The sequence below is a fragment of the Mucilaginibacter gossypiicola genome (genome assembly GCF_900110105.1).
GTDB classification, from domain to species: domain Bacteria; phylum Bacteroidota; class Bacteroidia; order Sphingobacteriales; family Sphingobacteriaceae; genus Mucilaginibacter; species Mucilaginibacter gossypiicola.
In genome coordinates, this window is sequence record NZ_FOCL01000005.1 from 401,546 (window position 1) to 459,216 (window position 57,671).

General features: G+C 42.0%; 42 protein-coding genes (2 of these 42 running past the window's edge). 18 read left to right on the forward strand and 24 right to left on the reverse strand.

The genetic code is table 11. The annotated features are described in order from the left end of the window. Together BMX50_RS19325 and BMX50_RS35125 are read left to right on the forward strand one after the other, a co-directional pair. A protein-coding gene (locus tag BMX50_RS19325) for a hypothetical protein (protein WP_317040894.1) crosses the window boundary here: on the forward strand, positions 1 to 64 show its final stretch. It extends 614 nt beyond the left edge of the window; 64 of the gene's 678 nt are visible here — the last part of the coding sequence; the start codon falls outside the window, past its left edge; its stop codon occupies positions 62 to 64. Between the two features lie 26 nt (positions 65 to 90). Further along, the gene (locus BMX50_RS35125) at positions 91 to 297 is read left to right on the forward strand and encodes a helix-turn-helix domain-containing protein (protein ID WP_317040895.1); all 207 of its coding nucleotides are present in this window, start codon (positions 91 to 93) and stop codon (positions 295 to 297) included. 918 nt (positions 298 to 1,215) lie between these two features. Here BMX50_RS35125 and BMX50_RS19330 read toward each other — a convergent pair. Further along, positions 1,216 to 1,761: a GNAT family N-acetyltransferase gene (locus tag BMX50_RS19330; protein WP_091212189.1), complete on the reverse strand. Its 546-nt coding sequence runs from the start codon at positions 1,759 to 1,761 to the stop codon at positions 1,216 to 1,218. Between the two features lie 367 nt (positions 1,762 to 2,128). Beyond that, the gene (locus BMX50_RS19335) at positions 2,129 to 3,631 is read right to left on the reverse strand and encodes a serine hydrolase domain-containing protein (RefSeq protein ID WP_091212190.1); all 1,503 of its coding nucleotides are present in this window, start codon (positions 3,629 to 3,631) and stop codon (positions 2,129 to 2,131) included. Between the two features lie 1,258 nt (positions 3,632 to 4,889). Between BMX50_RS19335 and BMX50_RS19340 the strand changes: the two genes are divergently transcribed. Further along, a complete protein-coding gene (locus tag BMX50_RS19340; RefSeq protein WP_091212191.1) occupies positions 4,890 to 5,336 on the forward strand; it encodes a WapI family immunity protein in 447 nt (148 codons plus the stop codon). Positions 5,337 to 5,542: 206 nt separating this feature from the next. On the opposite strand, the gene BMX50_RS19345 is transcribed toward BMX50_RS19340, so the two are convergent. Both BMX50_RS19345 and BMX50_RS19355 read right to left on the reverse strand, forming a co-directional pair. After that, positions 5,543 to 6,382, reverse strand: a complete 840-nt coding sequence (locus tag BMX50_RS19345; RefSeq protein WP_091212192.1) for a hypothetical protein — start codon at positions 6,380 to 6,382, stop codon at positions 5,543 to 5,545. Positions 6,383 to 6,664: 282 nt separating this feature from the next. Beyond that, a complete protein-coding gene (locus tag BMX50_RS19355) occupies positions 6,665 to 7,081 on the reverse strand; it encodes a hypothetical protein (protein WP_091212194.1) in 417 nt (138 codons plus the stop codon). A 92-nt stretch (positions 7,082 to 7,173) separates the two neighbouring features. Here BMX50_RS19355 and BMX50_RS19360 point away from each other — a divergent pair, with 92 nt between their 5' ends. Then, entirely contained in the window at positions 7,174 to 8,310 is a 1,137-nt protein-coding gene (locus tag BMX50_RS19360) for a S1/P1 nuclease (protein ID WP_091212195.1), read from the forward strand. Positions 8,311 to 8,369: 59 nt separating this feature from the next. Here the strand turns inward: BMX50_RS19360 and BMX50_RS19365 are convergent, their stop codons facing one another. The 3 genes from BMX50_RS19365 to BMX50_RS19380 form a co-directional block, all read right to left on the reverse strand. After that, on the reverse strand, positions 8,370 to 8,864 hold the full coding sequence (locus tag BMX50_RS19365; RefSeq protein WP_091212196.1) for a hypothetical protein: 495 nt from the start codon (positions 8,862 to 8,864) through the stop codon (positions 8,370 to 8,372). Between the two features lie 535 nt (positions 8,865 to 9,399). Continuing rightward, the gene (locus BMX50_RS19375; protein ID WP_091212198.1) at positions 9,400 to 10,296 is read right to left on the reverse strand and encodes an AlbA family DNA-binding domain-containing protein; all 897 of its coding nucleotides are present in this window, start codon (positions 10,294 to 10,296) and stop codon (positions 9,400 to 9,402) included. Positions 10,297 to 10,333: 37 nt separating this feature from the next. Then, positions 10,334 to 11,065: an N-6 DNA methylase gene (locus BMX50_RS19380; RefSeq protein WP_143065221.1), complete on the reverse strand. Its 732-nt coding sequence runs from the start codon at positions 11,063 to 11,065 to the stop codon at positions 10,334 to 10,336. A 325-nt stretch (positions 11,066 to 11,390) separates the two neighbouring features. Here BMX50_RS19380 and BMX50_RS19385 point away from each other — a divergent pair, with 325 nt between their 5' ends. After that, complete coding sequence (locus BMX50_RS19385) at positions 11,391 to 12,218, forward strand: hypothetical protein (protein WP_091212200.1); 828 nt, start codon at positions 11,391 to 11,393, stop codon at positions 12,216 to 12,218. Between the two features lie 238 nt (positions 12,219 to 12,456). On the opposite strand, the gene BMX50_RS19390 is transcribed toward BMX50_RS19385, so the two are convergent. The 10 genes from BMX50_RS19390 to BMX50_RS19440 all read right to left on the reverse strand — a co-directional run bounded on the left by BMX50_RS19390 (position 12,457) and on the right by BMX50_RS19440 (position 20,718). Next, positions 12,457 to 14,022 carry an AAA family ATPase gene (locus tag BMX50_RS19390; RefSeq protein WP_091212201.1) on the reverse strand — a complete coding sequence of 522 codons (1,566 nt, stop codon included), beginning with the start codon at positions 14,020 to 14,022 and terminating at the stop codon, positions 12,457 to 12,459. Positions 14,023 to 14,208: 186 nt separating this feature from the next. Then, positions 14,209 to 15,081: a hypothetical protein gene (locus tag BMX50_RS19395; protein WP_091212202.1), complete on the reverse strand. Its 873-nt coding sequence runs from the start codon at positions 15,079 to 15,081 to the stop codon at positions 14,209 to 14,211. Positions 15,082 to 16,457: 1,376 nt separating this feature from the next. After that, complete coding sequence (locus BMX50_RS19405; protein ID WP_143065222.1) at positions 16,458 to 16,934, reverse strand: hypothetical protein; 477 nt, start codon at positions 16,932 to 16,934, stop codon at positions 16,458 to 16,460. Between the two features lie 74 nt (positions 16,935 to 17,008). Further along, complete coding sequence (locus BMX50_RS34330; protein ID WP_143065223.1) at positions 17,009 to 17,461, reverse strand: hypothetical protein; 453 nt, start codon at positions 17,459 to 17,461, stop codon at positions 17,009 to 17,011. Positions 17,462 to 17,475: 14 nt separating this feature from the next. Continuing rightward, positions 17,476 to 17,952, reverse strand: a complete 477-nt coding sequence (locus tag BMX50_RS19415; RefSeq protein WP_091212206.1) for a hypothetical protein — start codon at positions 17,950 to 17,952, stop codon at positions 17,476 to 17,478. Positions 17,953 to 18,265: 313 nt separating this feature from the next. Further along, on the reverse strand, positions 18,266 to 18,766 hold the full coding sequence (locus tag BMX50_RS19420; protein WP_091212207.1) for a hypothetical protein: 501 nt from the start codon (positions 18,764 to 18,766) through the stop codon (positions 18,266 to 18,268). Positions 18,767 to 18,897: 131 nt separating this feature from the next. Then, positions 18,898 to 19,107, reverse strand: a complete 210-nt coding sequence (locus BMX50_RS19425; protein WP_091212208.1) for a hypothetical protein — start codon at positions 19,105 to 19,107, stop codon at positions 18,898 to 18,900. Between the two features lie 11 nt (positions 19,108 to 19,118). Further along, positions 19,119 to 19,598 (reverse strand): hypothetical protein, encoded by a 480-nt coding sequence (locus tag BMX50_RS19430; protein ID WP_091212209.1) that lies wholly within the window; start codon positions 19,596 to 19,598, stop codon positions 19,119 to 19,121. 42 nt (positions 19,599 to 19,640) lie between these two features. Next, the gene (locus BMX50_RS19435) at positions 19,641 to 20,099 is read right to left on the reverse strand and encodes a hypothetical protein (protein ID WP_143065224.1); all 459 of its coding nucleotides are present in this window, start codon (positions 20,097 to 20,099) and stop codon (positions 19,641 to 19,643) included. Positions 20,100 to 20,484: 385 nt separating this feature from the next. Then, on the reverse strand, positions 20,485 to 20,718 hold the full coding sequence (locus BMX50_RS19440) for a hypothetical protein (RefSeq protein ID WP_091212211.1): 234 nt from the start codon (positions 20,716 to 20,718) through the stop codon (positions 20,485 to 20,487). Between the two features lie 65 nt (positions 20,719 to 20,783). Here BMX50_RS19440 and BMX50_RS19445 point away from each other — a divergent pair, with 65 nt between their 5' ends. Next, positions 20,784 to 21,176 carry a hypothetical protein gene (locus BMX50_RS19445; RefSeq protein ID WP_091212212.1) on the forward strand — a complete coding sequence of 131 codons (393 nt, stop codon included), beginning with the start codon at positions 20,784 to 20,786 and terminating at the stop codon, positions 21,174 to 21,176. A 423-nt stretch (positions 21,177 to 21,599) separates the two neighbouring features. On the opposite strand, the gene BMX50_RS19450 is transcribed toward BMX50_RS19445, so the two are convergent. Further along, a complete protein-coding gene (locus BMX50_RS19450; RefSeq protein WP_091212213.1) occupies positions 21,600 to 23,441 on the reverse strand; it encodes a DEAD/DEAH box helicase family protein in 1,842 nt (613 codons plus the stop codon). Positions 23,442 to 23,902: 461 nt separating this feature from the next. Here BMX50_RS19450 and BMX50_RS19460 point away from each other — a divergent pair, with 461 nt between their 5' ends. After that, positions 23,903 to 24,322, forward strand: coding sequence for a hypothetical protein (locus tag BMX50_RS19460; protein ID WP_091212215.1), 420 nt, complete (start codon positions 23,903 to 23,905; stop codon positions 24,320 to 24,322). Positions 24,323 to 24,445: 123 nt separating this feature from the next. On the opposite strand, the gene BMX50_RS19465 is transcribed toward BMX50_RS19460, so the two are convergent. From BMX50_RS19465 to BMX50_RS19480, 4 genes are all read right to left on the reverse strand, one after another. Next, positions 24,446 to 25,504: a site-specific integrase gene (locus BMX50_RS19465; protein WP_167668018.1), complete on the reverse strand. Its 1,059-nt coding sequence runs from the start codon at positions 25,502 to 25,504 to the stop codon at positions 24,446 to 24,448. Positions 25,505 to 26,311: 807 nt separating this feature from the next. After that, positions 26,312 to 29,470, reverse strand: a complete 3,159-nt coding sequence (locus BMX50_RS19470) for a glycoside hydrolase family 31 protein (RefSeq protein WP_091212217.1) — start codon at positions 29,468 to 29,470, stop codon at positions 26,312 to 26,314. Positions 29,471 to 29,488: 18 nt separating this feature from the next. Next, on the reverse strand, positions 29,489 to 30,598 hold the full coding sequence (locus BMX50_RS19475) for a phosphotransferase enzyme family protein (RefSeq protein WP_091212598.1): 1,110 nt from the start codon (positions 30,596 to 30,598) through the stop codon (positions 29,489 to 29,491). A 170-nt stretch (positions 30,599 to 30,768) separates the two neighbouring features. Further along, positions 30,769 to 32,001 carry a DUF3472 domain-containing protein gene (locus BMX50_RS19480; RefSeq protein WP_091212218.1) on the reverse strand — a complete coding sequence of 411 codons (1,233 nt, stop codon included), beginning with the start codon at positions 31,999 to 32,001 and terminating at the stop codon, positions 30,769 to 30,771. A 1,029-nt stretch (positions 32,002 to 33,030) separates the two neighbouring features. Here BMX50_RS19480 and BMX50_RS19485 point away from each other — a divergent pair. Genes BMX50_RS19485 through BMX50_RS19535 form a run of 11 tightly spaced genes read left to right on the forward strand, consistent with a single transcriptional unit; the run spans position 33,031 to position 51,857 of the window. After that, on the forward strand, positions 33,031 to 36,009 hold the full coding sequence (locus BMX50_RS19485; RefSeq protein WP_167668020.1) for a SusC/RagA family TonB-linked outer membrane protein: 2,979 nt from the start codon (positions 33,031 to 33,033) through the stop codon (positions 36,007 to 36,009). A gap of 25 nt (positions 36,010 to 36,034) precedes the next feature. Beyond that, positions 36,035 to 37,582: a RagB/SusD family nutrient uptake outer membrane protein gene (locus BMX50_RS19490; protein ID WP_244281046.1), complete on the forward strand. Its 1,548-nt coding sequence runs from the start codon at positions 36,035 to 36,037 to the stop codon at positions 37,580 to 37,582. 52 nt (positions 37,583 to 37,634) lie between these two features. Further along, a complete protein-coding gene (locus tag BMX50_RS19495; RefSeq protein WP_091212220.1) occupies positions 37,635 to 38,309 on the forward strand; it encodes a hypothetical protein in 675 nt (224 codons plus the stop codon). A gap of 10 nt (positions 38,310 to 38,319) precedes the next feature. Next, complete coding sequence (locus BMX50_RS19500) at positions 38,320 to 39,351, forward strand: DUF5007 domain-containing protein (RefSeq protein WP_091212221.1); 1,032 nt, start codon at positions 38,320 to 38,322, stop codon at positions 39,349 to 39,351. 33 nt (positions 39,352 to 39,384) lie between these two features. Further along, positions 39,385 to 42,513, forward strand: a complete 3,129-nt coding sequence (locus BMX50_RS19505) for a SusC/RagA family TonB-linked outer membrane protein (protein WP_091212222.1) — start codon at positions 39,385 to 39,387, stop codon at positions 42,511 to 42,513. 19 nt (positions 42,514 to 42,532) lie between these two features. Next, positions 42,533 to 44,044, forward strand: coding sequence for a RagB/SusD family nutrient uptake outer membrane protein (locus tag BMX50_RS19510; RefSeq protein WP_091212223.1), 1,512 nt, complete (start codon positions 42,533 to 42,535; stop codon positions 44,042 to 44,044). Positions 44,045 to 44,063: 19 nt separating this feature from the next. Continuing rightward, positions 44,064 to 44,783: a hypothetical protein gene (locus tag BMX50_RS19515; protein ID WP_091212224.1), complete on the forward strand. Its 720-nt coding sequence runs from the start codon at positions 44,064 to 44,066 to the stop codon at positions 44,781 to 44,783. Positions 44,784 to 44,817: 34 nt separating this feature from the next. Next, positions 44,818 to 46,443 (forward strand): DUF5008 domain-containing protein, encoded by a 1,626-nt coding sequence (locus BMX50_RS19520; RefSeq protein ID WP_091212225.1) that lies wholly within the window; start codon positions 44,818 to 44,820, stop codon positions 46,441 to 46,443. Positions 46,444 to 46,471: 28 nt separating this feature from the next. Beyond that, positions 46,472 to 48,199, forward strand: a complete 1,728-nt coding sequence (locus BMX50_RS19525) for a LamG-like jellyroll fold domain-containing protein (protein WP_091212226.1) — start codon at positions 46,472 to 46,474, stop codon at positions 48,197 to 48,199. 12 nt (positions 48,200 to 48,211) lie between these two features. Beyond that, positions 48,212 to 50,134, forward strand: a complete 1,923-nt coding sequence (locus tag BMX50_RS19530) for a M60 family metallopeptidase (protein ID WP_091212227.1) — start codon at positions 48,212 to 48,214, stop codon at positions 50,132 to 50,134. Positions 50,135 to 50,156: 22 nt separating this feature from the next. Next, on the forward strand, positions 50,157 to 51,857 hold the full coding sequence (locus BMX50_RS19535; protein ID WP_091212228.1) for a LamG-like jellyroll fold domain-containing protein: 1,701 nt from the start codon (positions 50,157 to 50,159) through the stop codon (positions 51,855 to 51,857). A 712-nt stretch (positions 51,858 to 52,569) separates the two neighbouring features. Here BMX50_RS19535 and BMX50_RS19540 read toward each other — a convergent pair. After that, entirely contained in the window at positions 52,570 to 54,453 is a 1,884-nt protein-coding gene (locus BMX50_RS19540) for a RagB/SusD family nutrient uptake outer membrane protein (RefSeq protein WP_091212606.1), read from the reverse strand. A gap of 35 nt (positions 54,454 to 54,488) precedes the next feature. Further along, positions 54,489 to 57,671, reverse strand: partial view of a TonB-dependent receptor gene (locus BMX50_RS19545; RefSeq protein ID WP_091212610.1) — the 3' portion only. It continues 273 nt past the right edge of the window; only the last 3,183 of its 3,456 coding nucleotides appear in the window; its start codon lies beyond the right edge, outside the window — the gene reads right to left on this strand; the stop codon is at positions 54,489 to 54,491.

A 57,671-nucleotide genomic window follows, 5' to 3' on the forward strand; every position in this document is an offset into this window, starting at 1 on the left:
TTTAAGGATGAAAATCAACTGGGTGTTGGATTGCCTACCGTGCAGTTTCTATCTAACCGGCTAAATATCTCCCCAAGTTATCTGAGTGATATGCTCCGAAGTTTAACTGGTCAAAATGCGCAGCAGCACATCCATGAAAAACTTATTGAGAAAGCGAAGGAAAAGCTATCAAGTACAAGCCTATCCGTTAGTGAAATAGCCTATTCGCTGGGTTTTGAGCACCCATCTTCTTTTAACAAATTTTTTAAAGTAAGGACTGAGCTTTCACCTTTAAATTTCAGGCGATCTTTTAATTAATAGTTGGATAATTCCCAACTACTAAATTACAGAATCAGTCACGGGATTTCATCGAGTGGCATTTCTTAGTCTTTTAAATTTTTCTGCCCATATTATTGTTCAAACCCAATCTTTCGAAATATTTACCAGTGCCTGCACAATCGAAGCCTGTACCTGGGTATTCAGGCATATTTGACCATCCCATTCCGTACTCATTAGAACGGCGGATATTCTTAATCAACTTCGAGTTAATCAATATATTTCACGAAGATAGCATGATCAAATTATAAGAAGACACTCTGAACTCTCGTCCGGAATGCATTGTTCAATGGCTCCGGAATATCCAGATTACTATATAACCGAGGCATAATACTGCCCTCGGTTATAGGAGATGATGCCGGGAAATATCAATGACTTAACTTAGGCTTCCTGGGTTTAAAGGCATGTCTTCGGGGGGATTGGCGTTTTCAGGAAAATCTTCCAGGCAATAGCTAATTTGCCGATCTAAATCTTACTCACGCATGGCCTAAAAATATTCATTAGTTTTACAAAAGATGATAAAAACTTCCAAAGTTACTCTACAGTTTCCTTAACAATGAAGACGGCGGGAAAGTACATGGCATGAGGGAGAATATATGGATAGACTGAAGATAAATTTCAAAAAAGGCGAGATTACTAATACAAGTCGACCCGCCGGATCTTTAACTTAATAGTATATCCAGATGTCGGACCAACCCGATTTGCTTTGTAGGTTATTTCTTAATCGACTCAATTAAGTCGGATTGTTTTAAATCATTGCTGTATGAGACGATTGGCGGCGATAATGACGTAAACATCGGATGTAATCCCTTCGTTTGAAATTTGTTTAATAGCAGTCTGTTGGTGAAAAGGCAGAACCCTTAGCCTAATACAAATGGAACTTGTGAGACATGCGAAATTCTAGTTCAGAGTGACTATGTAAAGGTCCTGTAAGATGTCGAAGCGGCGATCATAACTGAAACCGCTACGCATTAAAACTTTTTTTGCTGCGTGGTTTTGCCGGTTAACAACTGCTGCCACAGATTTAATGCCCTGCTCTTGCATTGCGTTGAGTACGAGCGGCAGCATGGAACTCATCAGGTTCTTTCCGATATGATTACTATTAAGATAAAATTCAATGAAATAGGAGTGTTCTGGTAACTCATAATGTTCCCGTGAGGTTTCTGGTGGAATAATGTCAATCATACCCACAAGTTTACCAGTAGAACGCTCAGTGATGAGATGGGTATAACACTTTGCACAATAATAGTTTAAAATAGCAGTACTTAACCAGCTTTCTGCTTCTGCGAGCGCGTGGATTCGTTTTTCAGGCAGGTATTGCAGCGTTTGTTGATCAGTAAGTACCTGGTGGATTTCTTTAATGAGTTGCTTATGGCGTTTTAATTCTTCCGGTCGGATGCCGTGGATTTGCCAGGGCTCATAATCCAGGCAGATGGGTTTAATCATAATGCTGGAAAAATATAAATCCCGTGGTTCGGCCGCAAAAAAACTTTTAAACAATTCGCAAGTAGCCTATCTTTAAATCGCCAAAAAGATTGCAAAAACTTGGACATGGTGATATCGTCGTATGCAAGTTAAGGATCGTGTTATTATGTTCAACTTGGTAACTAAATGATTGATTATAATATGATGCAGAATTTCTCCGAAAAATTCTTCCATTTTTAACCTGTTATCCAATTTATATACCGATTGGCTACTTAGATAGCCCAAGTATTATTTTCTGATTGTTAGGTTGTTGTTATTAGTTGTGAAAAAGTCATCGTTTCGGCTTGTGATGATTCAGAAAGTATATATAATCCTATTATGATACCAGTTATTTTTCATTTGTCAACTGCGTTAGAATGGCCTTGCCGGGCAAATTGCCGGGAAACATGACCACTGATTTTCGGTACATCTCGATCGCATCCACCTTCCTGCCTGCTTGCAGTAATGCTTTGCCATAGCTATCATAAGTGTTCCAGCTCTGAGGGTAAAGCAGCGTGCCTAATTTCAAAGCCTCAAGAGCGGCAGTTTCATGGTGATCCGCTAATAGTTCCAGTCCAAGTTCATTTAGTTCCCGTTCATCTGTGAAATATCGTAAGGTATCTGTTTTTAACCGGTTGTAAAAAGAGGCTGCGGCATCCGGCCCTTCTTTAACTAATAATTTTATGTAGGGTAGGAATAGAGATTGTTTGCCTTTTTGTTCGGGTTTGAAGTAAGTTTGGCCATATACGGCATTAAGGGTTTCTTTGCAAGCTTTACCAAAGCCATTACTTTCCGCGTTATCTAGTAGAATGATCGTTTTATGACGGGAGATGTCATGCCAGAAAAAGGTAAAGAAACCGGGCTCCCGGCCGGTGTGCATTGCCATCTTGCCAAGATTCGTAGTTGGAAGATACCAGCCAAGGCCATAGGACGACGGCCCGAACTCTCCTCCCGGTGCCGCGGCAGTACCATCATTTAAGTTGCAGGCAGTCCAGGCTTTGTCCAATAGCGCTTTGCTTAACAATTTGCCGCCGTCAAGGGCCTGAGCAAATTTCATCAGGTCGCCTGTTGTGCTGATTACATTAGTAGGGCCGTAAAGCGCGCGAAGATTATAACTCCACCTTCTCACTTTTGTATTGTTTTCAATGCTTTCCATATCGCCGAGGTAGTGATGGCGGATCAGGTATCCGGTGACGCGGTTGGAATCCGTCGCCCGGTTGCCGAGCAAATAGCTGTTCTTCATTCCGGCGGCGAAGAAAATATGCTTCATTATGTAATCATTGAAAGGCTGCCCGCTGACTTTTTCGACAAGTAGGGCCAACAAGGCATATCCTATATTGTTATATCGCCACTGGCTACCCGGCGTAAAAGCAAGGGATTTATTATAGTTTTGCAATGCCGGAATGATATCTTGATTGTCCACCTTCAATCCTGCGTTTTTGTCGATCAGCGGAAAAAACAATTCTTCCTTGTCTGGCAAGCCGGAAGTGTGCGTCAATAAATGATATACGGTAAGATCAGGGTACGGAATCTCTTTGAAATAATTCTTGAGCTGATCGTCAAGGCGGATCTTATGTTGTTCTACCAGTTGCAGAATAGCAAGGGCAGTGATGGTTTTTGAAACCGAACCGATCTGGAAAGCTGAATTAATGGTGTGTTTCTTCTTCGTATTCAAGTCCGCATAACCGACGCTCCGGTTGTAGATTACATGCTTATTTTCAGCGACTAAAACATTGCCATTAAATGTCCGGCTGGTATCCAAAACCTGGAAAAGGCTATCGAGTCTCCGTGCTGTTTGTGCAAATGTTTGCGTTATAGATGTAACTAAAATAAATAAAATTACCTTTTTCATTGTCCCTGTGATAAGCGATATAATAGATACTACACAAGGGTGGTGCCAATGCGAAAACAGCGTTTTAAATCCGTTTAAAGGCAGTTTTTAGTATTAACGGTGATTCAGTATGTTCGCCAGCGAACGGTAGCCGTTCGGAAACGTACAGGGGCGAAGCTTTGACTCATGTATTCACGATATTTGATATGGTATGTGCGACCAAAAGGTTTTTCAAACGAACGTTTAAAATTGCTCCTTTGGAACGGATATTGGTTTAAGAGAAATTGTAGGCGTTTATTCTTATTTCGCAAAAGTGGTACAAATATGGTACAAAAAATTTTGACCGTATTGAAATAGTTCGTAAATTGCTCACTATAAATACGATACGACGCATTTTTTAATATAGCCTAAAGATTTCTAATCTGTAGGTCTTTGGTTCGAATCCAAATGGGATCACATCTTGTAGAGCCTCTTAGATTTATCTAAGGGGCTTTTTTGTTGGCTAAAATGGCTTTTTAAGATCGTATGTGCAGTTTTTATTCTGTTAACTGTTGTCGTTGTAAGGAGCTTTGATTTTACTTTCTGTTTCGTGTTAGTCAGCTTTAAGTTAGTAAATGGCACACTTTTGGCACACTTTCAAATCAAATTTAAATGTTAATTGTTGAAATTCATCATTGCGTTTCATGCTTTTATAGATTAAGTGGGTAAATAATTATGACGCCAATACAGGCTTATGGCCTGAACTAAATGCAAGGAGGAACGGAATAAATGAAAGGTAATGTGTCGGGTTGTGTTTATGCCGTAGTTCCTTGCCATGTGTTCAGCCTCACGCCTAACTTTGCTGAATAATTAATTGCTTACCCTCCTTTCCATTTCTAATTTTTTAAAGATTGTTGTAAGTACCCTTATAAGAGTAACATTCCAATAAAAATAAGAAAAATTAGAATCGAAGTTGGAGGTAAGTACAAGTTCAACCAGTATTCTTTAAAAGGTAGACTTCTCAAGTGCCTTTCTAATTTTTTCTATGATCTTGTAATTACCCTATTAAGGTGAAAGTTTAAGAAAAGTTAGAATATAAGAATGAGGCTGTGTTGTTAGTTTGATTGGCTGTTTAGGAAAAGGGTGAATACCATTTTCATTCGCTCGTCCTAAAAGGTAACTGAATCCGATAGTTTGCAAAATGACTTGTCCAATCACTCAAACGTCAATAGAATTCAGTACCTTCTAATAATAGTATTGTACGTTTTATCGGTAAACAACATATTGCTATTTTAGCCAAATGAAGAAAAGGCCGTCCCCATACTTCGAGATTACTGATGGCAGCGACATTGTGCGTGTTACTGTTGACGGCTATGCTACTAAACCAAGTGAAGCTAGAGCGGGTAGTCAATGGTTGGAATCCGTCATTACTGTTAAAGGCTGCACTCTGGGTGGTCAATATATTGCGGAATTCCGGCCAATAGAATTTAACCGATTCAGGCAACAACTAGTGTCGCTCATCTATGGGCTTGAAAGAACAGCAACTTTTGAAAGCGAATCAGAATTCCTTCGCTTGCAATTGGAGATGATATATGAAGATTTTGCTGAAATAGATGTCAGAGCATGTGATGTTCCGGGAGTCGGTTCTGTATTGAACTTCAAAATGGGAATGGCTGTATCGGATATTAATGGTCTCGTGCTGCAACTCGAAAACATACTAAATCGGTATCCTCTACATGAAGCATGATTTGGCATTGGAGGTTAGACCGTTACACGCCTGAAAGCTCAAATTCAAAGTTAAGACACGTTCATAAAGTAGGGTTTGTTTATAAATTAGATCTCTTATAAAACACTTGCTTTATAAGAGATCTAATCCGATAACTTTCCGAGTAATCTGCAAATGACTTTGCCCTCAATCGTAATCAGTAACCTTTTAATAATAGCATTATTAGACTATTGCTTTTTTAAGGCTGAAGGCGGAACGTATTTGATCATCAACTTTTTTCGTCCCTCGTTTAAGAAGTCAAATGTTGCGACAGCCCCACTTTTGCTATCAAACTCTATTATTGTCACCTTGCCATCACCAAATTTCTCATGTTTAACCAAATCATTAACTCTAAAAACTTCTTGGCCGATTTTAAAACTTTCTATTTGTTCCAGTTTGTCGAAGTCATTAATTACTTGCTTTGTAAAAGGTTTTAAAGAATTGTTTTCAAGACTTCCTAATCTTAAAGATATATCCTGTAGAGACTTCAATATTATTTCAGTATCAACTGAAATTTCAACTTTATCGGGGACTTTTGCTTTGACAATTCCCAACAATTCTATTATTGAATTTACGTCATTCCCTTTGCTTTCATAAGTGTCAATTAGGTTTTCAGTAAGTTTGCTTACCATTCCGTTTACGTCATCTATTCTAAGGGAGCTATTATACTCAATATCCCTAAATCCCTGAATATCAAATATTCGTTTGGTTATATTATCTTTTATAAAACTTACCGGTAAATCAAAGGCCTGTCGAATTCCAACCTCATACAATACATTTGGATTTTGCGCGCTTAAGTCACATATAGCCATGTCTGAATTTAAAAGTTTCCGAAGGATGTCAATCACTATAACATTTGTCATTTTAACATCGTCAGCTCTAATAGGGGTAAATCCGGCAGCGAGACAGGCAGGTTTAATAATGTATTCATAAACGCGTTTAAAATGCCCTGTTTCGTACCCTTCAACATCAGAAATAGGCATAATTATAAAACAAGTCTTTTCAGCTTTTATTTTTTCTTCTAGCATCTAATTAAATTTATTTGGCGGTAAATGCTTATATATTTTACTTTCTACAAACACCACAGGTCAAACCTTGTTTAGCACAACGTTTACAGTATTTGCAGTTCTTGCAAGCGTGGCATGGGTTTTCACCTTTACACGTGGCGAAAGTTTTGTTTGTCGTTGGATTGGGTGGATTAAAGCTGGTTGTACTCAATAAAGTTCCAACAGCTAAGCTGAGGATGATAAGGTGTCTTTTCATGATTGTTTTAGGTTGTCTTTATAAACCTAATAAACATTTATGACATATCAAAGCCAATCATTCTGTTTACGAGATAGTTGCGCAGCTTTTTTTATGTTGTATTCTTTGTCGAGGTAAAATGTATGCCAGTGACTTATCTGTGAAACCTTATGACGAACAGTTACAGTTATATGGACTTTTTCTTTACCCATATTAATTAGAGTAGCTTTAATGATGATACAAACCTTTCTGACAAACTCATCGATCATTGGCTTCTTCTCTTCAGGAGGAAAGAATACCTCATTGTAATAGACCAGATCAAAGCGGCACAAGTCAATTGACAGACCTCTACGGCTATGAAACTCAAACAGATATTTGAGGTCATGTGCGGTGATTTTGTCCTTTAGCTTTGGGTTATCCTCTATCCATCTAATGAGATTAAGCTGCGCTACCTCGTAGAACTTACCTATGGAATGCTCTGTCATACACCATCAATTATAAAACAAATTTGCTAAAATAATTAGTAAAATATCAAATAAAGATTTCCACCTCTCATTTGCTTTCATACATTTGCCATATGAGAAAACAAGTATTATCAGTAGCATTGATAGCCATTTCGGCGGCTTTAGTTTCATGGGGATATAAAGGTCATAGAGCCGTTGCAACGATAGCGCAAAAACATTTAACCGCTAACACCGCTTATGCAGTTTCAGCTTATTTAAAGGGTGAAAGCATGGCTGATGTAAGCACATGGGCAGACGAACATCGCAATCCGACAACCGGTAAATGGCATTTCCTTAACTTGCCATTGGGATTGAACCATCAACAGTTTGTAGACTTCGTTAATCAGCAAAGTAATGACAATGTGTATGGTGCTATCCTCAAAGAAGAAGCTATTATAAAAGACAAAGCTTCGACACCAGACCAAATTAATAGTGCACTTAAATACCTTATACATTTAGTTGGAGATGCCCATCAGCCTATGCACATTAGTCGTGCTGAAGATAAAGGCGGGAATACTATTCAGGTACGTTTTGATAATGCAGGCACTAACTTACATAGTCTTTGGGATAGCAAACTTATAGATCATGAGGGTTTAAGTGAGGAACAAATTGCAAAGCAATATGATTGGGCTAATGAAGCGCAAATCAAGAAGTGGCAAGATAGTAGTCCTATGGAATGGCTTTGGGAAAGTTACCAAATCAGTAGTGAATTATATGCAGATGTTAAGCCAGGGCAACAAATTGACGAGGCTTATTACAAGAAATACATTCAGACTATCCACCTCCGCATAGACCAGGCAGGTATCAGATTGGCCGGTGAGCTTAACCGCCTGTTAAAAGATGTTAAAGGTGGCGTTGCTCCTGTATCTTCACTGAAGAATGCTGCATCTTCGGGCAATAAGAAAATCGATGTTACACAAGATTCGGTGGCACCATTGATCGAGTTAAAAGATGTAAAAGACTTCCTGCAAAAAGATGTAGCTGTAAGTGGCAAAGTATATAGTGTCAAGGATATTGGAAGCATGGTGCTTGTAAACTTCGGTGCTGCCTATCCAAATCAATTGCTAACTGTTGTATTAAAAGGTGACGCTAAACAATTAGCCAGTCAAATAACTGATAAGACCATAACAGTTATGGGAAAAGTTATTGACTTTAAAGGCAAGCCAGAGATTGTAGTTACAGATAAGAAGTCAATCTCTATTGAGAAGTAGTCAAGCGCAAAATGTGAATAATGTAAAACGCCAAGCTGATAAGCCTGGCGTTTGTATTTTCAGCCATTTCCTGTATGTCCACCTTCATCTGCATCATGAAAGCCTCCACCACTTGATCCACCGCCACCGTCATTTTGCACTCTAACTCGGAAACCTCCACCAACGTGACTTCCACCGCTGTCAGATGTTTCGTGGCCGTTTTGTTGAAAACCACCACCGCTTGCGCCACCACCACCTTCATTTTCAGAAATGTTGTGAAAGCCACCTGCGCTTGAACCGGCTCCACTGTTGTTTGTAACTAAGCTAATTTGATGAAAGCCTCCACCACTTGAACCTGCTCCGCTTTCCTGTTTAATGCCTCCGCGTGTTCCTTCGCAGTACGACCTTGTTAATTTGAATGGTCTAGTTCCTTCACCACCCTTTAAATCTGCGGTAAATCCATGACTTCCGCTGCCACTGCCTCCATCTTTTAATGATAATTTAGCTACATTACTTTTAGCATTTACATTGTTCATTGCTAGCAGAAGTACTGCTGCTAAGGTTAAAGTTTTCATTTCGCTTAATTATTAAAGTTGTTACTGGTTAAAACGATGTTCGGTGTCTTTAATGTATTAATAGACAGAAATTTGCTGGATTGGTTTAATCGAATAGAGAAGTTTTAAAAGGAAAAATAATTTACCTATGTTTGGCTATGACTGTAAGGGATTTTCAAGCAATGGATGAGCTTGGGCAAGGTAAGGCGTTGTTAAAAGGAACGTTCTTGGAATCACGTAAGGAGGTTGGTTACAAAGTATCCTTGTATGCCGTAGGTAACATCTATGTCGAGGTATTTTACTCTGAAGTACTTAATGAAATATTCCAACTAGTGCCATTCAGTTCCGTAACGAAGCTTGAACCATATCTGAACAACTTAAAGCTTGAGAATCTGTAAAGTGAAGCGCCAGGCTGATTAAGCCTAGCGTTTGATCGTTGTATGTTTCCAATATGTACTTCATTTAATAGCGTGTGATGTCAATGATAAAGCGCTCAGGTAATTTAGTTTGGCCTTGTGTTCTACGCTTTCAAACGCCAAATATGTTGAACACCTAATTATATATTGTCGTACACCGGAAGACCTTTTAATCGGGTTTCCCCGCTAATAGGCTCGGCATTATCAGCATTTACAGTCCAGGCAATCTTATACTTTTTAAAATGTTTGTTGAATACTACTTCGGAATGAGATAACTTTAATCGCATTTTAGGAAGTAAGGGTTGATATCTTTTAGGCCCATACTCCATACCTGTCAAGGTTCTTGCAGTTAAATCTTGAAATGTATTTTCCACTGAAACCTTCCAAGTCTTACGGAAAAGATCGTCGTCATCGAGCAAGCTATCTGTCGGTACGTTAAGGATACAGTGTATGTACTTTGCCAAAACCACGCCTACATTCTTCGCATAAACATTTAAATAGTACTTGGGATATTCATCTTGAGGTTCTCGGGATATTTCAAACTCTAGTTCTATTTTAGGGTGTTTGGCCCTATTGAGAATATCTCTAATTTCATAGTCGTACATCGGTTCAGAGTTGAAGTTGAATCGTTTATAGTACTTTCGATCAATCGCTTGGTGAGCCGTGTCGCTTTTAGAAATGTCTACTACATAAACCACGTCATCTATGTTGCCGTTTACTTCAATAGGATATATCTTGACATCATTTATACGGGGTTGAATAGAGCCTTGAATGACGTGCTCTAACCACTCCTTTGAAATTTCCTTTCGATTAATAGGCGTTATTTTGGCTGCAACATGCTTGTTAACTTCATCTTCTTGAAGTCCGTATATTATTATCCCGCCATCAGAGTTCGCAAAGGCTGAAATGTCTTTGGATATCTGTTGGGTTTTCTTATCTGAGCGTTCTAATGCATCGGCAGCTTTATAATCAAGATGGATATTTTCCTCTGTGCGGTCTTTGATAAGATTGTTTAGGTACTCTTCGTTGTATATCATGACTTAGGTTATCACCCTAAAGTAAAGAGAAACTTTGTTAAAACAAAGTTCCTTGAGTACCATTGATTGGCTGTAATGACCTTACTGGCTCGAAAGGTTTATCAAACTTAGATTTGACTTCAGTGCCTTTTAAATCATGTAGCCAGATGCGGCTTTGCCCTGGCTCATTGAACTCAACGTAGTATGGATAATGATAGCCATCTACCAACACTGTATCGACCCTGTAGCCAGTGTAAAAGTCATTGCTCAATGAGTTCATATGTGCTATTTCACCGGTTAATGAATTGAACAGCATGTTTAACAAAGCCATTTTGCAGCATGTAATATCAAGATCGGCACCATAAAGATGTAGATGTCGGTTAATCTTGGCAGCGGCCAATAACATCCTTCCTGAACCGCATGCGCAGTCGCAAACTGTTTGCCCTGGTACTGAATCGTCTCCAACTGATATTGCAGCCATCATGTTACACACGGGTGTTGGACTGAAATATTGACCATTAAATCCATTAGAAATTGCTTGCATGTAAAGTTCTCCGAGCGGATCATTAAAGCCCTCTGAAAGGTCGCCAATGAGTGTAACGAGGGTTATTAGTTGTTGTACTTTGGGGTGTGTTCGGTACTTTTCAAGTGCAATGTTTTGCGAGTCTGCATCGTCCCATTTCCTAAAAGGTAACAACGCCCAATCTAAAAGTTCAACAAAGGCAGAGTGTAGAGATTGCCCATAAGCAAAGCGTTCAAATTCAGTTAGCAGCGGATTAAATTGTTTCATAGCAGTAAGTTTTATGTCGAGTGAATTCTCGAACGACTCACTGCTGATCAGCAGCACTAAGGCAAGGTGGAGATTGAGTAATTGCGGAGGCTCCCAATTGGGATACCCAATTACGAATACTACCTTGAAGTGAAACGACTACGTGCTGATGCATCAGCTAACTTTGTGGGAAGAATTATAAAATATAGGTTCCTCCTTGTGTTGTCAGTAATATATTAGTGTTTAAAATATTGATATTGTGCTTATTATGTATAATGTCTGTGCGTTTTTTCACACCTGTAAGTTGTATATTTGTTTATACCGTCAACAGCTTAAATCTTTCACAATGAAAAAACTTTTCCTGATTATCTTATTCAGTGTGTCACTGAAGGCAATCGCTCAACCTAATTATAAAAATATTTACAAGGTTAAATTTGTTATAGAAGTTAAAGAGTGCGATATCAAAGGGAAAGTCAAGGACAAGGTCGACTTTGTACAAATTCCAGAAGGTTTTCAATTTAAGATAACTCCCCCATTGGAGGCAGCCGATGGCTATGTAATGACTTTTATCCGATGGACAGAAGATTCTGGCGATCCAAACCTTCAGTCAACTACTAATTTCATAAACAACGTAACATTTAGGGGCAGTCATTCAAATGACGTTACAAAGTATTATTTTATTCCTAAAGCTATGTTTGATTCTAGATGCGAAGAAAGATTTCACACGGCTACCTGGGGGCTTACAACAGATGTGACCATAATTAAGATCAGACCAGGAAGCTCTAAGCTACTACAGGGAAAATATCCCATTTATACAGAGGTTACCAATAACATTAACATCGGTATGATGCTTGTAGGCAAGTTTTCGGGTGAAAATTCCCCTATATCACATTACATTCAAGCGGGTTTTAGCTTTGGACTTATTCCAGTAACCCCTCAGAGCACTCAGGATATAAGAACTACTGATGGTACAGTTGGTGCTATCACACCAACAATTGGGTACACGTTTGAAGTTAATAAAGCACAGGTGAGCGTAACCGGAGGTATAGATTATTTGACAGGCCCGGAGAATAAAACATGGGTTTACAGGGGACGGCCATGGATTGGTTTAGGTATAGGATTTTCATTAGTTAGTCTGTCGTCACCTACGCCAAAATCAAGTACTCAACCATAGAACAACTTCGATGTTAAATCTGAATAGAGCTGAATGTCTGTTAAGAAAGAGCCGATAGGCGACCTTACTCGGGATAGGTTAATGTTAAGTGAAGTAAGGTTGTAATTAAGCTCAATATGTTTTTAAAGGCATACTCTTCAGAATAATCACTCTTCCAAGAAAGCAACTCGAACGCATATTCGGTGAAAGGAAACCTTTGACCTTTACTGCAGATATATAATCTATTTGCAGCATGGTATTAGTCCGATAACTTAGAGAAGTGTTGAGTTGTTCTAAAGATGAATTTTGTAAACTCTACTAATAACGTAGTATACTCCGCAGTTTGCTTAAAAGTCTCCCAACAGATATGACGAGCTTGATCCTTATCTACAGCTAAGCCTAGGTTAGCCATCTCTTGAAACAATGAATGATGGTCAATAAAGTTCAACGCTGACGATAATTGGACGTTTTGATTAGTGTTAAGATATGATTTAACTAAAAACTTCTCAGGTGCTGTGAACGGATAAAGAAAAAACGTAAACTCACTTGGGTTGTCATGAAATGATGAGTAGTCAGTATGATTACGGTAATCTCCATCAAACACACAACAGTAGCCTACTTTTAAACACATCTGTGTAAAGTTCCTTTTATGTCTCAAGTAGTCATTACGCACTTCATTGATAGGTCCGGACTTAATGATATTAACAAGCTTGTCAAAACTCTTCTTCGTTTGATTAATTGAGATAAGCATGTTGCGAATAATATATTCTGCTTCGTCGTCTTCACAATAGAGTTGAACCAAAGGGTAGGCTTTAGAATCCATTTTAGAGAATGCGGCATTCACTGATATCTCTGAAATGGTTTCATAAGTGCCGTTATCGTTCTTACTAATAAACTTTCTTGACTTTTGGGGAAAAGCTGACAGCAATGAAGGTGAGTGCGATGTAAGTATAAATTGCTTTTTGAAATGCCATGATACGTATTGAATAATGTCAGCAAGCTTCCTTTGAATCGAAGGGTGGAAACCCGCCTCTATTTCATCAATAATGATTAATGAATCTCTCGGTGAATCAAAGATATCGACAAGTATATTAAGTAGAGACTCCTCTCCCGAAGCTGCATTGTAACTGGAGTATGGCTCGTCTGCATAGGATATTAAATATGCGACTTTGTTTATATGCGATCCTATCTTTGTGATTTCAAGCGGGACATGTATGTCTAAAACATATGCAAACGCTTGTTCTACGTCGCCATCAACTCGTACTCCAGTAGCTCCAGCAATCTTTCTTATCAAGCTATTAGAAAAATTTCTTGCAGGTAACAGTCGCTCTAAATCAATTAGTCTTACGTGTTTGTCTCTAATCTGAGCATTTGTCCTATTAGTTGCACTAAACTTACCTAAACCAGTCCAGGCTTGGCTTGTCGAGATGCGTTTACCTTCACCATTTCTTAACTCAGTTCCAGTGCGCCAAGACATTTCGTAAGAGTAATTTCTTGTAGAAGACTCGTAATTTGTGAACGTAAGAACATCTCGCCATGTGTGTCGCCGTAAAACAGTCTCAGGCTTGGTTGAGTCGTATTTATTAAAATTGTAATGACTACAGGCGATTAAAAGGAGTATGCTGGTTTTGCCAATCTTATTCGTGCCACTTATTACTGTGATGGGGTGGTCAAAGGTTATCTCCAAACCAGAAATGTGGCGGAATTCATTCACCTTAAGCTTGTTCAGGAAGTATCTAAAGCTATTATCAGAACTCGAAAAGGTTAGTGGATCGTAACTATTTAAACGTGCTTTCGCTGCGCTAATATTCTGAAGATTCAGCATTGTAAATCAGGTTTAGAATCGAGGGTATTAAATAAAGGTAATAATAATTCTTAATACTTAACTTAAACCATTGTTCATGTCCTATTAGCGAACCTCCCCGAGCGGAATGAGCGAATGATATGTAAACAGCTACAAGTCATCCTGCGGGTCAAACACGGTCTTATTAGGAAATAGTTTACCAAGTTATTAGATCACATATTCAATGATATAACAATCCTTTAGTACGTCAATGAAACTCCAACCGGCTTTACGATGTGCACTAATTGATCTTTTATTTGATTTGCTTACGGTTGAGATCAGAATATCATATTTTGATTTGTAGTGAGTAAAGTACAACTCTTGAGCTCTATAAAAGAAGCCTGTACCATGTAAAGGTGTGTCAATTAATATCTGATAACTAAATGCTGTTCGCTTAAGGATAGCATCTGGTCTTAGTTGGAAATAACATTCCTTTACTACATCTACATGCTCAGATTCATGGGTTGTATTTACTAGTACGTATCCTTCTAACCCTCGTTTACTTAGAAATACGCAAATGTCATTGTTCTCGATCATCTCGCGGAATAAATTAGCGTTGTAACTAACCGACAAATAACCTTGGCTCAGGCTGGTTAATTTGTCCTTATTCCAAGCTGTATGTAATTCCAATATATAAGGAACATCTTGAGGAATAGCTGTTCTGATTGATATTACGTTGTCGTTGATGCAGAGGAGCATAAGGTAAGGTTCTGATATACAATTATATGACTCAAATTTCAGATAAGCAAATCTATATGCAAGCCGCTGCGAGTTGAGCAAAAGGTCTGTGAAGAGATAGCTGCAAAGCAGCGACTTCACAGAATGCTTCACAAAGCCTTGGCGCTGCTTTTGAAAGAATGGAGCGAGTGATGGCCTATCAAAAGTCGTGACAAGGCTGAAGCCTTTTGCGATGGCGCAGGCGAGCCAAACAAAATGAGCGACTGGCTGAATTAATCTTGAACGTTGCAAGCTCACCTGGTCGAATAGACCAAGTGAAAGCGCAGCATAAGAGAAAGGTTGATGAAGACAGAGAGAGCTCATGTGATGAACGACTTTGCGACATCAAATAGCATGACAAGCCGCATCTGTGCGTTGGCCTAACTTCCGCACATTAATAAAACAATCATATACAAAGTATACCTTATAAATAAATAATGTGCGGAGTCAATTGCACTGGCATAAAGATGCGGTGTAGCGAGATGTGCTGAAAGCTTATCGAGCGTAACGAAGCTTGGCGTGATATTGTGAGGAGCTTAAGAGTGAAGAACACCGATGGACCTGGTGGGATGGCCTAACCGAGCGACAGGCATAAGCAGAGCTTGCCTTTCTCGGTCTAAGCAACCAAAAGCGGGAAAGGCAAGTGAGGCTTATTCCGATATAAAGTTCTAAGTATGGTACAGATCAGGTAGGATATGTTGTATGTGACTAAAGTTAATGGTTTTGCCATAACAAGTGTCGGTTACGGTCTTGTAAATTAGAAACATATATTGAGCGATCATAGACAACGTTTTCGAACACCCTTCATATTCAATATATATATATTCGGCATTACCCACTTTATAAATTCCCATGTAGTCGTAAAATAGTACTGGTAACTTATGCTTAATGTCTGATGTGAGCCGCATCCTTCGATGTGTTGTGCAGTGCCTCACTTCGCTAAGCATTTCGTACCAAGTATTAAAGTTGATTTCAAAAGGGTTGTCCTTCTCGTTCTGACAAAACGGAATACTATTCTCCCTTATGATATTGGTTAGATGCCTATTATTTGTTCTGTTATTTAGACTCTTCAATGCCTTTCGAATGGAAACGAATGTCCCTTTGTTTGATCGGTAATCATCGGGTAGTTTCGCCCGACTTCCTAAAAGAAGGACAAGTTCCGCTACGTTGTCATATAAAAAAGTTTCGAGGACTTCGTAGGCTTGTGATATTTGAAATAAATACTCTCGACTGAGTATCCTATCAATCTCATCCTTAAGATTATTTCTTGTCAACCGGTAGACATTTGATGGCATATACAATAAGGAATCTTCTTTATGTATAGTTACGTCCCAGAAAGCTAATCCTGAACCCATTAGCTCGTTACCTATGGTCGGATTATTATTTATGTTCTCTTTAGTTTGATTTACAAAGCGATCAAGAACAAACAACCTCCCTGATATCAATCCTAATTCTTCGATTCCGGATTTCAAGGAAGTATCTAACTGGTTTAGTTTCATATATAAAGTTACTGGTTTTATTTCAGTCTATAAAAGGGCGAACCTGAAAGTAACCTCTTTTGAATAAACACAATCAAATTGCTATATCGATTCTAAGACAGTCATGATTACTGGGATGATAATATCAACGATTGTCGACAAGATTCTTTCAAATAGAAGATGAGATTTACTCTATGAATATTAAGATTAGATATTCGGTAGCTAGCTTCTAATAGTACGTATGGTATCTGCCATATACCCCTTGAATGTAAGACGATGATGTTCCTCGGTTACGATTAGTAAATCAAACCCAACTTTGTTCACGGTATAAGTTTTCATGAGAGTAACATTAGCACGGCTCCTGCCTCCGTCATGGGCATTTTCATAAGTCCAGGTAAACGATTGGGTATCGCTTGGCTCTTTACTTGAAGTTTGAATAAGTCGCTTAGCAATAATATATGAAATACCTCCATAAGTTTGAGTACCAGTATCGCCCATGATACCACCGAAGGCTATTGGATCGGAGCCTGTTCGGTAAAATACAAAGTAGGCATTATTAGCCAAGTACCTTTCTGTTACATCCTGGTCATTTATGTAAGCTTCAGTCACGATGAATGTTGCCAGTATCCTTTGTTTAGACTTGTTTACGTGTGAAATGATAAGCCAAATAAATCCGGCAATGGCCATTAGATACGACATTAGTTCTTGTGTGATGTAAATGAATGTAAAAGAGCCCACAAATTCGCAGGCTCTTAAGGATTGTGTAATGCATGTTAATTCACAGTATAGTTATTAATCAAATATTCGTATCCTATGTCGTTATCATTCGCTCGCGTAAATGGATTATCATGGTGAATCCTGAATAACCTCTCGGCAATAAGTCTGAAAGCGCTAACGCCATTGTCACCATCAAATCCCTCACCACCTCTTTCATTATCAGCATAACTGAGAAGGTTGTCTGTTGAAAAGACAAGTTTACCATCATAATAAAATGTCATGTGTTTGGTGCTTTGGTTTATTATTATTTTGGCAAAGGCATGCCCTAACTCTCTACGTCGAATATTACGCGGAGGAACTATGTCCAATTTGTATTTTAGACAATCACCTGAGTAGATTGTAATCGAAGGACGACGGGTTATTGAACGGGTTCGGGTACCATATTTTGTTGACCAAAATGTTGCGGTAAATGCACAGATTATAAGAAAGCTTTTAATATTAAGTGTCATAATGTTTCTGCGATTTATTTCAGGTTAAGGCTTCCGGATACGTAGCCTTTGAATTCTGTTACATTCAAGTCTTCAGTAATCATCGTCATTAGAAATGCGATGCCAGTAGGTTTGTAGACTAACCCCAGCTTTATCGTTGCAGTGCCTTGCTTGTTGTCAAAATCGTTCTTGTATGACCATTTAAAGGTTAGCGTTTCATTCTTGTAGGTGTCATCAGTTGCATCAACGGATGTTTGTTTTAGGTCGTAAATGTAGCCGTAACTTTGGGAGCGCTTAGCTGGCCAAACGTTAGCCATATAGATAGTTTCTTCGTCTTTTACTCGGTACAATGATATATAAGCTTTTGCGTCCAAATAAATGGGTGTGACGTCTGCTTTATTATATCGCACATCAGAAATAATGAACTGTTGTATTTCTTCTATGTTTTCGCTTTGAGCATATGCAAAATGAGCAGCAAAGATTAAGGCTGCCATTATCAGTAGCTTTTTCATTGTGATAATTTAAGGTACCGAACAGTCCTTAATCGGTAGGTTTATATTGCACGAAAGCGCCCGGACTAAACTTAGTAAGCACTTCAGAGGCTCGGCAAAGGGCCCGTACAGCAACAAACAAGTCTTCGCCCAGACGCTTTCGCGTAGGGCGTTGAACTCGTTCATTCATGCTGTACTAAAATTTTGCCGATTTCTGAAGCAGAACAAACAAAGCTTAACGCTTATATTTTCTATATATTGATATGTCTATTTAATGGTATGTTTGCGGTTTCCTCCTGTTTTTATGCGAAGTTAATAATTAGTGATTAATCCTTTATGCCACTGCGTGCATTTGTTTGCGCTTAGCTGCCGATGGCCTGTATTTGATCTGTTTAAACTGATGATGCTTGTTGCGTTCCTCAATGTATTCATACATTTCAGAACATAGGTATATGCAATAATCTGTACGAACAGCATCCTCAATGTTTACGTCGGTTATATCCTTATTGGTTACCTTATAGATATTGCGAACGAATGCAGATGTTATGCGAGCAAACTCGTTAAATGACTTTGACTCTTCAAATCCGTAGTGTATAGCGAACGCGTTCGTCGGATGGCATTCCAAACGCAGGTATAACAATGGGTTGATGAACTCGTGAACAATGGTGCCAACTATAGGTTGTGCTTTATCTTCACGCTCCAATGTATATCGAAGCTCCTCATTTTCCAGTGTTGATAATAGTTGTTTTGTTTGCTTGTAGATAGCATTATATGCCTGCTGAACGCATTTATTATAAGGTGAATGAACCTGTATTGAGTTTTGTTTCTGTTTCATATAAAGTGTGTTAAAAGGGTTTGTAAGTGAATTGAAAGCAAAAAGCCCTGGTTGACAAACCAAGGCTTTGCGTGTGTTTTGAAAAAGTTAGTTGGTGGCGTATCGGAATCAGTGACCTTTTAAAGACCGTATCAGTCCGCAGTTCGGAACTCATAAAGACGATTAAGCGGAACAAAGTAGGCTGAATCCAAATGCTCCTGGTCATCAAATGCCTGATAGAGTACGCATTCGCTGCGAAACCAATCGGCTTCCATTAAATCCTGAACGAATGGCCATCTAACCAAAACATAAAGGTCATCGACCGAAGTGGCCGAACTGAATTGTTGTGAGTTTTTGCTCATGATATTGAAGTTTAAAGTGTGTGAATGAATTGTGGCGCTTGATAGACCTGTACCTCTTTAAAGAAAGCTGACAGCGATGGTAGCCTCGGTTTGTATATTAATAAACCAAGTTCCTTTGCATAGCCAACGCGCCAGAGAGCATCTTCGATTGTCGTAAAACCTGCAAAGTCATATTCGATCTGCATTACGCAATGAAAATCACAGGTAAGGACAAAGGATAGTTGATTGCAAATGAAGCTGTGTAGTAGAAACGGATCAGTCGGATCGTCGCGGTAATCGCGTTCGAAGAACAGCGTTCCCGGCTGCAAGTAATCACGCTTGATCTTCTTGAGTGTGTTGTAATACTGGATTTCGATAGTGGTGTTTTGAGCTTTGAGTTTGTTTGGGTGAGATAGATCGCTGACCTTGCGCCAACGTTTGCTGATACGATGATTAGGATCGATGCGCACTTCGGGTTCTGGTTGAGGTTTGGGGTTGTTTAGTAGTTCCATGGTTTGGGATTTACAAGGGCATAAAAAAGCCTGATAGTATGTCTACCAGGCTTGTGAAAAGTATTTGCTGTCTTCCAGCCTCGCTGTTCGCTTGAAAGCAGTAATAAGATCGGGTTGCAATCGGATTTGGGTTGTGAACGGCATGCCGGAGAATGGCGAGAGTAATTTGCGGATATCAGCTTCAAAAGGACAGTTAGCAAAGCTATATTGTATAACGAAGGTTTGGCACTCATCGCAAGACAAATACCAATAAAAGGTTTTGGTCATGAAATGATGAACGGCTCCTGGTATATCCTGAACGGGTTCTTCCATATAGTTCCGTTCGTAAGATAATTCAGGAAATAGAGGCATGAGTTCTGACTTAACGGTTAAAAGAGTTTTGTAGTAGAAGTCGAATGTTTCCTTATTTGATCGGTGGGTTTCGGGATCGACGTGTTCGAGAGATAGGGCAGTTTGCCACCTCGGTTTAGGTTTGTAGGGGCTTGTTGTTGTTCGTTTCATATCTTGTTTGTTGATCTTGGGTTAGTGATTGGGATGGTTTCTGCTTTGGAGCAGGATTAGCAGTGGTTTCGAGGCAGTACTGATGGTTGAGTTTTGCTTGCCAAAGGCGAGCCTCGGTGCCAGCGTGTTTTTATTGAGTTGGGTGCACTGCTCTTGCTCTAAAAACAGAAAACAATTCTCTTTCCTCAACATCAGGGATAGGGGGTGAAGTACCAACCGCCACCTTTGACCGCGACACACTCAAGATATTTTACAGGAAGAAATGGACTATAGGAGGGACGTATTTATTTGAGGGTATACCGGGGGCATTTTGTAGAAACAGCTATATACTTTGTTTGATTGCTTTAAATCAAATCTTTACGAAGCTGTTTGCCGTTATAGGTAATTAAAGTAAGGTCTGTGTGACTTTCTCCAAACTTAGTATGAACTTGATCTGCATTTCGAGATGCCCGGTCATTCGTTCCCAATCGTAAAATCGTTCTGCTCCAAGTAGTATCTGATTGGTATCGGTATTCCAATAACCGGCACCAGGAGGGATATTTGAAGATTCAGCTACTTGTATGCTGATAACCTGCTTACTAAGTTTGTCGAAGAATGAAATAGTTTGCCTTAATGCCATTGCTGTTGTCTGCTGTTAAAGTTAACACTTGTTTTACTTAAGTTTGTCTGTCTAAACTCAATCACATGAAAAAGCTGCTATTACTCCTTATAATCTGCTATCCAATTTTATGCATCGCGCAAACTAAAGGTGTGACTAAATATGAAGTCGTCAGTAAAAGCAAGAACAACGATGGTATGATCAGTCACTTAAATATATACGTGAGCAAAATGGCTGATATCAAGCAGGCTAATGCAGAGCTGGTTAAGTTATATAAGAAGCCAGGCCTTAAGTACCTACAAATACTGTATTACGATAATAAAAATGTTGCGAAGACCTATGAGCGCAAGTTATTCGATAAAGGTACAACGGATGCGGAAATCGATCGCATGAGCCAACACGTGATTGGTAAGTTTGAGTATCTTGCAACAAACAATTCAGAATCATTGCATATAGGCAAAGAAGCAGATACCTATTGATTCACATCGTGACTACTCGTTTTAAAAGGTTACTGAACCAAATACGTCACCGATGATTTGCAACGTCTACCTTTTAGGAAAGGTGATCGAGTGGTGCATTTACATCAGCAAAAACGCTGTAAACAAAAAAAGCTGCACAAAGGCAGCTTTTGATTTGTCTATTTTGTAAAAAGAAAAACCGTATAGTTAACACGACAATCCGCAGTTCTCTTGCGCAAAATGTGTTTAAATGCGTCATTTAGCACCAATATGCGCAAAAAGCGCGTTTTACCGATTATTGGACTACATTATCGCCCTTTTGAGTATAACTTGCACAAACATATCTCTCATTGTAAAATAACATACTTCCAAAAAAAACTATTTCCGTTCAATCTGCTATAACAAGTAAGAATTCTAATAAAATTGGAGGTAAACTCATCAGAATTAAGCCGCCTGTTTATAATCAAAGTTTACCCTAACAACCTCATAACCGTTTTCAGGCTTGCTCGACGAGTTCGGTATTTTACATGGATACAATTCAAATAGTCCTAAGTCTTTGAGTTTGGAAGCCGTTGCAACCTCATTATTGCCATTAGGCTTTTTAATTCCGCATAAGTTATAGCACTCTTGCAATTTCGACTTTATGTATTGAGTAGTGTATCTTTCTTTTAATTTAAATTCATTTATTAGCATCAGATGAAGCTTTGCTTGCGCATTTTCATTGCTGTAATTTATAAGGGTTGTTTTCATAGCTTTATCGTTGTATTCAAGTTCTTTAATCTTTTCCAATCCTAAAACAGTATATGCCTCATATAAAAGCTGAAAATCTAACTGATATTTCGCTATAGTGGCTTCGGTGATTCCATATTCGTATTCGCTTGGGTTGCGTTTCCAATCTTCAAGCTGTTCAATGATTTCTCTGTTTACAGCCTCTTGGGACTTTCTATCCTTGACAACAGGCAGCAAAAACAAATTTTTCTGTTCCGTTTCATAATTAAGGCTTTCCCAAGTTTGACGAATGGAATCGACGTTATTATAATGTTCTTTACAATATTCTTCGCATATCAGTTGATCATGCTTGTAAATCGATAATTCGGCTGCCTCCCCGTCAAATTTCGCAAAGGGTGTTATTAATTCTTGTAATTTGCCATCATCTTCTATATTATCTTTTCGGCAATCGGATACGTGCCGATTGTAAAAATCTATATGTTTTGTCGCATTGTAAACACATTTCTTGCGAATTTCATCGAACGTTCTCATTCCTGGTTTCCCCAAATTATTTGTGACATGGTATATCTTATTTGGAGTTACTTTCATTCGTCCTACTGCTTGATAGCCCTTATATGGTATGCCTATCAAGGTTTGAGGTTTGTGAACATCTGTTAAAAGAATGATAGTCGCGGTTTCGTCATCTTTCAAATCCCAACCCTCATTGTACCGGCAGCTATAGAAATTGAACTTTTTGTACTCTTCTTTTACCGGTGTTTCCTTAAAAAAGATCTTAGCTTCCTGAAGGTTAATCATATTACGTTCGTCGTCTCGGCAATAAATGTTTACATCATCAATACCTGTTAAACGTATCAAGTCGCCTGCTCCAGTGACTGAGTTAAAGAAGATATGTGAATTGCCAGGGAACATATCACTATGCGTTAACATGTGTGCTAAAACTGCTAAAGGTTGAGCATGATTTATAATATTTATTTTCCCAAACTTTTCCCCGAAAGTTAATTTGTAATGCTGTAGATCTTTTACCCTTGGATCACTAAAAGGAAATGGTGTTGCCGATCCCATTGCCATGTTTGCAAACTTCCATACGTAATCATTATCGAATGGGCCTAAAATATCCTTACGGAATGCTTCCGTAGCGTAACAATGAACCTCATCCAAGTAAAGGAAAAAGCTATCATACAGCCATTGAAGTTGACCTATCCTTTGAGCTGCATAGATGATTTTTATAAAGCTCTCTGGTGTAACAACAATTCGTTTATACTCTGCATCTGATAGCAAATATTCAGCGATCTTGGCGACAGTCACCTTATCTTCCTTTTTTTCCTTATCGTAAACTGTGAATAATTCCAAATAGGGATAATCTATTAAGGCATCTTCAATTATGGTTACACTTGGCAACACCGATATAGAATGCCTCTCGTCATGGAAATTTGTATATGTAATACCTAATCTGGTTTTGGTTTTGTCAATAAAACCATTGGGAACACGTTTGTTCGGAAACGCGACGTTAAACTTGTCGTCTAAGTTGAGGGGGATGTAGATAATTGGTTTGGACACTTCATTGTCAATTAAATGTTAAGCGAGGCTCATCTAATTTTTGAGGTGTATCTTACTTATAAGGGGAAATCTGGAAATCAAATCATTTTTTGGAAACCTTAAGCCAACAAAAAGATCAGCATTGAACTGACCTTTTGTTTCCTTGCTTAAGGGTATATTGACTTTGAATTGTTGATACAAATATACGAAATCTTTATCAGATATGAAAATAAAATTCTGAAAATCAATACGTTGCATGGAATTGACAATATAATCATTTAAAAGTTTGTGATTCGCTATAGTGATACTACATTTGCACCACTTTACAACTGGTGTTTAGTATCATAGTGGAGTGATCGTTCCTTGAATTATAGTCAGCTAAATTGTATTTCTTTCATTTTCAAAATTTCTGTCGAGAGGATTTTAAATAAAGTTTATAGATGAATGGTTTTACATCAATAATCATTTAATTAATAAACATCATGAAAAAAAATATGATTTTAACAAACACACAAACTGAAAGATATAACAGCACATTTCCAATCATTGGTGAAAATGCGCTTGAAGTAATCCTTAATTTGAAAGGTAGAGGAAGAAATTCCTGGAAGGTAGTGCTTCCAAACATTTTGGAAGTTAACAACCCGACTACACCTCAGGAAAAGAATTACTTTAAAGAACTTGATCAAGCAATTGATCTTGATGAGCAATATACCGCTACGGATATGACTCAAATTGTCTCCGAAGTAAGGTACACCACTGGCATGTCACCGTTTCTGTCAAAAATAGAATCGAACTGCCTATCAGAATTATTTAAGCTATTCCTATGGGAAGAAACTTATGAAATTGTTGATGAAAAGAAAGTGCTGATAGGTTATAAACCTATATGTAGACTCAGGAAGTAATAAGTAAAGGCTGACAAGATTCAAGGAACTTTAGAGCCTATCGTTTGATAGGCTCTTTAATCTTCAATTAAATTAGGTCGGTATCACGATCCGAAATTACCTATACTGTTCTATACCAACTCCTCAAAACTCCAATTGAGGTGCATACTTTGCAAGTTCCTCGCTATTGATTTCGCCTAAGTTTCTAAGGTACTTTAAGGTTACAGTTATAGCAGAATGCCCCAAAAGTTGCTGTAATAGATGTACATCTTTCGTCCTTCGATAAAGCTGCACTGCTGCCGTATGTCTAAATGAATAGATAGTTTGATCCTCGAAAATTAAGCCAAGCTTGTACATCTTCGCCCAGGCTCTTGACCATTGGGTGTTAAAGTAGTACTCATTAAAAGGTACTTCGTTTAAGCTGAAGATATTATCATGCCTCCCTAAACCGTCAAGTTTGTCCCTTAGTTCCACACGAATATATTCAGGAATGTGAACCACTCTTACCCGGCCACCTTTATTTTCCTCACCCGACAGATGCACTTCGCTAAGGTCATTTTTAAAGTTGCCAACTGTAAGCAATCGCACTTCTTCATGAGGTCTTAACCAGGCCCCGTAAGTTAATAAGCTGCAGATATACAGATTAGGGTTATGTGCTTTTAGATAGCTTAAGATTGGCTTTAACTGATCTCGTTCGTAAGCTTTGTGAAGCTTAGCTTTCGATTTTTTCTTCTTTGATTTTTGAATTACTTCCACAGATTGATCTATCAATCTACCCGCTGCTGAAAATAGCACGCCTAGATCCCGTCGCTTGTTCATGTAGTATGTGCCACTCTTATTAAACTGTAGCAGAAACGATTCTATTCGTGTTGTGGATATAGAAGTAATTGAGCTGTTCAACTCATCTTCTGTGGCAAACTTTTTGAATTGCCTATAAACTGATTTTAGATTGCGTTTGTACTTCTTGCTAAGATCATCTCTTAGTTTTGATCGCACTGCCTTGAATAAAAGCTGTATTGCAGACTGGCTGATAGTTTCAACCGGATTGTCGACAAATGTAGGTTGTGGTATTTTTGCTTCTGGTGTTTGCTTGACAGGGTATTTACCTGACTCAAGAGCTTTTTTAAGTTCAAAATGAAGCTTGGAAAGCAGTTGGTTTCGTTCTTCAATTGATTGGCATCGATTGGGTTTGATTCGTTGCAAAAGGGTGTCACCATTTGCAATACGTATTCGCTTCCCGTTTAAATAGAATTCGATGTACGCATGTTTGGATAGGGTGTTAAAGTTGATTATCTGAGGTTCTGTGTAGTGATTTAACGTAGACATGTGGCACACATTTGGCACACATTGATCTTTTAAAAGTAAAAATAGCCTTTAAATGCACCATAGAGGGGTTTGCTAACAGATTTCTAATCTGTAGGTCTTTGGTTCGAATCCAAATGGGATCACATCTTGTATAGCCTCTTAGTTTATCTAAGGGGCTTTTTTGTGGGCTAAAATGGGCTATTGGTACTTTTAACGCTGTTTTTGATAGTTGTTAATTAATAAATTGAATGGGTTGATGATTTGCTAATTTAGACTTTCTGTTTCGTGTTTTGATGTTTTATTGGCGTATTTGGCGCATACTGTTAATTGAGATTATGAATTATGACGCCCATGCACGCTTATAGCAATCAAGTGCAAGGAGGAACGGAATAAATTATCGAACAATTGATGTTGCTATTGCTGTTTTTAATAGTTTGAAAATCAATTAATTGTTGCGCTAATAAACTTTGGGGCGGTTCGCTGATTGTAGCTATTTTTAATGATTTTTCATCAAAAGTGTCAATCTGAAAAAAGGAAAGCAACCATTAACGTTAACGGCACCCTGGGGTACCGTTTCAAATGTTGATGTAGTCAATCATTCGCAGTATGATATATAATTCAAATATGCGACATTTTAATGCCGCTAAATCCTGAAGCAAAGGAGCTGGTCGTTCAGCCTCCTTTGCTTCAGGATTGATCCTGATTTTACTGATTGGATAAGGTTACCGTTTGTTTAACCGATGTGCTCAGGTAGGCAGTTTTAATATGAACAGTACCGGTTTTATCATTTTTATCAAAGTAGTAACCGGTTTTGGCCTTGTCAAATTGCTGCTGGTTTTTAAATGCCTTAAGCTTTTGACTGTTTACAATTACAGCTTTAGGTGCTTCGGTTTGGTGGATGTCAAGCAGGTAAACCCTTTCTTTGTTCATGCCGTTATAACTGCCCCTGGTGGCGTTAATAGCAATATTAACATCATGAGTGGCATCAACAACTATCAGTGTTTTGGCAAAAGCGCCGGTTTTATACTGGCGGGTGAGGCCGTCATCCTCATACAGGTCAAAAGCTGATTTTTGGTATGGGTAAATAGCTAAGGTAAGCGTATCTGTTTTCTTTTCGCCATCGTAGTTCATGGCAGGATACATGGGTATAATTGCACCTTGCTTAACAAAAAGGGGCAGTTTTTCAAGGGGGGCGGGGTAATTGTTGAGCCATGTGCCGCCCGCTATCTTTTGACCGCTCCAGTAATCATACCAGTTGCCTTTAGGTAAATAAATGCTGTCCCTTTTGCTTTCGCTTTTGTAAACAGGAGCTACAAGCAACCATTCGCCGTTCATGAACTGATATTGTGTTTTTTTGCTCCAGGTTACGCTGTCTGTTGGGTATTCAAGCACCATGGCCCTGCTGGCAGGCACGCCTGTTTCATGTGCCGTTGCGCAATACGTGTACATATAGGGAGTTAGGCGCATTTTAAGCTGCAGGTATTTCCTGTTGATGGATGTATAAGGCTCGCCATAAATGTAGGGTTGTTTATCCTTTTTTGCCCAGCCGCTCATCACCATTAAAACGGGCGTAAAGCACTTCCACTGCAGGTCCCGCACGTAGGTTGAATCACTGCCGCCGAAAATACCGTCCACATCTCCGGTTGCCGCATTTTGGGCCGAGAGACCAGAACCAATAACGGTTGGGATGTGAAACCGGATATATTCCCAATTGCCCGATTGATCGCCCGACCATACCGTCGAGTAACGCTGTGTACCGGCCCAGCCCATTACGCTCCATATAAAGCCACGTGCATCGCTGTTGTTTTCAATACCTTCGTAAGCGGCTTTACAGCCATCAAGGGCATATTTATAGCCGGGGCCAACCCAGGCAACATCTAACTTGGCTACCCTTGAACCGTATTGTCCCACTTCTTTAGCTATTTTTTCAACGCCGTTCTCTGTCCACAGACCGGTGTAAAAACCACGTTTGTGCAGTTCCATAATGGTCGAATCGAGCTTGGTATAACCGCAGCCATAACCATCGTTAGGAAGGATCCAGCCGCGTGGCATATTATTGGCCACATACTTATCGGCCACCAGTTTAATAACATCGGGGGTGGTGCCGTTAATGCCGGTACCCGCATAGTTTTTGGTGTCGGTGCCTTTAACACCACGGTTATAGCAGTTGGCATCGCCCATGCTTAACGCCCATCGGGGCATTAAAAACGGGCGACCGGTTATCCGGGTGTATCCGTTTAATATTTGTTTTAATGATGGACCGTAGAAGTAAAAGCAATCGAAACGGTTTTCATTATGTGTAAAGGCCAGTTGCTCTTTAAATGAATATTTGCCTGCATCAAAAGTATTGCGGAATGCACCGTAACCGGCAGTCGACATGTAGAAAGGAGCTGGATTAGCTCTGCCGCCATCATCCCAGCCGCCGCCTTTTTCAATCAGGATATCCTTATCGCGGTGCGAGAAATAACCATTTTGCATGCCGCATCCATAAAAATATTCATTGGCCTGGCGTTTCATGGTTTGGGAGGTATGGGCACCGAATGATATCGGTTGAGCTTCCTCCCAGATCAGGCGGGTATCGGTAACATCATACATGGCAAAGCGCAGGGGAGCTTTAAATACCCGAAGTACGCATTGGGCGCTTTTAAGCTGGTAATAAGTGCCTTTATCTGCCCAGTTAAGGGTTGGGTTTTTACTGCCATAGTCAACTACAATATCGTTGGCCGCGGGGTTGGTAAATTCGCCATCGGGCGCCATCCAGATCCTGAAAATATCGTCACTGTAAAAAATAACCTTAAAGGCAGATAGACCGGCGGCAATATCAAACTCATTACCGGCAGCTTTAAAATTGGTAAGGTCGCCAACTTTTGATTCTTTGGCGGTTATTTTGGTGAAAAGATTATTGTTTGACGGTTTTTGATCCCCATCAAAACTCAAACTGAAGTTTAAGCTATGTAAAGGCCTGTTAGTTAAATCGGTTGCGGGGAGTTTAACCAAAACTTCTTCACCAGGTTCAATACCTTTTTTTGAGGCAGCAACATTGGTGGTAATTTCCTTGTTACCATCAATTGTACAACTAACTTTAAAAGCCGAACGAATTGTTTCATTACCGCTGTTTTTGACTGTCACTGCTAAAACATCGGCTTTGGTAAAGGTATTATCGCCTTCGTTGTGTGATTGTAAATGGCCTATGGCCAGGTCTTTGTTATAACCCTCGGCCAGTTCAATATCGTCAATCATCCAATACCAACTGTAATAGCCTTTCCAGTAAAAACGCAGGTATACTTTGGGTTTGTTGGCCGCCAGTTTGGTGATATTAAGCTCCTGATTAACCGGATTAAACATATCGGTGGCAGCAGGTGCATTGTTCATAACATTAATATCGGTCCACTTTTCACCGTCGGTACTTATCCCAACAAACAGGCCTGCACCGGGTGCGGCAGATTCGGCATTATACCTGAATGTTTGCTGAAAACGCAATATCACCGACGATTTGCCCGAACAGTCGATAGCCCCGGTTTGCATCCAGGTATCAGGGTGCCAGCCTTTTTTGATCCACCTTGGCTGATCTTCGTCAACAAAATAACCGGCCTGAAACTGCAAGTGGCAGCCCCTGCTTTTTGAAGCGATAGGAGGGGCCTGCTGCTGGTATTGGTAGGAACCGGGATAAGGCTGATTGGTAACCAGCCACTCCAGGTTTTGGGTGCTTTTATCAACGTTTTTCCATCCCTCGGGTAGTTTACCACCCTTAAAATTCTCCGACCAGAAAACCTTTGGATCGGGGGTAAGGGTTTGGGCGGATGCCGGTAAAAAATACAGGCCGGCGATGGCCGGGAATATTATTTTTCTGAAAAGTTTATTCATAAATGTGATAAGCTTGCTTTAAGCCGAAGGCTGGGTTTGGTTATATCTATGTTCGGTAATGCTATGGTTACCCTGGTTTACTTCATCAATGAGCTGATTAAAGGCCGGCTCTGCGTTCACATACTCGTTGAGAAGCCTGAATTGATTTTGAGCCCTCAGCAGGTTATGGCCGGGGTACCTGGCACCGTAATAAGTATCGTTATTTAAAAAATCGGTTAAAAAGCGCAGCGCCTGCATATATATCATCATTTTACCTGAAAATATGAAATGCTCTTTTTCGGTTTCAGTTAAGATGGCGCCCATTTCTGACAAATAGCCCGTATAAATGGCCCTGAAAAAATCTTCCCTGATACGGATCTTATTCAGATCTTTTTCTTCCTCACTTGCAGGCGAAAGGTAGGTGCGCATCATATCGCCCACATCACTAAGGTAATAGCCTGGCATAACGGTATCCAAATCAACAAGACAAAGCGCATTTTGCTCATCATCAAATAGGATGTTGCTTATTTTGGTATCATGATGTACCACACGCATTGGTATTTCCTGACCGCTGATGAGCTGGTTGTAGGTTTCTAAAATATGCTGGTGTTTATATACCTCATTGATCTCGGCGGCAGCCTCTTCCTGCTTTGTGGCTTCTGCATTTTTTACAGCTATTTTGAACTGATCAAACCTTAAAGGCAGGTCATGGAAGTTTCGCAATGGATATTCAAGCAGGCTGATGTCAAAACCTTTAAGCAGGCAGGTAAACTTGCCAAACTGTTTGGCCGCTTCGTAGGCCTCTTTTTCGTTTTTCAAAACATCAACCGAGTGGGAGCCCTGTACAAAGGGGAATAGCCGGTAATGCTCGCCCGTGGCAGCTTTTACTATAAAGTCGCCATTAAGGCTTTTTAAAGGAGCAACAAACAAATAGCCGGGCGCGGTTTCATTGATATAATTTTCTATTAAAGCCAGGTTGTTAACTATATGGTACGGTGCCTTGAAAATATTGGTGTTAATTTCCTGAAGGATATAGTTTTGGTTATTAGCGGTTAGTTTGTAAGTATGGTTTATTAAACCTGAGCCATAAGGGGCAATTTTAGAACCAATTAAGCTTAGTCCATAGCTTATGAGTATATCATCGATCATATTATTTTGATTAACTAAACCAAACATACTTAAATAGGTAAATGAAACCCACACGCAAACGTTTGTGCTTTTTATTGCAATTGCCCCTTATAATTTATACAAGGTTTCATTGACAAGGTATTCGCGCAAAAGCGTGTGGGTTTAATAGATTTTTATAGCTACCCCGGGGATTATTGCTGCGGCAGTTTATCAAAGTCAATAGCAGGGGGGATGCCGTTAGCTTCACGGGTTATTACCGTGCCGTAAGGTGTAACGCCAACTGTTTTAAATCCTCCCGAAAACATGTAGAACCATTTTCCGTCGACACCGCTGCCATAATCAAATCTCGGGTGTTTTACCTTATCGGCAGTGGTGGTGAAGCGGGCTGTGGTTAACTCCATCCATTTGCCGCCTGGCGTGCATATCCATTGGTTACCGTAACGGGCCGAAAAATAATCCGCACCGTTATCGCCAAAATTTTCAACAAACGAGTACAGACCGGTAAGCAGTTTGCCACCGGTTTTGGTTTTATCCCATTGGGCTATTAATTTCCATTCTCCGTTTTCAGGTGCGTAGTAGTAGGCGGTAAATATAGTATGGTCGCCGGCAGGTTTTGCGCCAACAAGTAGTTTATAAACAACATCGGCTTTCCAGTTAAATACCAGGTGACTGTGGCCACCGGAACCTTCATTACCAAATTCGCCGGTAAACACGCCTGCGCCTTTTTTAATAAGGGTTACCGCATAGTCAGACGGGATCTCTTTCGGATCATTGGTATTGTAAGCGCTCCAAACCGAAAATATAAAACGCTTCTCGTTTTTTGAATTATGTTGAATGCCCATATAGCCACCGCTAAAGCCGTTGGTTTCATAATAAGCGTTAACCGAGGTGTCGGCTATTTTTGGTACCGATACCTCACTGTAAAACCAGGCAGCAACACTGTTTCCCGGAACCTTATAAGTGAGGTGTGTTGCAGGAGCTCCTTTATACTGGCTGTTGTTAAATTTAACATCCTGCGCCGCTGCCCCTGAAAGCACAGCGGCCGACACATCAGGTAGTTTGTTACCCCCGTTTTGTTTTATCTCAATAAAATGATAACCAGGTTTGGTTATAGCATATGTTGTAACAGGCACCAGGCTATAGGCTGTTGAAGGTTTTACTTTTATGACGGTGGTTTTGCCCTGACCATCAAGCCTGCAACTTATTTTGGTGCCATCTTGGTCTTTTGCTTTAAGCGCTACCTGCAAAGCACCGTTTTGTTTGGTAAGAAAATATACCCTGTAATAATTATGGTTAACGGCATACCCGCTGCCCGATACAGGCACGGTAACACTGTTTGCAGTATCAACAGCCTGTGCGTATACAGCCGAAAGGGGGGCAACTAAAATAATAGCCAGTAAAAAAGGTTTAAACAATTTTAGCATAGTGGTAAAGTTTACATTTATAGTTATTTACAAATGAAACCATTGCAGTTCAAATGAACTATTAAACCTCTGTGCAAACGTTAGCATAAAATAAAGGCGGGATTTAATAACAGCGCCGGCAGGTAGTTTATATAATTAAACGGGCACAGATCGCCTCGAAAAATAAGCTAAAGAAGCCAAAGTAATGATATGGCTTTGTTATCAGTTAACCGGCAAGGATAAGTTTTGCCTGTACGTTGTTAAATTATAACCTGTTTATTTAAATTTCAAACGTTTGCGTAATAGTTGTGCTACGTTAATTGTTAGTTTGAACTATGTAGCCGGACACATCCAATACCCGGTAAAGGGATTTATGCTAAAGCTTCCCGTTACAAATATACTTGGTAAAATATTACCTGTTTAATATGTACAAACGGTTGTGTAACAATAAAAAGTAACATTTTATACCTGTTTTGATTCATTCCAACTCTGCTGTTTGGACTTAAGGTTGGCTTGGCCGGCTAAAATTCGCGACTTAACTAAAATGAAATTTATATTCTTTTAATGATTAATTAACCTTGGTCGTGTTGCTGATATGTGTAAAATAACCATAACAATGGTTGAGCTAATCAATCGTTTGCGTTGACAACAAAAAGATTTATCCAAAATCAATTATTTAGTTTTAGATAAATGACCTGAACATCAGTTCACTATTCAATTAGGTAACGTTTGATTTTAGCTTACGGTTGCCATTTACTAAACCAAACCATATCCGCCAGGGATCTGGGTCCTGCTTGCAAATCCTTTAACATACAATATATATGATCAAAACCTTTACACTTCGCTATTCAAGAATCAGCATTTTGAATTTACAGCTCTCCCGGGAGGCATTCGTCGTCATGGTTAACGATTAATTTTTCGTTCCCCAATAAATTTTAAGCGTTCATAATTCCACGCCAGAAACATACTCGTTTCAGGCGACAGGATAGCTATGTCCTAAAAGTTCAAACCAGTTTAACAAAGCTTTATCAATAAAATTAATCAATGCGAATGAAAATGAACCGAATTAGTACAGCCGTTATTTATATGGCCCTGCTATTACCTTTTGGTGTCGCCAGGGGATATGCAGTAACATATAAGGCTGCTGCTTTTAATTACCACACTTGTTTTTGGCAGGATACTACTGATACAGCCAAAAAGAAGGCCGATACGTTAATATCAGTAAAAATACGCCGGGCTTTGGTAAAGGGCTTAAAGGATTCTCTTAATATGGAAATCTCCAAGCTTAGCCCCAACCTGTCGTTACAGCAAATGCTGAAAGGGAATATCCCCGGCTTATACGTTCAGGAAACTACCGGCGAACCGGGTACCGAACAAAGCATGATCATACGTGGTTTATCATCGCCCTTGTTCAGCAAAAATGATATTTACAACCAGCAGCCCGCTGTTTATTTGAATGGCATTCCGCTTATTCAGGAAAGTTCATTTGTTTATGATATTCAGAAATACAATTTTAACCGCATAGGGCCTGCTACCAACCTGCTTGCCGGTATTGATGCAAGCAACATCAACTCCATAGAGGTTATTAAAGATCCGCTTGAGCTGGCCAAGCTGGGGCCCAATGCGGCAAACGGCGCTATCTGGATCACTACCAAGGTTGCTAAATCAGGTGTGAGGCAGTTAAATGTGAACAGCTATTTTGGTTTTGTACAGGCCAGTAGGGTAAATACCACCAATGCCGAGTACGAGAACCTGTTCCGCAAGCCCTTTTATCAGAAATATGCTACCGAAAGTGATTATCTGAACTATCCGGGTTATTTAAGGGACTCAACTAATACTGATTATTATGGGCCAGCAAGGTGGAATGACCTGTATTATCAGAATACACCCATTCACTCGATTGACCTCGGTTTGACCGGCGGATCAGACCGGGCCAACTTCCGTTTCTTTGGCTCTGCTACCACTAATGCCGGTAATGCCGATAATACCGCGCTGAACCGTTACACGGCGTCGTTCCAGATCAATATGCTGCCATTTAGCTGGCTAACCATTTCAAGTATGGTTAATGCCAACCGTATGGATCGCGACAGAAACCGTAACCTGCGCGACCGCTTTGCCGAAACCCGCTACATCCCCGACCTGTACAACCCGCTGCCTCCAAGTGCAACTACCTACCAGGCTTTATTAAACGAGTACGATAAAAACATCGACAACAACAGAACAACCGTTGTTAACGGCTACCTGTCATTAGGTGTGGATCTGAAAAAAGTGAAAATTCTCTCCAACCTGAGCTTTGATTATAACCAGGGTACAAGGGATGTATTTTATCCTTCAACCTTAATGGAGGGTAATAATTATGTATCTAATTATTTAGGCTATAACCAGCGTTTTAAGATCGACAACAGTATTAACTATACTAAGGAGCTGGGTAAAGATCACAAATTTGTTTTTGCAGCAGGCCAGTCATACCAAACCGACGTGCATAAATACAACTATGCCAACGCCTATAACGGCCCCAATGATTTCATCAAGATCAACGTTGTTCAGGGCAATACCGATTCGGCCAATTACCTGAAACCTGTTGCGTACCTGGTGTACCGTTATATTGATAAAGAGCAGGCCCGTTTATTTTCGGTTTATGGTTCGGCAAGGTATGCCTATAAAGACCTGTTATCATTTACCGCCCTGGTACGTGATGATGCCTCTTCAAACGCGCAACCAGGCAGCCGCTGGTTTATATCGCCGGCTTTTAGCGGGCAATGGAACCTCAAAAATCAATTCCTGAAAAACAGCAACCTGTTTGATGACCTCTCCTTTAATGCCTCATGGTCAAGAATAGGCAAACCTTTTACCGACGATAGGTTTGCTGCCGGTCCGCAATACCGTGTGGAGATAGGCTGGGACGCAGAGCCAACTATCCCGGGCTATAATGGCGTGGCCGCTGTATCAAGGCCATACACCAGTGGCTGGGTAGGCTATAATTTAAAATGGACCTATACCGATCAGTTAAATCTTGGCCTTAATACATCTTTATTACAAGGCCGCTTAAATGCATCGGCAACTTTCTACATCAAGGATGATAAGCGCATGCTGCTCAATATTCCTGTACCGCAGGAGTATGGCTACACCAGCAGTTATGCCAGCGGCATGGCTGTAAGAAACACCGGTGTTGAATTAGGTTTGGCCGGAACCATCTTAAAATCATCGGCAGGTTTAAGCTGGACATCGGGCATCAACCTCAACTTTAACCGCAACAAATTAACCGCGTTGCCAAACGGTCTTGATCAGTTGGTTATAGGCGATATGAAACTTAAGGTTGGCCAGCCAATTGATCAGTTCTTTATTTACCAAAATCAAGGCATTTATAATGCCGACAGCGAAGTACCTGTTAACCCGGCCAACAGCAAACGCCTCTCTTTCGAGGGTACACCACTAAAGGCCGGCGATCCTAAATGGAAAGATGTGAACGGTGATTATGTAATTGATGAAAACGATAAGGTGCTAAAAGGCAACGCTATGCCTAAGCTTACCGGAGGCTGGTCAAATGATTTTCACTACGGTAATTTCGACCTCAATTTCAACATCATTTTTGCAGTTGGTCAAAAGGCCCTTAACCAGTCGGCTGCTTCACAGTATGATTTTATTAACCGCGAATCCGGTAATGACATCAACTCTATCAAAGAAATTTTTTCGTGGCAGCAAAACCCCAAAGCAATTCAATATCCCATATACAACCCATGGAGCAGTGTGGTGCCTTATCGTTTAGATCAGGACTTGTTTCTGGAAAATGCCTCATACGCCAAGTTGAGGACAGTATCAGTAGGATATGACCTTACCAGGGCCGGTTTTATTAAAAAAATGAAATCGTCCATAAAAAGGGCCTACATCTATGTAACCGCCAATAACCTGGTAACGGTCACCTCATTTACAGGTAGCGACCCCGAACTGATTGATTATAACGGCATATACAACGGTTATGGCATGGCCATTCCGCGTACCTATATCCTGGGCATTAAGTTGGATTTATAGTATTAACAAATAAAAATTATTGAATATGATATCTTTTATAAACAGACACATTAGTGCAAACAAAACAATCGGCATGTTACTGCTGGTTGCTGCCCTGTGCCTGAATGTATCATGCAAAAAGTCGCTTGATGTTGATTCAACCCGGCTTGCAAAAGAAGACGGGCACTGGACAAGCCTGCAGGACACCCGCTCGGGACTGATGGCTACTTATGGTTTAATGCGTGCCGCCCTTGCCGATAACAATGCACACTGGCTGTGGGGCGAGTTCAGGCAGGGGGATTTTGCGGCAACCAACCGGTCGGACCTGAAAGCCATTGTTAACGGCGACCTGAATGCATCTTTCCCGCTGTTACAGGATATTACCAGCTGGCGTGCCTTTTACGCGGTGATAAACAACGCCAGCTTACTGATAGAACGCGCTCCCGAGGTGCTGGCTGTTGATAAGCGTTATACTGAAGTTAACTACAAGGTTGATGTGGCACAGGCCCGTGCGCTGAGGGCTTTCGCCTATTTTTATATGGTGAGGATCTGGGGCGATGTGCCGCTGATCACCTCATCGCATGATGACGGCAGTTTTCAGGCTAAGGCCCGTACTGATCAGGCTAAGGTACTGGTTTATGCCGAATCCGAACTGGTGGCCGCTGCAAAGGATCTACCATATGTATACGGTGCTGAAGGAAACGACCTGCTGCCGGGTTTATACTATGGCTATGATGCCGACCGCTGGAGAGGGGCGTTGTTCACGAAAATTTCGGCCTATGCAGTTTTGGCGCACATTGCCGCATGGCAGTCGCACTACATTGATGCAGCTGTGTATACAGATTTCATCATGAAAAACTACGCCAAAGCCAACATAGCCTATTCAACTATTACAGAGCTTACCAGCTCGGACGGGATTTTTAACGGGGCATCAAACAACCAGATCATTTGCTTTGGCTTTAATGACCTGTATGGCGAATCGACCACTAACGGTCATATTGAGCAGCTGGTATTGGCCGCGCCGCTCATCACCAAGCAAACGCCCGATCTGTATGTGCCAAAAGATACCATTGCCAGCGCTTTTACCGATCCTAACGACCAGCGCTTTGGTCTGGATACTATTTCGGGCCTGTCACGAACCAATTATTTTGTGAACTACAGCGGCGAAACACCGGTGTTCAGCAAGATCAAGGTGTTAAGAGGCGGCTCAACTAACGGCAATTTTGCGGTTTATAGTTCCAATATCATTTTCACCCGCCTGGAAGAACTGGCCTTACTGCGTGCCGAATCCCTTGCTGTTTTAGGCCAGCGACAGGATGCCATAAGCCTCTTAAACGTGATCCGGAAAAGCAGGGGAGTAGCTACTTTTTCAGATGGGCCCGATAAAGATCTCATTAAAGAAATATTTGATGAACGGCGCCGCGAGCTCATGGGCGAAGCCTGGAGATGGTACGATCAGGTACGCTACAACAAGATAAAAGGCAACAACACCGCATTTAATGACCTGATAAATAGAAAAGGGATTTACTGGCCTATAGCCACGGATGTGCTTAATGCCAATAACCAGCTTACGCAAAACAGTTACTGGAAATAGGCCCGAAGCTCATAGCCCATTGTCAAAAATTTATGCTTAAACACATATAGAGATGAGAAATAAAAATATTGTTTTCTTCCGCACGCTGATGGTATTGCTGCTTGGCACCACGCTCTTTGCCTGTAAGAAAACCGACAAAACCTATTACGATTATCAAAATACCTTAAAGGAGTTTAATGGTAACGCGCTTGACTATCTGCAGGCCCAGCCCGGCGTTTATGATTCGCTGCTGATAGTGCTTAACAGGCTGCCTGCCCTTAAAGATTCATTACAGCATCAAAACATAACCCTGTTTGCTGTAACCAATAAAAGCTTCCAGATCTCGGTAGAGAGCCTGAATGAGGTACGGAGAAAAACCAACAAAGCCCCCATTTATTTGGCCAATGCCGATCTGGCACAGCTGGATACTATGCTGTGTAAATACATCATCCCCGGCAAGCTCACCACTGCCGATTTTGAAAGCTATTCGGACGGTTTGCAGATCAAAAGCCTCAAATATGGCTACCACATGCATGTGGCCTATACCAAGGCAAATGCTTCGGGTTTTAATGGTGGCGGGCCGGGCATCATCACTTTTACCGATCCTAAAAACTCAATTTTCGTGAGGTATTGGCAAAGTACGCCAACCAACGCGGTAAACATAAAAACCAACAATGCCACGGTGAATGTTATCGCGCCCGGTCATGATTTTGGTTTCGGCGATTTTGTAACAAGGATTAATCACTAAAGCTAAAACAATGAAACATACATACAAATTAACAGCATTTAGCATTCTTTTAGCGGCGCTGATAGTATCGGTTGGTATTAGCGGCTGTTTGAAAAACCTGCCCGACGACCGCGAGTCAATCGCCACCAATACGCAGTTTACCCAAACAGTATACAGCCCCGTTTTAGGCCGCAATACTTTGTTTGACAATAACTTTTCTGTTGGTAACTCGTCGCAGCCCTTAACTTTCAAGATCATTAATATGCGTAACCGCGACGGCTCAGCCGCCCCGGAGCTAACGCAGCTTTTCCCGGTGCAGGTTTGGACATCGCCTTACCTGGGCGATGAAAAATCAATTGCCGAAATAGAGGCCAAACGCAAAATTGAAAACCATGCTTTATTTGAAGTAAGGGAGCATGCAGGCCAGTTTTTGATGTGGGCGGCGGCACGGTCAACCTTTGTAAAAACCCAGCCCGATTCTGGCTATGTGTTTGATGTGGAAATGTCAAACAGTGGCGGCCGCAGGTATTTCCGTGATTTTAAACTGATGCCTTTAAAGGAGCGTGAGTTTGAGCCATCAACGCTAAATGCTGTCACAGGCCTATCGCAACATACCGGCCTGTCATCATCAGATGTAGAAAACATAATAGGTGCCAAAACCAATAAGTTTTTGAGCGGCGATGATATTGAGGTGCAGTTTCACAAAGTAGGAGATGGTAATTCGCTCAAATTCAAATTTGTTGATTCGCTGTATAACCCTATTGATCCGGCCCAGTTTAATCTCACCAAATGGGACAAGCTTGTACACGGTTTTAATATGGAGAAAACCAACCAGTATGTAAAGTACACCGTGGCTTATCCAGTTCCATTAATTGTTTATCAAACAGCTTACACCAATACCTCGGGCGACAAGGCCCACGTAGTTTTTAGCTACGACAGACAGGCCTATGGCAATATCCGGAGTGTGAGCAATCTCAAGCTCGATTTTGCCATCTACGAGAAAGGCGATTGGGAGATCACCTTCTGGTTCAGGAACGAGAGCCCCAAGTTTATTAACGATTAACAGAATAGGATTTAAAATTATATAAGATCTGATATGAGATATTCAGCTATACTATTTTCTTTGATTGCGCTGCTCAGTTTCTGTCATCCGGCAGGGGCCCAGCAAAAGAAAATTACGGTTTCGGGTACCGTTATTGATGCCAAGGAAAAAAAGCCGCTGCCCGGTGTACTGGTGCGCTCGGGCAAACCATCCATAGTACTTGGCCAAACCGATATTAAAGGAAATTTTACCGTAAAGGCAGATGACGACGCCGAGCTTACCTTTAACTTCATCGGCTTTAAAAGTATTACCCGCAAGGTAACCGGCCCGGTCATGAACATTGTAATGGCCGAAGAAGTGAACGCCCTTAAAGAAACGGTGATCATCGGTTATTCGAAAAAAACCAAGGAGGTTTCAACCGGTTCAAGCGTTGTTATTACAGCCAAAGATATCCAGGATGCCCCGGTAGCCAACGTGCTTGAACTGATACAGGGTAAAGTGGCCGGTTTAAATATCCAGAACAATAATGGTACGCCCGGTATGGCAGGGTCTATCAATATCCGTGGTATTTCAAACGTGAACGTATCCGGCTCGGGTTTCTTAACACCAACATCTCCTTTGTTTGTGGTTGATGGTTTTCCGGTCGATGACAACTCCAATTACAGCTACGGTTTTGACCAGGCCAGCCCGGGTTTAAGCCCTATATCACTTATCCCCACCGAGGATATCCAGAGCATCGAGATTTTGAAAGATGCGCAGGCTACCTCATTGTACGGTTCGCGTGGTGCATATGGTGTTATCCTCATCACTACTAAAAGGGGGAACTCAAAAGTGCCTATCATTAAATACACCGCCAACTTTACCCTTGCACAGCCACCGGCTTTGCGCAAAGTAATTGGTGGTAAAGGCGAGCGACTGATGCGTATTGATGAGATCCTGCAAAACGATACCAATTATTACCACGCATTAAATACGATTAACAGCACCCCCTTCCTGTCGGATAGTTTAAATGCTTATTATAATAACTCAACCAACTGGCAGGCTAAGTATTTCAGGAGCACCTTTAACCAAACCCATAACGTTGAAATTTCGGGCGGCGAAAACAAGTTCAATTACAAGGTTAACACCGGTTACTTTAGCCAGAAAGGGATTGTTGAAAATACAGACTTTACCCGCTATAACCTGAACATGAACACCCTGTACCAGCCAAACGACAGGTTTAAATTATCGGCCGCTATCAATAATCAGTTGGCTTATAACAGCACGGGTGGTGGTAACAGTCTGACACAAACAGGTGTGGCCAGCAGCGGTGCTTCATCTTCATTATTGCCTGCTCCCTCACTGTTTACGGCCAGCAGCGGTTTATTGAATACCCTTAGCACACAAAATGATAATAAAACGGTAAATATTACCGCCAATCTTGACCTGGATGTGTTGATTTTTAAAGGGTTGCGTGCTACCAACTCCTTCAGCTTTAATTACTTTAGTCAGGGCACCGAAAAATTGACCCCGGCCGCATTAAATGGCGACTTTAATCAGCTTTATAATTACTTCGACCGGAAAAATACTTTATATAACCGTACCGGCCTGGCTTATGATAAGTCATTTGCCAATAAGCACAACTTCAGGCTTAATGTTTTTGGCGAGTTAAACAGCACCAATTTCAGGGCCGACGTTATCCAGCAAAGCGGTACACCTAACGATCAGATATTGGGTCCACTGGGTTACGACTGGAGTAAATCACTTGGCGGTACGCTGAATAACCTGTCGGACCTGAAAACGGCCTCACTTGCGGCGGCGTTCTCCTACAACTACAAGCAGATCTATGTACTTGATCTGTCGTACCGTATGGATGGTTCATCAACTAACGGGCCGGATGCTGGTTACTCCAAAAACCCTTCGGTAGGTGTACGCTGGAATTTCAACAAAGAAAAATTCATGCAGTCGTTCAACTGGCTCGACTATAGTTCATTGCGTTTTAGCTACGGTAAAAACATAGTGCCTACCGGCTCGGTGTATGACGTGTATGGCCGTTACGTTGCCGGTGGTAACTACAACCAGGACCCTACCGTTAATTTAGATTATGGCGTTATCCCCAACACAGGTTTAACACCCACCACTACTACGCAGCTTAACGGTGGTTTTGATGCCGGTTTCCTGAACGGAAAATTTTCCGTTACCATGGATGCTTACTATAAACAGGTTGATAACATGCTGCGCATGAAAGATATCGCCAATATCAATGCCTTCAGCCAGGTAAGCACCAACGAAATGAGCGTGGTTAACTACGGCTATGAGTTAACCTTAACCGCTCGTCCTTTGCCAACTGATAGCAAACTGTCATGGCAGCTATCGGTAAATGCAGCCTTTAATAAGGATGTAATGGTTCACCTGCCCGATAACGTGAGCCAGTTACTGGTGGTTGATCCAACTACCGGTCAGAATATCCTGTACCGTTTGGGCCGTAACAGCCTTTCAAACGTATTGCTGAACACCAAGGGCGTTTATTCAAGCAATTCGGCCGTGCCGGTTGACCCATTGACCGGTTTAAGATACCGTACCGGCGGCCTGGTTTATACCTACTTTAAACAAGGTGATCCCGCCTGGACAGATGTTAACGGCGATTACGTGTTAGATGCCAATGATTATGTGGCGGTTGGTAACTCACAGCCATTGGTTACCGGTGGTTTTACCTCATCTATGCAGTATGGGCCATTCTCGCTAAGTATTAACGGTTCATTTACGGCTATCAGGGATGTGTTGAACAATGACCTTGCTTCACGTTTCCAGAGTTTTGCTAATCCTACCGCACAAACAGGTTTAGTGCCGCTTGAAGCTTATAACTACTGGAAAACATCGGGTAATAATGCAACCTATCCTAACCCTTACGATTATACCAGGGCGGGTAAAGTATCACCTTTCCGTTATGACCAAACCTTGTTTCAGGAAGATGGCTCATACCTGAAAATTAATCAGGTCACCTTCTTCTACAACTTTAAGAAAGCAATGATCAAACGGTGGAATATTTCATCGGCGCGCATTTATGTTACCGCTTATAACGTGCACACCTTCAGTAACTATTCAGGTGCAAACCCCGAAAACGTGACTGACCTGGGCAGGGATATCTCGGGCGGTTATCCTACCCCGCGCTCATACACATTAGGCCTCCAGGTTCAATTTTAATTATAAAATGAATAGTATTATGAAACGATTTTTATGTGCATTCCTGATTTTACTTGCCGGGAGCTTGATCCTGCCGGGTTGTAAAAAGTTTTTAAACGTTACACCGATAGATAACCTGTCGGGTAATAATTATTGGCAAAGCAAAAAGGATGTGGAGGCTTTTACGCTGGGTATTTACAACCAGTTCAGGGAAAATACACTGAGCACGCCTTATTTTGCCACCACCGGCGATCTGCGCTGCAGTCCGGCTGTCATGACGCCCGGTTTAGGCCGTACCTATATTACCTATATAGCTACCAATGATCTCCGCAGCCTGCTCAACAATACCGATCCTTACTATAGTGACCTTTTTCATTACGTTAACCTTACCAAGTGGACGGGCTGGTATAAAATGATCCAGTCGGCTAATATTCTGTATGTACAGGCCGGTACGGTGACCGCCCTTTCAGATGCTGATAAAAAGCAATATCGTGCCGAAGCTGTGTTTCTGCGCAATCTGGCTTATTTGTTTTTGGTACGCCAGTTTGGCGATGTTCCTTATTACACCAAGGCCTATAACCAGGACGCGCTGCCTCGGATGCCGATGGTGCAGGTGCTCAACAATTGTATTGCCGATATGATGGCCGTGAAAAATGATCTGCCATGGACCTATGACGATCCATCGCTGGTGGGCATAAGGGCTATGCGCGGCGGTGCCGATGCTTTACTCATGCACCTCAATATGTGGGCTGCCGGTTTTGATGATGCTAACAAAACAAAATATTATACCGCTGTAGATAACCTGGGTGCCGAAATAATGGGGAATAACAGCTATGCACTGTTGCCGCTATCGCGAAGCAAGGAGATCTTTAAAGGCCGTACCAAGGAGAGTTTGTTTGAAGTGCTCCGTAGCCTTAACTACGGTGAGTATTCAACCGGCGACTATCTGTACAACACTTTTACCGATATGGTTTTGCATTACCCGCACAAGCCGGTAAAATCAATTACCAAAAGCTATATCTACTACAACAGCAAGTTCATAACCAAACTGTATCCCTTAAATGCACCTGATAAAAGGGCTACCACCTGGTTTGATCCGGCTACCCTTTATGCCACCGACGGTTCATGGGAGTTGCTGAAGTTCGTGAACATTTTTGCCGCCGAAGGCGAAGACGTACTGCCCGATGATGACCTGATGGTTTTCCGCCTGCCGGATGCCATCCTCCTTCGCGCCGAGGCGCAGGCCGAACTGGGTAACGATGCTGCTGCGCAAACTACGCTCAACGTAGTTAGGGCCAGGGCCGAAGCTAATCCTGTTACCGACATAGGTAAAGACCTTAAAGATGATATCTGGTATGAACGTGCCCGCGAACTGATGGGCGAAGGGCATTACTACTATGACCTGGTGCGTACTAAAAAAGTACTGGATAAAGAGTATTGCTATCATCCTATCCCGGTTGAGGATTTCAAAGCAGGAGCCTGGGCATGGCCAATTGACAAAAGCGCTTTGGTTAATAACCCATACATCACCCTAAATAGTTTCTGGCAATAATATTAATACAAAACATATCATGTACAAGATCATAAAAACAATTATAGCCGTATTCATTATCGCTGCCTGTTTCCTGGCAGGGTGTAAAAAAGATAGTTATTACTACGATACGGGCGTTCACCAGGCCAAGTATGACGGTACCATTTTAGATTACCTGAAAGCTAAACCTTTCATTTTCGATAGCCTGGTGCTGGCTATTAAAGTCGCCGGCATGGAAGATGTTTTTCAAAAGGAAAACGTAACCTTTTTTGCGCCTCCCAGCTCATGCATTCACAAGGCCATAGTAAACCTCAATACCGATCTGCGCAATAACGGAAAAGACACCGTATCACAGCTGGGTCAGGTACAGCCACAGGTTTGGAAAGATATGCTTTCCGAATACTTGTTTAAAGGCACCTATCTGTTAAAGGACATTCCGCAAATTGACACGCTTGCGCTTTCGGCGTTCCCCGGCCAGGGTTATGTTTCATACGGTGGCCGCACCATGAACATCGGTGTGTTTTACAACAGTGCCAACGGGGTAAAATATGTTGGTTACAGGCAGCTTATCTTATCCTTCATTCCTGATTTTTCAAACCCAACGGTGGGTTTGCTTAACGTACCCATTGCAACTTCTGATATCCAGCCTACAAACGGGGTTATCCACGCTTTACAGTTTCAGAACCATGTGCTGGGTTTTGACAGTCGACGGTTTATTACGGCGGCCGAATCGGCAGGGATCAGTAAGCCGACGCAATAATAACCGGGGGATAAATTATATAAATACTTAAGAAATGATCATGATATCAAACCTTATAAAAAACACCGGCAGCAAGCTCATGAAAATGGGGTTGGTATTGCTTGTAATTGCACAGGTTTCCTGTAAAAAATCTTCGATATTACAGGAAGATCCTTATGGAGGCGGAAAATCGCCCCTGGGCATTAAATTCACCGGCGAGGAGCCTACACCCAGCAGTGGCAGCTCGGGCGATGCCGTGACTTTTAAAATAAAAGGCCTGCTTAGCCATAAAGACAATTTTCAGTTCCTGGTTAATGAAATTGAAGCCAAAGTAACAGCCCTTACCGATAGTACGGTTACCGTAACCATTCCTGATAATGCAAGCTCGGGAGGTACCACTGTTATTGCCGACGGGCAATCATTTTTTGGCCCTAAGTTCACTGTGGATGGGAAGGTGTCTATCGATGCCTCCTTTAAAGCGGTAAATGGTACCAACGGTGCAATAAATGACCTTTTGCAAACGCCCGATGGTAATTACCTGTTAGTTGGCGGCTTCACCAATTTTGAGAGCCAGGCACCTTCAACGCCGATAAACCATATCCTGCTTATCACGCGCGACGGCGATTTTAAACCCGATCTTAATGCCGGCACCGGTAGCGATGGTACCCTGCAAACCGTAAATAGGCTTGATAACGGGCAATATATTGTGGGTGGTTTGTTATCCACTTTCAATAATCGGAAGGGTATCAACGGCATCACCCGTTTAAATATCGACGGCTCTTTAGATTCGGCTGCTATTGAGGTCATCAATCTTAAACCGCAGATCCCAAACCTGGGTCTTGATACTGTGGCTGCATTTAATGGCGGCGTGTTTGGTACGGTTGTAAAGAGCTTTGTAAGGGAGGGCAAAATTACCATACTGGGTAATTACCAAAATTATGTGAAGTATTTCTACCCGCGCTCAACCCGCGATTTTAAAGTAGCCGACGTTACCAAAATGAACCAGATAGCCCGCCTTACCCAGGACGGCACCATGGATTCTACCTATAATTACAACCCCGGCACCAGGCAGGGTTATGCGGGCGGTAATGGCGATATAAATGATGCCTTTATGCAGGCCGACGGTAAAATTATAGCTGTCGGGGCTTTCTCCACCTTTAATGGCTTGCCTGCCAACCACATTGTACGCCTTAACACCGATGGCTCTGTTGATGCAACCTTTGCTTCGGGTACGGGTGCTGATGGTCCGGTTACTTCGATCCGTTACAATGCCACTACTGGTAAAATGATCCTTGCAGGTTCATTTAAAACCTATGGAGGTAAAACCAGGAGTGGCGTGGTGCTCCTTAATGCTGATGGCAGTGTTGACGATACCTTTCAGTTTGGTGAGCTCACCGGTGGGGTGCCCAATTTTGCGGCACAGCTAAATAATGGCAAGGTGCTTATCTCTGGCAACTTTAACAAATACAACAGCATCATCAGGCAGGGCTTCATGGTCCTAAATGCCGATGGCTCGCTGGCTGCCGGTTATAACAATACGGGGGCCTTTCAGGGGCGTATAACCAAGGTGGTTGAAACTACTTCGGCCCTGGGCAACCCGGCAGTGATACTGGTGGGCGACTTTAACAAGTTTGATAACACCAAAGTAGGTAACATAGTGCGTGTTGAGTTGAAAAAATAAGTGGGATACCAATAATAACAGTAACGAAATGAAAAAATATACCTTCAAAAAGCAGGGGAAAAACCTGGCGGTGGCGGCAGTGCTTGCACTACTGGCAACAATGCTGTTTACCTGTAACAAGGATTTTCCAAACAAGCTCAAAGATGCTTCAAAGAATGATACGCTGGGCATCAATGTAAAAACGCGTAAAGTGCTATACATTATTGTCGACGGTGTAAGGGGGCGTGCCTTACGCTCGCTCAGTGCGCCCAATATTTCTAAAATAGTAAAGAACTCCATTTACGCTTATGACGCATTAAGCGATTATGGCAGCAATACCGTAACCAATGCAGGCGCATGGGCAAATATGATAACCGGGGTTACGGCCGATAAACACAAGGTTACCACCGATGATTTTGCCGGGAATAACCTTGCCGCTTATCCTACCTTGTTTGCCAGGTTAAAACAGGCTGGTGCGGGTTACCGCACAGTTTCCATCGCATCAACCGCAAGCTTTAATACCAACCTTGCCGGCGATGCTACTTATCAGAAAACCTATGAAGATGATGACGCTGCGGTTAAAGGCGCAGTAACCGACGAATTGCAAAAAGAAGATGCTAAACTGGTAGTTGCCCAGTTTCATAGTGCCGAGCTTGCGGGCGAGGCCAGCAGCTTTGAAGATGCTGATACAAAATATACCAGTGCCATCCTCAAAATTGACGGCTATGTTGGCGAGATCATGACAGCTTTAGCAGCCCGTAAAACCTATGCGGCCGAAAACTGGCTGGTGGTTATTGCATCAAATAAAGGTGGCGCTATTGAACCCGACCCAAACAGCACCGATTTTACCTCTTATGCCGATGCAACCCGCAATAATTTTATTGTGTTTTACAACCCGCGTTTCAGTACACTGTTTGTGCCAAAGCCCGAAACCGATAATATAGCTTATACTAATACCAGTATCACTTATGATTATGCCGGCTCAAAACGCCCCAATGCGTCATTGCAGGACCCAACCACATTCAATTTCGGTGTTTACGGCAATTTTACGGTGCAGGTGCTGATCAAAAGTCTGCCGGGTGAATTTTACTATCCTACGTTTTTATCAAAACGGGTTACGGCCTTTACCGGCGCGGGTTGGAATATGTTCCTGGAAGGTGATGCCTGGACACTTAACTCCTCGGTAGCCAGCCAGGCGCAGGGAACCACCATTAACGATGGTTTATGGCATAAGCTCACTGCAGTTTTTGACGGTACAAACAAAAAGGTAAGGGTATATACCGATGGCGTGCTTAACACCACTCGGGATATGAATGGTAACAACCCCAATAACAACGCATCATTTAAATTGGGTTACATCCCAGGCAGCGAAGATGAAAGTGCTAACGTGCTCATGACCAACCTGCAGGTATATAATGTGGCGCTCACCACACAGCAGATCTCTGATTACTCCTGCAAAACCAGTATTGATGAATCAAACCCTAATTATAAAGACCTTGTGGGCTACTGGCCGATGACCGAAGGCTCGGGCAATTTGCTGAAAGAAAAAACTGGAAAAGGTGCCGACCTGCTGGTAGGTGCTAACGGTGATTGGGAAAACTTCAGCGACCTGAGCCCGGCCCTGTGCCCCGATATCAATACCTCGTTTTTTACCATGGTACCCAACAACGTTGATATCCCATTTGAAATTTACCAGTGGATGAGCATCACCATACCTGCATCATGGAAGCTGGACGGCAGGTCATGGAACCCAGTTTACTCAGATATTAAACCATAAAACATCAGATAAATGAGAAAGATATATTTAAGTATACTTTGTGCTGTTTTGCTTGCAGGAGCTATCTCCTGTAAAAAGTATGGTCATGAGTTTGAAGATGGCTACAATAAACCCGGCAGTACCACGCCGGTTGATATTACTGTTGATACAGCCATGTCGCAGGTTGACAGGTCTATGTATTCGCGGGCTCGTATTTTTCCGGGTCTGATCGATCCGGCCGAGCCGAGAGTTAAGGACGAGAAGTTTACGCTCGATCTTAACTTTTCGGCATCCAATGCCAGCATCTTGCGTATTTCGGTTGCACCCGAGCCGCAATTCAGCACAGGTTATTGGGCACCTGCCGGCGAACTGATAAAAATTATTGTTCCTGATGGCGTTAACGGCTTAAGCGTACAGGTTGGCGGGCATACTGATGACCTTACCGGGCAGGTAAGTATTCAGCGGGATCCTTTGATCTATACCGTAAAAGCCCTGTTTCCGGGTGTTAATTATGTACGCAACGTATACGGCGGTACTATTTATATCCGCGCATCATTTGCTATCGCCGCTCCGGTTCAATTTACCATAACCGGAGCTGCAAAACAGCCCGATTTTGTGCTGGGTACAAGTAACAATGCCACCTGGATGGCGCAGGTAAAGGCATCAACTGTACCCTGGCTGGAACTGCGCTCAAAGCGGGTGATATTTTTGATCCCCAGAGATTTCCTGATCAAAAACTTCAACTCGGCAAATGCACTTACCGATCCAACTGCCTTGATGACTGCCTGGAACAACGTTTTTGAGTTGGATTATAACGGCTGGATGGGCCTTTCAGATAACAGCACCGATCTGCGCGATAAAAGTCCGCAGGGGGCATGGCGTGAGGTGCTGGATATTCAGCCAAGTGTAGGTTATGGCCACAACGGTTTCCCGGTAGTGGCTACTATGGATAATGAATGGTTTAACAGCGTGGTAAGTATCGATCAGCTTTTGCATGGCGCAAACTGGGGTACTTACCATGAGTTTGGGCACAACTGCCAGCAAGGTAATATATGGAGCTGGAGCACGCTCGGCGAAACCACCAACAACTTGTTCAGCTTTAAAGTGGCCCATCGTAATGGTGCCGATTTTTCTATTCAGCATGGCGACGATTGGGTGCAACCTGCACTGGATTTTGCCGAGACCAATAATGATCCGGCAAACTTCAATACGGTTGATGCCATGAACGATCCCTTCAGGAGGATAGTTCCTTTTCTGCAAATCTTTGAACTTTACGGCTATGATGCCATGACCTACCTGTACACAGCAGCAAGGCATGCCCCGCGTTTATCAAATACCGACCAGGACAAGCAGGATTTTGTGTACGAACGCTTTTCGGAGTTTGCCAAAACCGATCTGAAACCGTTTTTTGATGCCTGGGGAATTAGCGTATCTTCTCAATCAAAGCAAACCATCAGTGCTAAATATCCGCTGCTTACAAAAAAAATATGGACGTACAACCCTATGACCAAACAAGGTGGCACGGCTGATATTACTTATAAAACAAGCATAACCGTAAGCTCGGAAGAAACAACCGGCGAAGGGGCTATTAATGGCCATGCTGCTGCTTTAATCGACGGCAATAACAATACCTATTGGCATTCGCAATGGTATTACGCAACGGCAGTATATCCTTATACGCTGGTGTTAAATGCAGGCGGGCCAGTTACAGCCAAGGGCATGTATTTCGTTCCGCGAAACAGTACAGCGCAAAGGCCAAAAAACATTGACATATATACCAGTACCGATAATGTAAACTGGACGTTTGTTGGCTCAACCATCATTGCTAACGCTTTTGCCCGGTATGAGTACCTGTTCCCGGCCAGTAAAACCGCCCAGTACTACAAAGTGATACTGAAAGATGCCTGGACAAATACACCAAACGCGGCCCTGGCAGAGATGAACCTAATTAAATAATCAGCCAATCATTAACAAACCAATGATGATAAATTATAAAAACAAAAGCATTATCCTTTGCAGCCTTGCTTTGCTATCGCTGATGGTATTTAATGCCTGTAAAAAATATGATAACCCACCGCAGATATTTGAAGAGTATGGCGATGGGATTAACGGTAAGGCCGAAAGAAAAGTGCTCATCATCAATATTGATGGCCTCGCCGGAGCCGAGCTTGAAAAAGTAGCACCACCAAATATTGGTAACCTCATTAAAACGGGTAAGTACACTTATGGTGTACTTACGGATGCGGTTTCGTCGGATGCTGCTACATGGGCAAGTATGATCACAGGTGTATCATCGGCAAAGCACAGTATCGTTGATGATACCTATATCCCCGTTGCCGACCCTGACGCCGAGCACGAAGTAAACACGGTTTACCCAACATTTCTGTCAAGAATGCTGGATACCCGGCCCGAATTTAAAACTGTAACCATTACTACCGACGCGGCCCTGAATAAATACATGATCCATGCCGATCACCGTATTCTACCGGCAAATGATGAGGCTGTGAAAGATTCGGCTGTAAATATTGCTCAAAACAATGCAGCTAAGGCAATACTTGTTGATTTTAGGGCCGTGGAAACCGCCGGCAAAGCTGTAGGTTACAGCGCCGATTTAGCCGATTACAAGGCAGCCATTGAAAAAACTGATGGCTATATCGGTGAGATCACCAATGCTATCAAAGCCCGTAAAACCTACTCAACCGAAGATTGGCTGATCATTGTTACCACCAATCGCGGCGGTAGCGATACTAACCCTAAACCCGGATTTATTGTTTGTTCAAACCCCAGCCTTAAAACCCAGGCCATTACCAAATCGGGCTTTAATACCATGCATTTTAACGGTACTTCAACAAACGCCGTTATTAAGGCCGATAATGGCTTGTACGATGCCGGTACAGACAAGGACTTCACCATACAGCTCCAGATAAAAATGAATGCTGCAAATTATTACCCTGGCTTCTTTTCAAAAAGTACCGGTGTTGATGGTTCGGTTACTACCGGCTGGACACTATTTCAGCAAGGAGGTGATTATGGTGTGATTTTTGGCGGCTCGGCAAATGGCGGTAAGGGCAAAACGCAGATTTTAGCAGGCTCATCAATAGTTGATGGCAAATGGCATACGATCACCTTAACTGTAAAAACAAATGGCAGCGCAAGGACAGCGTCCCTTTATACAGATGGCGTTTTAGCCAACTCAGGCGATATTTCGGCTACCAAAAATATCAGCACCTCAAACCCGCTTATCCTCGGGCATAAAAATGTTGACGGCAGCGACGCACTCGATTTTTACGCCGCCGATGTGGAGTACTTTAACGTGGCGCTTGATGATGCAACCGTACAAGCTAATATTGCATTAAAAGATGTTACCAAGCATCCTTATTATAAAAACCTTATTGGCTACTGGCCAATTGACGACGGTGGCGGCGGTGTGGTTTCAAACCTGGCACCCGTGGGCTATAATTTCCTGATGAAAGGGCAGTCTACCTGGGATGCCCTGGGCAATGATATCCCGGCAAGCCGTACCTCACAGAATGTGTCGGACGGAGCGGTTTCTATAGTAGCAACCGGCCCCGATGTAACCGGCCTGATCTTTTACTGGCTAAAAGTGCCCGTTTCAAGCGATTGGAGCCTTGATGGGGTAGGCTGGTTGTCAAATTTCGAGTTGGAGTTTTTAAAATAGCGTTTTTGAATTTTACGATGTAGCTAATTATTCAGCTATCCCGATTAAGTGGATTGCGAACACCCACATCGTTACTTTTTCAACCAGTTTAAAATTTCTGATAATTGCTGATTTTTTGGGAAAGTTTTGCGCTCCAGTTTTAGAATTAAAATATCTTTTATTGGTTTTATAATAAGAAAGTTATATCAATAAAAAAGGAGACAAGCATTGTCGCTTGTCTCCTTAATTGGAAGTGATGAAAATCTATTAGAACAATTGTTTAATATCTTAGAGGTTTTGGAGGGGATGATAAAGGGCATGTGATATGGTGTTTTGAGCGACTGGCAAAGGGAATTTGTACATGAGTCAGGTAAGAAAAATGGCTTGTCTTAACGCTTTTTAATGTGCCAGAAACAACTACAAGTAGAGAAGTAACAATCGATCAAGCAATTAAAATACTGCCGGTGATAAGCCGGTTAACGTCACTAAAAGAGTCGTGATCAAGGGAGATAAAATTATTTTATCTGGTGATATGATCAGGGAAGTTGGCCTGTCGGCTAAATCAGCCGGCGATCTGTCTGATCCTGGCTTGGTTTTAGTTTGTAAAGCCCGTTGATATCGCAAACATAGCCAGGTACGGCTAATAGCTATAAAAAAAAGGGGCCTCCCGCCGGAGGCCTCTTTTATCAACAACCTCTGTTTAACCCAACATAGAGGTTTCTTTCGGACATGTTTAATATCCAGGATTTTGTATCAGTAAGTTATTCTTGTTCATCTCGTCGCGGGTAATCGGTCTGAAATAAAGCGCGTTGTTCCATGCCCTGTTTTCCAGTACATTATATTCGGATGGCGTGTAGGTATAATCATAAACCGACGAATCATAGTGGTAAGGAGAGGCCTGTGTTTTTCCGGATTTGAATTTTCCGGAAACAGTTACTATGGTTACCTTCCTGCCCACAGTTTCGTTAGCTATTAACCATCTGCGCACATCATGATATCGCTGTTCTTCATAGGCCATCTCGATCCGGCGTTCATGGCGGTAAATGGTTCTGAGACTTGTTTGATCTGTGGTGGTAACCGCAGGCATACCCACCCTGAAGCGGATCTTGTTTAACCATTCTACTGCCGGACCGGTATCACCAAGTTCGATAGATGCTTCAATATAATTCAACACCGCTTCGGTATACCTAAAAAAAGGCCACGGAATAGTTTGCGGCATGTTTTGATCAATGATATTAGGATCAGGATCGGTAAATTTATGATAGTAATAGCCGGTGTACGTACCGTTCCAGTTTTCTAACGAACTGTTGCGGGTATCTAATCCGCTGAAAGATGTTAGTTTGCCACTCACCATCAAATCATAAGTGCCCGTTTGAATTTGGTTGGCCGGATCAACATTGCCAGACACTTTATCGCGGGGTTTCCAATCTGAGCCATCGTACAAAACAGTAGCATAAAAACGAGGGTCGCGATTTTTATAAGGATTTGCTTTTTCTAATGGGTTCGACCAAGTGAACGGGGTACCATCCTGCATATCATAATCATCAACCAGCAAACCAATAGGCGAATTTCCACCCCAGTTATGATAACCATTTGGCCCGTTATAAAGGTTTGGTGTTACAGCGTAGTTTGGCAGCAGGAAGTATTTTGCAAAAATGATCTCAGATGCCCCGGCAGGGTCAATATTTGGCGCTTTGCTGCCTCCACCCATCGCGATGCTTGCATAATTGATAGCTCCCTGATCGGCTGAAACAGGGGCAGACAAATTAAGTTTATAACCCGTGCGGGGATCAGCATCCATCACAGCCTTTGCAGCGGTTTGTGCTAATCGGTAGCGGTCGGCCTGGTTGCCGCTTGTATAGCATAGCAGGGGAAGGGTTGCGTCTGGGATACCACTAACTTTCGCCGTAAGTTTGGCTTTATCATGCAGGTCACTTGCCGCATAAAGTAATACCCGTGATTTGATGGCCAGGGCTGCAAGCGCGGTAGCACGACCTTGATCCATCGTTTTGCCCGATAGCAATTTATTGGCATCATCGCAATCTTTTACAATGAAGTTTACACACTCCTCATAGGTATTTCGCTTTACCTTAAGGTCGTCGGTAATGTTATATACTTTGGTGATGAGCGGGACGCCGCCGTAAAAGCGTAATAACTGCTGGTAATAATAGGCACGCAAAAAGTAAGCTTCGCCTAAAAACTGATCTTTTTTCGCCTGATCCGAAATACTGTTGTTGCCGCTTACAATTCTGTCGATAGCCGTATTACAGGTTCTGATATACAGGTACATCCTGTCCCAGTTCCATGCGTCATCAATCCAACCGGTAGTAGTTGGACTAACGTTGCCCGTATTAACGATGTCGATACCACGGCCTGTATGGTTAAATAACGATTCGTCGGATACAGAAGCGAGCATCTGCTCTGATAATCCACCACTTAACAGGCCTTTGTAGGCATCGTTCATATAAGCTTCGGCCAAAGTCGGATCGCTCCAAACCACATCTGCCGATAGCTGGTTGGGTGGCGTAACATTCAGAAAATCCTTTTTACAGGCCACGCCCATGATCATGATGAACATAAGCAGATAGAGGTTTTTATTTTTTATGATCGTTTTCATATCAATTCCTTTCATAATGAGTTAGCTGATATCCCTTAAAAAGTAACTTTAACACCCATGTTAATTACTTTGGCCTGCGGATAATACTGCCCGCTGGTATTGGTAGATTCGGGATCCCAAATTTTGATCTTATCAAAAGTGGCCAGGTTGATGCCATTAGCATAGATCCTCAATGAATTAAGCCCAAGCTTTTGTATCCATTCTTTCGGGAGTGTATAACCCAGCTCAACATTCTTTATCCGGATGTAATTGCTGTTAATTACGTAATAAGAGTTGTCTGAAGCGCTGGAAGTGAAGTAGGTAGCACCGCTATTGGAGTCGGATAACCGTGGATAAAGGCTGTTTGGATTATCAATGCTCCAGCGTTTTTGGTACGACCATTCAAGGTAGTTCCCTATGCTTCCCGACTCGGTCAACCCTATTTTTTGCAAGCCGCCGGTAGCCCCCTGAACAAGTACGCTCAGGTCAAAACCTTTGTAACCCAGGTTAATATTAACACCACCGGTAAAAGTTGGGGTGCCGTTTTTATCCATCCTTAATTTATCGTCTCCATTAATTTTACCGTCGTGGTTTACATCTTTAAATTTCATGTCGCCGGGTCTTAAGCTCGAGTTTGAGATACCCAATCCGCTGTAATCAAGTTTGTTGGCGTCGATATCTGCCTGGTCTTTAAAAACACCGTCGTATTGGTATAATAGCCAGGCATCTGTAGGATGGCCCGTTGCGAGTTGATAGGTTGGAGCACCAGGCGTTTCGTCAAAATACAATACTTTGTTTTTAGCATATCCGGCGTTTACGCTAACACCGTAATTAAAATCGCCGGCGTGGTCGCTGTAATTCACGCTGAAATCATACCCCGAGTTTTTTAACCTGCCCAGGTTAACAGGAGGAAAGTTATATACCGGAATACCCGCGCTTCCCGGTATCGATCCGGTTTTAGGTGCTAATACATTTGAACGCAGGTTATAAAAATAATCGAATGTTACTGATAAGCGGCTGTTTAAAAAGCTTGCTTCTAAACCAACGTCGGTGTTGTTTGCAACCTCCCAGGTAAAATCATAGTTAGGCACGGTGCCCTCATAAACAGTAGCAACAGGCTGCCCGTTAAACATGTTGTTGCTGGTAGCCAATAGGGTTAGATATTGGTACTCTTTAAGCGCTCCGCCATAATATGCTTCGGCACCCATCCGGCCCCATGACCCTCTTAATTTTAAATTATCTACAAAGTGAATGTTCTGTTTAAAGAAGCCTTCTTCCGAAATGCGCCATGCAGCGGTAACACCCGGGAAGAAACCAAACCGGTGGCTGGGCGGGAAAATATACGAACCATCTACGCGCCAAAGAAACTGGGCTATGTATTTTTCTTTGTAGTTATAGTTGGCCGAACCAAAATAGCTTAAGCGTGCGCTTTTAAATACATCATTAGCCCCGTTTGATTGCCCCAACTCCTGACCAAATGATAGCTGCGGAATTTGGGAGGATATAAAATTGGTTTTAAATGCCGTGAAACCGCTGCTATTTGCTGTTTGACGCTGTACGCCAGCCATTAACGAAACCGCATGACCATTAAAATTCCTGTCGTAATTGATCATGCCGGTTAGGTTTATATCCAGCTCATTAATGTTTTTCTCTGTGAGGTTTGGCGTATGAAACTGATCAGGGTAAAAGTTTTTAACCTGCAATTGCGGGCTACCATCAGCATTGAGGGTAGTTTTATCCCACGAATACAATTCGTATGGTGTTCTCCATGTACTTTGCCTGTCCCAATATTTATCCAGGGACGCCGTACCTGTTAGCTTTAAGCCTTCTATCCCCGGCACTTTAATTTCTATTTTGCCGGTAGTTTGCAGGTAATCTTTAGTGTTTTTATCATATCCGGTTTGGTTGGTGGTGGCTACAACCGGGTTAATGCCATTCTCAATATCCGGCCCGGCAAAACCATTTGGCCAAATAGCAACATCAGTTGGCCTGCCACGCATAATAAACCTGAATATGTTGGCGGCACTTACTGTTGGGTAGTTAGGGTTTTCTTCGCGGCCGGTAACATTTAAAGTAGTAGTAATATATTTACTTACTTTCGATTCTACGTTGATCCGCAAATCATATTGCTTATACCTGGTGGCCGAGTTTTTATAAAAGCCATCCTGGTTTAGGTAGCCCAACGAAACAAGGTATTTAGTGTAGTCATTACCGCCGGTAACCTGCAGGTTATGCCTCTGTTGCGGCGACCATTTTTGAAATACCGTCCCAAACCAATCGGTATTAGGATACCGGAGAGGATCCGATCCATCCCTGAATTTTTGCATAGCTTCAGGCGAAAAGGCAGCGTCTATGGTGCCGCCATCCGGCCGGTTGTACGTACCTGTATTTTTTAACGCCTGCCAGGCATCGTTCCAGTTGCTTTGATTTAAACCCGAATTAAATATTTGTAATTCGTTCATGATCTCGGCATATTCCGGTGCATTGGCCATTTTTGGGGTACGGGTAGGGCGTTGCAAGCCATAATAAAAATCATAACTGAATTGTGGCTTGCCCGATTTGCCTTGCTTGGTAGTAACCAAAATTACACCGTTACCAGCCCTCGAGCCATATATCGCGGCTGATGCATCTTTTAGTATCGATATACTTTCAACATCATTAGGGTTTATTCTGTCAATACCGCCGGCACGTCCCGGTACTCCGTCAATCACAATCAGCGGGTCAGTATTACCGCCCGATAAGGAGTTAATACCACGAATCCGGATAGTAGAACCATCGCCACCCGGCTCGCCACTTGATTGGATAGCGACTATACCAGATAACCTACCGCTAAGAGAGTTAGAGAGGTTAACAGAGGCCGACTTGGCAAGCTCCGATCCCTTTACATCAGATACCGCACCTGATACTACCACCTTTTTCTGGGTACCGTAACCTACAACCACAACCTGGCTTAGATCTGAAGCCGAAGGGGCAAGCTTGATGTTGTCGAGGGTCTTTTTGGCTGGCACTTCTAAAGTGGTAAATCCCACAAAAGAAATAATCAGGATGGCATCATCCGGAACATTGCTTAAAGTAAAACGCCCTTCAGCATCGGTTTGTGTACCTAAACTTCCGCCTTTTACTTTTACCGAAGCACCCATCAGAGGTTTTCCTGTTTCATCTACCACCTTTCCCTTAACGGTGATGGGCGGTGGAGAGTTTACCGGATCGGCTGTTTGAGGATCGGTTGACCTCAGCAA

Bases quoted from the DNA above. Each gene is read 5' to 3' on its own strand.
- BMX50_RS35125 (WP_317040895.1), top strand. From the start codon at position 91: ATGCTCCGAAGTTTAACTGGTCAAAATGCGCAGCAGCACATCCATGAA.
- BMX50_RS19330 (WP_091212189.1), bottom strand. From the start codon at position 1,761: ATGATTAAACCCATCTGCCTGGATTATGAGCCCTGGCAAATCCACGGC.
- BMX50_RS19335 (WP_091212190.1), bottom strand. From the start codon at position 3,631: ATGAAAAAGGTAATTTTATTTATTTTAGTTACATCTATAACGCAAACA.
- BMX50_RS19340 (WP_091212191.1), top strand. From the start codon at position 4,890: ATGAAGAAAAGGCCGTCCCCATACTTCGAGATTACTGATGGCAGCGAC.
- BMX50_RS19345 (WP_091212192.1), bottom strand. From the start codon at position 6,382: ATGCTAGAAGAAAAAATAAAAGCTGAAAAGACTTGTTTTATAATTATG.
- BMX50_RS19355 (WP_091212194.1), bottom strand. From the start codon at position 7,081: ATGACAGAGCATTCCATAGGTAAGTTCTACGAGGTAGCGCAGCTTAAT.
- BMX50_RS19360 (WP_091212195.1), top strand. From the start codon at position 7,174: ATGAGAAAACAAGTATTATCAGTAGCATTGATAGCCATTTCGGCGGCT.
- BMX50_RS19365 (WP_091212196.1), bottom strand. From the start codon at position 8,864: ATGAAAACTTTAACCTTAGCAGCAGTACTTCTGCTAGCAATGAACAAT.
- BMX50_RS19375 (WP_091212198.1), bottom strand. From the start codon at position 10,296: ATGATATACAACGAAGAGTACCTAAACAATCTTATCAAAGACCGCACA.
- BMX50_RS19380 (WP_143065221.1), bottom strand. From the start codon at position 11,065: ATGAAACAATTTAATCCGCTGCTAACTGAATTTGAACGCTTTGCTTAT.
- BMX50_RS19385 (WP_091212200.1), top strand. From the start codon at position 11,391: ATGAAAAAACTTTTCCTGATTATCTTATTCAGTGTGTCACTGAAGGCA.
- BMX50_RS19390 (WP_091212201.1), bottom strand. From the start codon at position 14,022: ATGCTGAATCTTCAGAATATTAGCGCAGCGAAAGCACGTTTAAATAGT.
- BMX50_RS19395 (WP_091212202.1), bottom strand. From the start codon at position 15,081: ATGAGCTCTCTCTGTCTTCATCAACCTTTCTCTTATGCTGCGCTTTCA.
- BMX50_RS19405 (WP_143065222.1), bottom strand. From the start codon at position 16,934: ATGTCGTATCTAATGGCCATTGCCGGATTTATTTGGCTTATCATTTCA.
- BMX50_RS34330 (WP_143065223.1), bottom strand. From the start codon at position 17,461: ATGACACTTAATATTAAAAGCTTTCTTATAATCTGTGCATTTACCGCA.
- BMX50_RS19415 (WP_091212206.1), bottom strand. From the start codon at position 17,952: ATGAAAAAGCTACTGATAATGGCAGCCTTAATCTTTGCTGCTCATTTT.
- BMX50_RS19420 (WP_091212207.1), bottom strand. From the start codon at position 18,766: ATGAAACAGAAACAAAACTCAATACAGGTTCATTCACCTTATAATAAA.
- BMX50_RS19425 (WP_091212208.1), bottom strand. From the start codon at position 19,107: ATGAGCAAAAACTCACAACAATTCAGTTCGGCCACTTCGGTCGATGAC.
- BMX50_RS19430 (WP_091212209.1), bottom strand. From the start codon at position 19,598: ATGGAACTACTAAACAACCCCAAACCTCAACCAGAACCCGAAGTGCGC.
- BMX50_RS19435 (WP_143065224.1), bottom strand. From the start codon at position 20,099: ATGAAACGAACAACAACAAGCCCCTACAAACCTAAACCGAGGTGGCAA.
- BMX50_RS19440 (WP_091212211.1), bottom strand. From the start codon at position 20,718: ATGGCATTAAGGCAAACTATTTCATTCTTCGACAAACTTAGTAAGCAG.
- BMX50_RS19445 (WP_091212212.1), top strand. From the start codon at position 20,784: ATGAAAAAGCTGCTATTACTCCTTATAATCTGCTATCCAATTTTATGC.
- BMX50_RS19460 (WP_091212215.1), top strand. From the start codon at position 23,903: ATGAAAAAAAATATGATTTTAACAAACACACAAACTGAAAGATATAAC.
- BMX50_RS19470 (WP_091212217.1), bottom strand. From the start codon at position 29,470: ATGAATAAACTTTTCAGAAAAATAATATTCCCGGCCATCGCCGGCCTG.
- BMX50_RS19475 (WP_091212598.1), bottom strand. From the start codon at position 30,598: ATGATCGATGATATACTCATAAGCTATGGACTAAGCTTAATTGGTTCT.
- BMX50_RS19480 (WP_091212218.1), bottom strand. From the start codon at position 32,001: ATGCTAAAATTGTTTAAACCTTTTTTACTGGCTATTATTTTAGTTGCC.
- BMX50_RS19485 (WP_167668020.1), top strand. From the start codon at position 33,031: ATGAAAATGAACCGAATTAGTACAGCCGTTATTTATATGGCCCTGCTA.
- BMX50_RS19490 (WP_244281046.1), top strand. From the start codon at position 36,035: ATGATATCTTTTATAAACAGACACATTAGTGCAAACAAAACAATCGGC.
- BMX50_RS19495 (WP_091212220.1), top strand. From the start codon at position 37,635: ATGAGAAATAAAAATATTGTTTTCTTCCGCACGCTGATGGTATTGCTG.
- BMX50_RS19500 (WP_091212221.1), top strand. From the start codon at position 38,320: ATGAAACATACATACAAATTAACAGCATTTAGCATTCTTTTAGCGGCG.
- BMX50_RS19505 (WP_091212222.1), top strand. From the start codon at position 39,385: ATGAGATATTCAGCTATACTATTTTCTTTGATTGCGCTGCTCAGTTTC.
- BMX50_RS19510 (WP_091212223.1), top strand. From the start codon at position 42,533: ATGAAACGATTTTTATGTGCATTCCTGATTTTACTTGCCGGGAGCTTG.
- BMX50_RS19515 (WP_091212224.1), top strand. From the start codon at position 44,064: ATGTACAAGATCATAAAAACAATTATAGCCGTATTCATTATCGCTGCC.
- BMX50_RS19520 (WP_091212225.1), top strand. From the start codon at position 44,818: ATGATCATGATATCAAACCTTATAAAAAACACCGGCAGCAAGCTCATG.
- BMX50_RS19525 (WP_091212226.1), top strand. From the start codon at position 46,472: ATGAAAAAATATACCTTCAAAAAGCAGGGGAAAAACCTGGCGGTGGCG.
- BMX50_RS19530 (WP_091212227.1), top strand. From the start codon at position 48,212: ATGAGAAAGATATATTTAAGTATACTTTGTGCTGTTTTGCTTGCAGGA.
- BMX50_RS19535 (WP_091212228.1), top strand. From the start codon at position 50,157: ATGATGATAAATTATAAAAACAAAAGCATTATCCTTTGCAGCCTTGCT.
- BMX50_RS19540 (WP_091212606.1), bottom strand. From the start codon at position 54,453: ATGAAAACGATCATAAAAAATAAAAACCTCTATCTGCTTATGTTCATC.